The organism is Pantoea sp. GL120224-02 (genome assembly GCF_900215395.1).
Taxonomy (GTDB): Bacteria; Pseudomonadota; Gammaproteobacteria; order Enterobacterales; family Enterobacteriaceae; genus Pantoea; species Pantoea communis.
The window spans coordinates 173015-229516 of the sequence record NZ_OBEC01000008.1; the positions used below are offsets into that span (position 1 = coordinate 173015).

A 56502-nucleotide genomic window follows, 5' to 3' on the forward strand; every position below is an offset into this window, starting at 1 on the left:
CGTTCAGTGAGTGCAACGATGCAACGCGAGTTTATGCGGTGGTATTGATGTTGCGGCCAACTGCCGGATTGGCAGGCAGTTGCGGAATCGAATCAAGAATTCCTGCTGCCATCGACTGCTGATTATCCAGGGTCTTTTTCAGTACCAGGGTGCTCACTTTACTGCTGAGGTCCATATTATCCAGACCGATAGCCAGTGAAGTAATCTGTGATACATCCATCTTGCTCTCCTTTAAAACGACTAATGGGGGGCGGAAACGGCTTTGAGAAAGCCTTATACGTCTATCGGCATTCGCGGGCAAAGCTTCAATGCGATTTACGGACATGCCCGATGCCAACCGGCTTAACCAACTCATTCTCTGGCAGGGCGGCTATTTCGCCTGCGGCTGCCAGGTGCTCACATCCTGCGCATCAATCGCTTTCGGCAGCAGCTTCGCCTGATAAAACGCATCTGCAATCTTCTGCTGCTCAGCCAAATCGCTCTTGTTCACTGGCTCGATCTGATAGCTGCGTTGCTGGTTCGCTTGTTCCACCGTGGCGAGCGGCAAATTACCCCACAATGGAGAGAGAATCTTGGCTGCATCCGTTGGATGTGCTTTCAGCCATTGTGCTTCCTGATCCAGCGTCTTATACACAATGCCCAGCACCTCAGGATGCTTCTGCGCATAAGGCGTCGACACCAGATAGTAGCGCTGATAACTGGCGAGACCTTTGCCGCTCACCAGCACGCGCGTGTGCTGCTCGACTTTCGAACTGGTGACAAAGGGTTCCCATGTTACCCACGCATCGACGCTGCCGTGTTCCAGCGCGGCACGCCCATCAGCAGGCGTCAGCCATGCAGGCGTGACATCACTGAATTTCAGTCCCGCCTTCTGTAACGCGGCGATCAGCAGATAATGGCTGCCTGCGGCTTTAGTGACGGCAATCTTTTTACCTTTTAAATCCTGCAGCGATTTGATGCTGGAGTTGGCGGGCACCAGAATGGCCTGAGCTTCTGGAGAGGGCGTTTCGCGCGCGTAATACGTGAGGTCCGCGCCAGCCGCTTGCGCGAACACCGGCACGGTATCGGCCACATCAGCAGAGAGGTCAACGTTGTTGAGATTCAGCGCCTCCAGTAGCGGCAAACCGCTGGTGAACTCGTGCCATGTCACTTTAATGCCGCGCTCGGCGAGCGCCTTATCCAGATCGCCACGCTGCTTTATCAACGTCAGCAAGGTGGAAGATTTTTGATAGCCGATGCGAAGTGTCTCTTCGGCATTGGCGCTGGCAAGCATTGAGGAGAAAAGCAGTGAAGCAAGTATTGTCTTTGTGATGTTGCGCATGTGAGTCCCTGAAGGTGTTATCAATTTTTTAAAATGATAAAGCCGCTCACGAGGCAATCAAAACCGCAAGTTCGCATAAGCTCTGCACATTTACAGCTATCAAAGTTGCGCGGTCATCGCACGCAAATGCGCCCGCAATACGCCATGCAGCGCCCGAATTGCGGGGGAAAACTGTTTACGATGCGGGCAGATTAAATGCAGCGGCGTGCTTTCGCCGGGGATCTCAGGCAGCACCCGTTCCAGGCGGTGCTGCCTAATGTCTTCACAGACGTCAATCCAGGATTTATACGCGATGCCCATGCCATTGATAGCCCAACGACGCGCCACTTCGGCGTCATCACACAGCAGGCGACTTTTCACCGTGATTTGGCGGCGCATACCTTCCTGCGGGAACGTCCACTTGTCATAGACATGCCCGCCCATCACAAACGGCAGGCAGTGATGCTGGGCCAAATCTTCCAGTTGATGCGGGCGTCCGTGTTGGTCGAGATAAGCTGGCGATGCCACCATAATGCGTCGATTGTCCTCGGCTAGCGGTAGTGCCACGTAACTGCTGTCTTCCAGTTTGCCGTAGCGAATGGCGATATCGACCGGATCGCGGAACACATCACTGATTTGATCGGATAACGATAACCGAACTGATAAGGCAGGGTGCTCACAGCAAAATTCGGTGATCAGCGGCAAGAGAATATTGCGGCCAATATCGGAAGGCATCGCGATTTTAAGCTCACCGCTCAGCGCGTCTTCATGACTTTGCAGGCTATCAGCGCCCGCTTGCATCAGGGCCAGCATCTCCTGCGCGTAGGGCAGATATTTTTCACCCTCGGCGGTTAAGCGCAGGCTACGCGTAGATCGCGCAAACAGGCGACGATCCAGTTCTCGCTCCAGTCGCTGAATCGCGGCGCTCACTTGCCCCGGCAGCAAATTCACTTCACGGGCCGCGCGGGAAAAGCTGCCCAGTGCTGCCGATCTTACAAACAGCGTGACATCTTCCAGTCGGATCATTTTCTTACTCATCGTCAAAACAGACAGGGATTTTCACTCTAAGAGTGAAAGTGTTGCTGTGCAATCGGCATTTTTCCTCAGCGTGCAGGCCGCTATGCTGAATCCAACTTACCTAACACCCTGATGAATTGAGGAACGGCTTGATGAAAGCGATTGTTTATAGCCAAAACGGTTTACCGATTTCCGATGATAATGCGCTGTACGAACTGGATGTCGCCCAACCGCAGCCGGGCGCGCGTGACCTGCTGGTAAAGATCCACGCCATTGCCGTAAACCCGGTGGACACCAAAGTGCGTAACGGTGCGCCCACCGATAAACCGCGCATTCTGGGTTGGGATGCGGTCGGCGTGGTGGAAGCGGTGGGTGAGGCGGTCACGCTGTTCCAGCCGGGCGATGAGGTGTTTTACGCAGGCGATATCACCCGCGCGGGCAGTTATGCCGAATATGGGTTGGTGGATGAACGCATTGCCGGCCATAAACCCCGCACGCTGAATGATGCCGATGCCGCCGCGTTGCCGCTGACATCACTCACCGCATGGGAATTGCTGTTTGATCGTCTGGAAGTACAGACGGATGACAATGCTGCACTGTTGATTATCGGAGCAGGCGGCGGTGTGGGATCGATCCTGACGCAGCTGGCGCGCAAGCTGACCAACCTCACGGTGATAGGCACCGCATCGCGGCCCGAAACCGCGGATTGGGTGCGCTCACTGGGCGCGCATCATGTGGTCAATCATCAGCAGCCGCTGGGTGAACAGCTGGCGGCTATTGGCTATCCGCAGGTGCGCTATGTGGCTTCATTGACGCACACCGACAGCTATTACTCCCAGCTGGTGGATGTGCTGGCCCCACAGGGCAAGCTGGCGCTGATCGATGATCCGGAAACGCTGGACGTGGTGCCGCTGAAGCGCAAAGCCATCTCGCTGCACTGGGAGCTGATGTTCACCCGCTCACTGTTCCAGACCCGCGATATGCAGCGTCAACACGATATTTTAGAGCGCGTAAGCCAGCTAATTGATGACCAGACGCTGCAAACCACGGCAGGCGAACATCATGGCACTATCAACGCGGCCAATCTGCGCAAAGCCCATGCGCTGATTGAAAGCGGGCGTGCACGCGGCAAAATCGTGCTGAGCGGCTTTTAACCCTTTGAAACACAATTCGTTAACCGCCGTGTAAGCGCGGCGGTTAAGGTAACGGCACTTTTAAAATAATCGATTCAGGAGATTGGCATGACACTTAATGACGCAGTGGCTCGTCGCCACACTGTAAAAGCCTTCGCCAGTGGTAAAAGTTTGCCGCAGGAAGAGATCGAAACGCTGCTGAACGTGCTGCGTAACAGCCCGTCTTCCGTCAACTCTCAGCCGTGGCATTTTGTGGTGGCTTCCACGCCAGAAGGTCGTGAGCAGATCGCGCAATCCACCACCGGCGCCTTTGTTTATAACGGCCCAAAAGTACTGAATGCTTCCCATGTGATCGCGCTGTGCATGCGCACCGATCTGGATGACGCACATCTGCAAAATGTGCTGGCGCAGGAAGAACAGGATGGGCGTTTTGCCAAACCAGAAGGTAAAGCCGGTCAGGATAAGAGCCGCCGTGGTTATGTCGATATGCACCGTTACGAGCAGCGTGATATCCCGCAGTGGATGGAGAAACAGGTTTACCTGGCGCTCGGTGGTCTGCTGCTAGGTGCCGCGATGTTAGGGATTGATGCGACGCCGATGGAAGGTTTTGATCAGCGTGCGCTGGATCAGGCGTTAGGCCTGCGTGAGAAAGGCTTTACCAGCGTGGTACTGGTATCGTTGGGCTATCGCAGCGAAGAAGATTTTAATGCGGCATTGCCAAAATCACGTTTGCCGCGCGAAGAGATTTTCACCTTTATTTAAGCGGTTGCGGCGCAATTTTTTGCGTGGTTTTAACCCCGCGCGATGAATCGCGCCGCTACAAGTTTTATCGCGGAAACCGCAAACTGAACCGGTTCACCCCGTTCTCACTGCTCACCGCACAGCTACCGTGATGCAAACGCATGATGCTGCGTACAATCGACAACCCCAGCCCGCTGCTGCTTTGATGGCGTGAGGCATCGGCGCGCCAGAAGCGATCAAACATGCGTGACTGCTGTTCAGCACTCAACGCCGCGCCTTGATTCTCCACCACCAACTCGATTCCCTGATCGCGCACCGCACTTAACACGCGAATGGTGGTATCCCGCTCGCCATAGCGCAAGGCATTCGCCATCAGATTCGCCAGTGCCCGTTGCAGCAGCTGCGGATCGGCGCGTAACTCTCCCTGCAGGTGCATTTCCAACTGCATGTTGTGCTCCTCGGCCATGCCATCAAAATAATCCTGCAACTTCTCGCCAAGCTGTGCCAAATCGATTATCTGCCAATCCATTGCCTGACTGGCGTCTTCCGCTTTAGCAAGGAAAAGCATGTTATCGATCATTTTCGCCAATCTCTCCAGTTCCTCGTAGTTGGAGCCCAGCAGTGCCTGGTAATCGCCCACGCTGCGCGGCTGGCTCAGCACCACCTCGGTCTGACCGATCAAGGTGCCAATCGGCGTGCGCAGGTCGTGCGCCATATCGGCGGAAACCTGGCTGAGCTGTTGATAGCCCATTTCCAGACGACTGAGCATCTGGTTGAAGGCAGCGACCAGCGGTTGCAGTTCTGACGGGGCATCGCTGAACTGGATACGGTGCGATAAACGCCGCACGTCTATGGCATCAGTTTCCGCTGCCAGCCGACGCAATGGCGATAAGCCGCGTCGCACCAGCCAGATGCTCAATAATGCAACCAGCAGGGCTGCCAGTGCAGTTGATACAATAATCTGGTCGCGATAGCTGTTCAGCGTTTGGGTACGGTCGCTCATCAGGCGGCCGGTGATGATCTCAATTTGCCCATTACCATCACGCGTCGGCGCTAAGGCGGCGGCGGAGATAAAAGGGGTGCCATCCTGCGCTTGCTGGTGATGCACTGAGGTCAGACTGAGTGGCTGATCGGCGGGCACGGGCGTGATGGCGGGCATCGGTCGTGCGCCTGGATTGACCACAATCAGCGGCGGTTGACCTGGAAAGCGCAGCACCAGCAAAGACTCCGTATTGCCCAGCATATTGGCAAACAGGCGCGGTTTTTGCTGGATCAGCGTGATGGCGTCTTCATCGCGCAGCAGCGTACGAATCTGATCAATGCGCGTCAGCAGTGCCGCGTCATCGCGTACACCGATCTGCTTCGCCAGCGACTGATACAACGCAATGCCGCTCAGGGCAAAAATCACGATCACTGCGGTGCTGAGCAGCAAGGATAATCGGGTGGCGAGCGAAAGTTTAGTCATGCTTCAGCTTCGCAGCGATACCCAACGCCGTGCACGGTGTGAATCAACGGTTGAGCAAAGGGGCCATCGATCTTCTGGCGCAGGCGTTTTACTGCCACGTCGACCACGTTGGTGTCGCTATCAAAAATTCATATCCCATACGCGGGAGGCGATCACCGTGCGCGTCAGCACCTCGCCGGGATGCAGCATAAACAGATGCAGCAGGTTGAACTCTTTATTGGTGAGGTCGATGCGTTGACCCGCGCGCTCCACCCGACGTTTAAGGATATCGAGTTGCAGATCGGCCAGGGTCAGCACATCGGGAAGTTTTTGCTGGCCGCCGCGCCGCAGTTGCGTGCGGACGCGTGCCAGCAGTTCGGCGAACGAGAAGGGCTTCACCAGGTAGTCATTCGCGCCCAGTTCCAATCCTTTGATGCGATCTTCCAACGTGCCTTTAGCCGTGAGGAAAATTACCGGCGTCTGGATCTGTTTATCCAGCGCGGCCATGACTTCCCAGCCGCTCATGCCGGGCATCATCACATCAAGTAAGATCAGATCGTAATGGTGCTCCTGCGCATAGAACAAACCGTCTTGCCCGTTCTCGGCCACATCCACGATGAATCCCGCTTCGGTTAATCCTTTGCGCATGTAATCGCGCGCTTTGGCTTCATCTTCAATCACCAAAATTTTCATGCGCATCTCCGGGCGGGACAAGTGGATTAGGGCTGCGCCTGCTGAGCGGCCTGTTCAATCAGTTTCGCCACATCATCAGGATGAGATTCATACACCGAGTGGCTGGCGCCCGCGACTTCAACCGTGTGGCTGTGTGCGCGTTTGGCGTACATCCGCTCCAGATCAGGGTTAATGATTTTGTCAGCTTTCGCCACCATGTACCAGCTAGGCTTGGTCTTCCACGCCGGGTCTGGAATGTTGGCGGTGAACACGGCGGCATTGGTTGGCATCTGCGCGTGGGCTTCAAAATCCGCCTGCGCAGCCGGTAAGTCGGCGGCGAAATCGCTGTGGTAATTTTCTGGCGCGATGGTCAGGTAGCCATCAGTCGATTTGGCAAACGGATGCGCGCTGTTGGGGAACTTCTTGCCGTTGATGGCTTCGGTTTCGCCGTTATCTAGCGCGTGCGCGGCGATATACACCAGACCCACCACCTTGCTGTCATTTCCGGCTTCGGTGATGATCGCGCCACCATAACTGTGGCCGACCAGAATCACCGGTCCATTCTGCTGATCGATGATGCGGCGTGTCGCCGTGACATCTTCCGGGAAACCGGTCAGCGGCTCCTGCACCAGCGTCACTTTATAGCCATCGTGCGTCAGGCGGTCATACACCGGACGCCATCCTGCACCACCCACAAATGCACCGTGTACTAACACAATATTCTTCACCGGCTGCGCTTTGGCTTGCGCCGCGCCGCCTGCCATCGCCAATAAAATACCCGCTGCTAACGTCAGTTTTTTCAGTTTCATGTTTGTGCTCCAGATAAGGAAGGTTCGGGCACAGGATATGAAAACGGCGCTGACAGCAGGGTGAGCGAGTTATGACAAAAGAATGACAGGGGCTGTGCGCTGATCGATCGCAGGATTTCGTGAACGGCCTCGCAAATTGAAACGATGCCGTCTTGCTAAACAAATTGGCTTGTGTAATTTATGCCATAACTTCACAAATAATCGTGAAGAAGGAAAGTACATTACAACTCGCACTGAAGGATCCTTCCTCATGTCAGAATTAAAGTTTGCCACACGTTTGAACTCTTTCGCCTCTGGGGCGCACTTATACTGGCCAGATCTCCAGGGAAAACCTTCTGTATTACATATGATTGCGCGCGCCGGTAAGGTGAATGGCCTGACGCATCTCGACCTTAACTATCCGCAGCACATGACCAGTGACATTCCCACCATGCGTCAGGCGATTGCTGATGCAGGCCTGGCCGTCAATGGCATGCAGATGCGCTGGGATGCTCCCCAATTCAAAATTGGCGCCTTTACTAACCCCGACGCCAAAATTCGTCGTGAAGCTATCGAACTGACCAAGCGCGGTATTGATGCGGGCCGCGAGTTTGGTTCACGCCTGATGACCTTGTGGATGGGCCAGGACGGTTTCGATTATTGCTTCCAGGCCGACTATAAAAAGATGTGGGAAGACGCCGTCAGCGCGGTGCGTGAAGTGGCTGAATATGCGCCGGAAATCGACGTCAGCATTGAATACAAACCGAATGAACCGCGTGCTTATAGCATCTTCCCCAATGCCACCACCTGTTTGCTGGCCGTGGAAGAAGCCGGATGCGCCAACCTCGGCATCACGCTGGACTTCGCTCACGTGCTGTTTGCCAATGAAGTGCCGGCGTTTGCGGCCGCCATGGTGGCCCGTCGTTCACGCCTGTTAGGGCTGGACCTGAATGATGGCTGGGGCAAACGCGATGACGGCTTGATGGCGGGTTCAGTGAATCCGCGCGCCACGCTGGAATTTCTGTGGCAGATGCAGCGCGATGGCTATCAGGGCGCTTATTACTTCGACACCTTCCCGGATGCGAGTGGCCTCGACCCGGTCCGTGAAGCGGAAATCAACATTGTGACTGTGAAGCGTCTGCTGAAGTTGAGCGAAAAACTCAACAATAACCCAGCACTGGAAGAAGCAATTAGCCGTCAGGATGCGGTGGCCTCACAGCAAATTGTGAATGACATCATGCTTGCACAATAAGCAAGCGCATAACCCTGCACCTCAAATAAAACGATAAAAAGGCTACCACCATGAAAAAGCTCTTACTCTCTGTACTGACCTCCGCACTGCTGTGTTCCAGCGTGCACGCTGCTACCTTAGCGCCGCTGAAATCTGACTCCGAGCCTGACCGCACAGACTGGACGCAGCTGGAAAGCAAATACGGACCGATGCCCAAAGTCGACAGCAAGCTGAAAATTGGCGGCGTGTCGAAAACGCTGACCAATGAGTACTGGCGTTCACTCGGCGAGGGCTATCAGAACGTCGCGAAGAAGTATGGTTTCACCGTCGCTTACCAGGCCGCTGCGAATGAAGATGATCAAATGGGCCAGTTGTCCATCGCTGAAACCCTGATTGCGCAAGGTTTTAATGGCTTGCTGGTGTCACCTCAGACCGATATCAACCTTGAGCCAGCACTGGAAAGCGCCAGCAGCAAAGGCATTCCCGTGGTGAACGTCAACGATGCGGTGGTGCCCAGTGCCCAGTACTACGTTGGGAACGTGCAGAAAGACAACGGTGTGCGCGTCGCCAAATGGTTTATTCAGCACTATCCGCAGGGCGGCAAAGTGGCGGTGATTGAAGGCCAGCCGGGCGTGTACGCTGCGGGTCAGCGCACGGCTGGCTTCAAAGAGACGCTGCAGGCGAATGGCAAATTCAACATTGTCGCCAGCGTGCCAGCTAACTGGAGCCGCGAGCAGGCCTTTAACGCTGCATCGACCATTCTGCAACAGCATCCGGATCTGATTGGTTTCTATGCCAACAACGACACCATGGCGCTCGGCGTGGTGGAAGCGGTGCGTTCGCTGAATAAAGCTAAGCAGACCGCAGTATTTGGTACCGACGGTATTTCCGATGCCTATGCTTCTATTAAACGCGGTGAACTGACCGGCACCGTCGATAGCTTCCCGATCCTGACCGGTGAAGTGGCGATGGAAGTGATGTTGCGTCTGGTGAACGGACAGAAACTGTCGCGCGTGATTGCCACGCCACAGGCGTTGATCACCAAAGAGAATGCCGATGCCTTCTCAACCAAAGACAACGACAAATTGCGTCAATTGCTGGCACAGCAGTAACACAGGCGGAGAGCGTATGGAACAGTATCGCTTAATGATGCGCGGCATCAATAAAACCTACGGCAGCGCCATCGCGCTGCAGGATGTGGACTTTATGGTGCGACCGGGCGAAGTGCACGCGCTGATCGGGGAAAATGGGGCAGGCAAATCCACGTTGCTGAACATTCTCTCTGGCGTGCGCCCGGCGGATAGCGGTGACATCCACGTCAACGGCGAGTCAGTGCAGATGAAAAATCCGCTCAGTGCGCGCCATGCGGGCATCGCGATGATTCATCAGGAGTTGCAGCATGTTCCTGAGCTCTCCGTCGCCCAGAATATGTTTCTGGGTCGCCCGATGACCACCCTGAACGGTTTGTTTGTCGATAAACGCGCTCAGCTGGCACGCGCCACGCATATCCTGAAGCAGCTTGATCCCAGCATTAATCCTGCTGAGCCAATCAAGAACCTCAAGGTATCGCAGCAGCAGATCGTGGAGATTGCGCGCGCACTGCTGGATGAGGCGAAAATCATCGCCATGGATGAACCGACATCCAGCCTGACGCCTCGTGAGTTTGAGCGTCTGGCGGAGTTGATCGCAGATCTAAAATCTACCGGCGTCTCATTAATCTATGTGTCGCACAAAATGAATGAAATCTTCCAGGTCTGCGATCGCGCCACCATCATGCGCGATGGACGTCAGGTCGGGGTGGTGAACATTTGCGATGAGACTGAAGAGAGCATCGTCGCGAAAATGGTAGGGCGCAAAATCGATAAGCAGGCGCACCAGTCATGGGCCACCGATCGCGAAGTGCTGCAGGTTGAGAATGTGACGCGTGGAACGGAGATCAAACCGGCCAGTTTTAGCGTCTGCGCCGGGGAAGTCTTGGGCGTGGCGGGTCTGGTCGGCGCAGGCCGCACCGAATTGCTGAAACTGATTGCCGGTATCGACAAACGTAGCGCGGGTGAAGTGCGCGTTAATGGTCAGTCAGTTCGCAATCACAACGTCAGCGCGGCGATTCGTGCCGGTATTGGTCTGGTGCCGGAAGATCGTAAGAAAGAGGGCATCATCAAAGCGCGTGCAGTGAAAATGAACATGGCGCTGCCGTCGATGCGCAACTTCACGCTCGCGGGCGTTATTCGTAAAGTGAAACTGGACGCGGTGGCGCAACAGGTGATGTCCGACTTAAAACTGCGTCCGCTGAATATTGAAAAACCGATCGGTACACTGAGTGGTGGTAATCAGCAGAAAGTGATTATTGGCCGCTGGGTAGCCGCGGATGCAGAAGTGTTTTTATTTGATGAGCCAACCCGGGGAATTGATATCGGGGCCAAAGCTGAAATATATAACCTGATTGAAAAACTGGCCCAGCAAGGTAAAGCGATTGTCGTAGTGTCGTCAGAAATGACCGAGATATTACGTGTATCCGATCGCGTTTTAGTGATGCGAGAAGGAAGAATTACGCGTGAATTAACTGGCGATGACATTACCGAAGAGAACATCGCGCGCTTTGCCATTAACGACATTAAAGAAGCTGTATAGCACTCAATTTGCACTCTATATAGGCACAATTATGATGACGCAAACAAATACACAGCCAGCGGCTGAGCCGTCGGCGAAATTTAAACTCAATCTGCGCGATGCCGGGACCTTAATCGGGCTGTTAATTATCGTGGTGACATTTTCATTCCTGTCGCCGGTATTTTTTACCGTGCCAAACCTGCTGAATATTTTGCAGCAATCGTCCATTAATGCGCTGATCGCACTGGGGATGACGCTGGTGATTATTTCCGGCGGTATTGATTTATCAGTTGGGCCGACCGCTGCACTCTCTGCGGTATTGGGCGCCACTCTGATGGTGGCTGGTGTGCCGGTTCCGGTGGCGATTCTGGCCACTTTGGGTATCGGTGCATTATGTGGGGTGTTCAGCGGGATGCTGGTGGACTATGCAGGACTGCAGCCGTTTATCGTCACGCTGGGGGGACTTTCGCTGTTCCGCGCCATTGCGCTGATCTATACCGGCGGGAATCCGGTGTTTGGCATCCCGATGGAGTTCCGCAGCATAATTAACAGCGATCTATTCGGTATTCCAACCCCGATCATCATTGTCGCAGTGATTGCGTTGGTGTTGTGGCTGGTGATGAATAAAACCCCGTTGGGCGAATATATTCTGGCGGTGGGCGGTAACGAGGAAGCGGCGCGCGTGGCCGGTGTACCGGTTAAACGCACCAAAGTGACGGTGTTCATTATCTCAGGCACCTTAGCGTCACTGGCATCGTTGATTCTGATTGGGCGACTAGGCGCAGCGGAACCCACTATCGGGAATTTGTGGGAGTTAGATGCAATTGCAGCGGCGGCGATTGGCGGTGCTTCACTGATGGGCGGCAAAGGCAGTATCGTCGGCACCATTATCGGTGCCATCATCCTCGGTGCATTACGTAATGGCTTGACTCTGCTGAATATTCAGGCCTTTTATCAATTGCTTGCCACTGGCCTAATCATTATCATAGCGATGTTGATTGACCGGGCGACAAGAGGCAGGTAATGAAGCAAGATCCGCGAGCCATTGGCGCTCAAATTCGTATGCGATTACCGCAGCTGACGCCGCTGGAGCGGCGTGTTGCCGAAGCCATCATCGCCAGAACCGACATCAGTGAACAGACTTCGCTGCAGGAGATTGCCGAAGAAAATAATGTCTCACAGGCGATGATTGTGAAAATTACTAAGAAGCTTAATTTTACTGGCTTCCGTCATTTTCGCACCGGACTGATTTATTATAATCAATCTGAAGTGGCTGGCTTGCATGCAGAAATTGAGCCGGAAGACTCGTCGGAACAATTACTGGCTAAAGTATTCAGAACCTCGATTCAGGCAATTGAAGAGTCATTATCGATTCTGGATATTTCTGAGTTTAATCGTGCTGCCGATATTTTATTTAAAGCGCGCCATATCGATCTTTATGCGGTAGGCGGTTCAGCCACCGTGGCGCGAGATTTATCGCACAAGCTGCTGAAGATCGGGATCAAGTCCACGCCTTATGACGATGCGCATATTATGCTGATGTCAGCAGCGGTGTTATCCGACGATGACGTAGTGATCGCCATCAGTCATTCAGGGGCAACGCGGGCAGTAAACGATCCGATTAAACTGGCGGCACGAAATGGTGCGAAGATTATTGCTATTACCAATTATGCCGAGTCGCCTATTGCGCGCAATGCGCATGTGGTATTGACATCAACTTCTCAGGGATCGCATCTGCTTGGGGAAAATGCAGCGGCACGTATCGCGCAATTAAATATTCTCGATGCGCTGTTTGTGGCAATCGCCAAAAAAGATTTAAAGCTGGCGGAAAAGAATTTGATGAAAACCCAGCGTGCGGTTCAGGATCTGCGGGACTTTTAGTCATGAACAAAATTATTGTCGCTGGTAGCCTGCATTACGACATTATGCTGGCGGCCCACCATCGCCCGGAAAAGGGCGAAACCGTAATGGGCAGCGGCTGTAGCTATAAATTTGGCGGTAAAGGCGGCAACCAGGCGGTGGCGGCCGCACGTGCAGGTGGCGCGGTGCGTTTTATTGGCGCGGTGGGCGCCGATGCGCAGGGCGAATTCCTGCTCGCGGCGCTGCGCGATGCCGGCGTCAACACCGATACGGTGGCGATTTTGCCGGATATGCCGTCGGGAATGAGCGTGGCGATCAGCGATGCGGAAGGCGATTACGGTGCGGTGGTGGTGTCCAACGCGAATCTGCATATTGATGTGACTACGCTGCCTGACTCGCTGTGGCAGGGGGCGGGCTTGCTGGTGTTGCAAAATGAAGTGCCCGCCAGTGTGAATCTGCAACTGGCGCAGCAGGCCCGGCAGAAGGGAATTGCGGTGTGTATTAACGCCGCACCGGCGCGAGAGATTGAAGCGGCGCTCGCCGCCTGCATTGATCTGCTGATCGTGAACGCAGTAGAAGCACGCGATATGTGCCAGATCGAAGTCACTGATTTGGCCTCTGCGGAGCGAGCGGCACAAAAACTGGCGGAAGATTTCGCGCAGGTGATTGTCACAGCGGGCGAGCACGGTCTGGCGGTGTGCCAGTCGGGTGCACCGGTGCAGAGTTTGCCCGCGATTCCGGTGAAGCTGATCAGCACTCACGGCGCAGGTGACTGTTTTGTCGGGGTGCTGAGTCAGGCGCTGGTGTCCGGTTCCTCGCTGCCTGAGGCGGCGGAGAAGGCGAATCAGGCTGCCGCAGAGCACGTTTCTCGTCCTGCTATCGCTTAATAACCCACCTCACATTTCCGGCATTAAGATTCTCTTACTGCCGGAGATAAAATCGCTTAACTCCTTCTGTTTTATAAGAATTCCCTCTGCGTCAAATCCATTTTTTTAGTGGAGGTAATGTATCCGTCATGTTATTAAATCTCCATGCCGTTGTGAATTTACCTGCCTGCTGGAGATAAAAATGAAAAAGAGTTTGTCCTTCGCGTTACTGCTTTCACTTGGCGCATTCAGCCACCTCTCATTTGCTGAGCAGACGTTGCGCTTTGGTGTCGATCCGACTTTCCCTCCGTTTGAATCCAAAGCCAGCGATGGCTCACTTAAAGGATTTGATATCGATTTGGGCAACGCCATTTGTGCCCAGGCAAAAGTCAAATGCCAGTGGGTGCAGATCGGCTTTGATGGCAGCATTCCGGCACTGCAGGCGAAGAAGTTTGATGCGATTCTGTCGGCGATGTCGATGACGGAGAAACGCCGTGAGCAGGTGGATTTCAGCAACATGCTGTATATCACGCCGAGTGCGTTGCTGACGCCAAAAAGCAGCACCCTGACCGAAGATATCAGCACGCTGCGCGGTAAGAACATCGGCGTGGCGCAGGGCACCATTCAGGAAACCTACGCCAAAGCAAAATGGGCGGCACAGGGTGTCAATGTGGTTTCCTATCCTAACCAGATGGAGATCTATCCCGATCTGGTCGCGGGGCGACTGGATGGCACTCTGGCGAATGCGGTGTCAGCGGATCAGGGTTTCCTGAATACGCCGGAAGGCAAAGATTACGTCATCAAAGCGACGCTGGTGGATAAAGAGCTGCTGGGCAACGGTGTGGGAATTGGCCTGCGTAAGGGCGATACCGTGCATCTGAAACTGATCAATGATGCGCTGGCCGAACTGCACAACAATGGCACTTACGATCAGCTGGCGAAAAAATACTTCAAGTTTAAGGTTTATCCGTAAGCGCCCTTATTTACAGGAAACAGCATGTCAGATTTGCCGCATTACTCGTCCCAACGTGCCCGCTTTCTTGCGGCAGTCGAGCGCCAGCAAGGTGCTTTGACTTCGTATCCGCATCCGCTGCCGGGCCCACAAGGTGAAACGCTTTATACCGATGTTGCCGTGATTGGCGATCCCGGTGCAAGCAAATTGATGATGATCATCTCGGGCACGCATGGGGTGGAGGGCTACTACGGATCGGACAGCCAGATTGAGTGGCTCAATCGCTTCAGTCTGACTGCTTTGCCCGATGACACCGCGATTGTGCTGCTGCACCTGTTGAATCCCTGGGGAGCAGCCCATTTGCGGCGCGTCAACGAAGACAACATCGATCTTAATCGCAATTTTATCGATTTTACTCAGCCAGCCCCCGCCAATCCGGAATACCCGTCATGGCACGGGATTTACCACGGCGATCGGACACAAGCTGATGAGCTGTTAGTTAAAACCCTTAACGGCGCAGGTTGGCTGGCGGTAAAACGGGTGGTGGAAGCCGGGCAATACCAATTCGCTGACGGTTTCTTCTACGGTGGAAAGCAACCGAGCTGGTCTTATCGCACCATGCAAACCATCATCGCCGACCATTTATCGCAGGCAAAAACCATCCTGAGCTTCGATCTGCATACGGGAGCCGGAGCATGGGGGCATCCAATGTTGCTCTCGATTGCTGAGCAGCAGGTCGCTGCGCATCAGTGGGGAAAATCACTGTATAGCGAGTGGTTAACGTTACTGTTTACCGGCACAGGTCGTGACAGTGTCACCGGAGTGACCGCGACCGCAACGGGTTATCTGTCGCAGTTCCTGCTGGAATCACTGCCGCAGACGCAAATTTTGCCACTAGTGGTGGAGTGCGGAACGTATCCCGGCGAAGAGATGCATCGTCGCGTGCGTGACGATCATTGGTTGCATCTGCAAGGTGAACCGACCAGTGAGTCAGGGCGCGCCTTAAAGCATGAGCTGGTGGAAGGTTTCTGGCCAGCAGACCGCGACTGGCGCGATCTGGTGGCTTTTCGGACCCAGCAGATATTTGTACGCGGCTGGCAAGGTTTGTTGAACGCCGATCACAACCGACCATAAAAAGTCATACGCGCCGTTTCCGATAGAGCGATGCCAGGCTGTGTGTTATACGCCAGCACTGCCAGCATGCGTGTGATGTCGCCTTCGGTTGGCGTGACACGATGCATAGAGTTGCGACCACGGAACAGCACTAAGTCACCCGCTTCAATCGCCAGCGCATCGACCGGCTGGCGCTGATCCAAAACCGCCGCCACGCCATCAAAGTTCATCTCACCGTCATCGGCATCGCGCAGATCCTTCACATACTGGAATACACCACCCGCGCGGGGTTTCTGCACCAGCAGGGTGATGGCGAAGGAGGAGTTATCGAAGTGCCAGCCGAGTTCCTGACCATCGGGCGCGTAATGCAGATTGATGGACGAGAGCGGATCGGCATAAGGATAGAGCGCGGTTTCACCCAGCACGTCGCACAGGAAATTTTTAAACAGTTCGTCGTTATACAGCTGGCGCAGCGGCGATTCGGCGGCAATCACGTCGTCGGTAATACAGCCTTTGGTACTGATCACATCACGATTGCGCGGATGGTCAGCGTCATACGCCTCGTCTTTCTTCATCAGATAGACGTTATGCTTGCTGAGGGTGTGATAGGCCAGATGGCGCTGAGCGTTTCCTTCGGCAATGATGCTTTGCAGCGCGTCGGGTTGTAAAAACTGACGCAGGACCAGCGCGCCATGCTGGTTGAGCTGTTCACGGCATTCACGTCGCCAGTCGGCGTCGACCAGTGGATGCAAATCGAAACGAATCAATGCAGACATAGCAACAGTTCTCATTGTGACAGGTGTGTTATCACAGTAACTCACTGATATGTTAGTGCGTAACGATATAAATTTAATGCCCTGCTAAGGAAACTTTAATGCCCTCACAGTCACCTCGTTTACCGAAAATCAGCGTAATCCAGTCATTTAAGGTGGCGGCGGAGTTAGGTAGTCTGGCAAAAGCCGCCGCGCAACTGGCACTGACGCCTGCGGCGGTGAGTCAGCAGATCCGGCAGCTAGAGGAACAGTTGGGCAGCGCGCTGTTTGTGCGTACGCAGAGTGGGGTCATGCTGACCGAAACCGGTAAAGAGTATCTGCGCTATGTGACGGAAGCTTTTGATATTTTGCATCTCGGTCAGCAAAACCTGCGTCATGTGGCGGCGATGCCCAAGCTCACGCTCTATTCACTGCCCGCACTGGCCTCGAAGTGGTTGCTGCCTAATATTGCGCAGTGGCGCGTTCACTGTCCCGACATTGATTTATCGCTACACGGCACCCATGCGCAGGTGGATTTTAATGCCACACCAGCTGACTTTGTCATTTGCTTTGGTGAGGATCGCTATCCCCAGCTTGATAAGCAGCGTCTGTTTTTGGATGAGGTGGTGCCCGTGGTGAGCCCCAGGCTGTTGCAGCAGTTTCCATTAGAAAACGTGTTGCAACAGGCTCCATTGATCCATCTTGATTGGGGCAACGAAGGGCGCTTTCTGCCGGACTGGCGAAGTTGGTATCTGGCCAAAGGGATGGCGGAACCCGCATCACAGCCCGCGTTAAGTTTTAATCTCACCTCATTGGCGATCGATGCTGCGGTGGCAGGCGCGGGTTTGTTATTAGGGCAGAAAAGGCTTATCGCTGCAGAGCTGGCACGAGGCGATTTAGTTATGGTTGATGCGTTAAGCCTGCCATTAAGTAAACCCTATTTTCTTGCCTGGCCGCAGCGTTCGCGCAGCCAGCCGGGCAGTGAAGCGTTAATAAACTGGCTCGGACAGCTGGCAATTTAACAAACTGTTAACTGACTCAGCATTGCAAATCGTGGATTGCACTATGCTTATTCGCTTTGTGCGACGGATCGTAGACAGGGAGTTCAGTCAGTGACTTTAGATATGCATTTCTGGCTTACCACGTTGGTCATAGCCATCACCATTTTGCTGTGGGCAAGTGCACGCCTGCCGGAATATCTCACCGCGCTGCTGTTTTTTGCCGCCGCCACGCTGCTTAACATCGCCCCGACCAGCACCATCTTCAGCGGATTTGCCTCTTCAGCCTTCTGGCTGGTATTGAGCGGTTTTGTGCTCGGTGCGGCGATCCGCAAAGTCGGGCTTGCACAGCGCTGGGCTAACTATCTGGTGGTGCCGTTCAGTCAGAGCTGGCCGCGCATGGTCGTTGGCACCCTGGTGCTGACCTATCTGCTGGCATTGGTGATGCCTTCCAATATGGGGCGCATCGCACTGCTAATGCCTGTTGTGCTGGCGCTAGGTGAGCGGGCCGGAATTAAAGCCGGGAGCCGTGGCAACATTGGTCTGGCGCTGGCGGTGGGTTTAGGCACATTCCAGCTCTCCGCCAGCATCTTACCGGCTAACGTGCCCAATCTGGTACTCAGCGGCGCTGCTGAAAACGCTTATCAGATCCATCTCCAGTGGCTGCCCTGGTGGCTGCTGCATATGCCGGTGGTGGGGATTGGCAAGGGAATGATACTCGCAGCCGCTATTCTGTTCCTGTTCCGCGCGCAACCTCAGCCCGTGCGCCATCGCGATCAACTTGAGCCGCTCAGCCGCAGCGAATGGCGGTTGATGGGCCTGTTGGCTATCACTCTATTGCTGTGGATGACCGATAGCCTGCACGGCTTGCCCGCCGCATGGATTGGTCTGGCGGCGGCGTGTATTTGCCTGCTGCCGCGCATCGGCTTTCTCTCAAGTGATGATTTCGCCAGCGGGGTTAATTTCCGCACCTGTATCTATATTGCCGGTATTCTCGGCGTGGCCACAGTGGTAGTGGATTCAGGGCTGGGTCGTCTCATCGCTGATCTGCTGCTTAGCTTGTTGCCACTGCAGGATCACGCTTCGTTTGGTAATTTCGCGGTGCTTAACTCGCTGGTCTCGCTGCTCAACTTTGTGCTGACTGCCAACGGCGTGCCAGCGATGGTGACGCCGATCGCGCAAGAGCTGGCAACCGCATCCGGCTTTTCTCTGATGAGCGTCGTCATGATGCAGGTGTTTGCCTACGCGACGCCGCTGTTGCCTTATCAGGCTTCGCCAGTGGTGGTGGCGATGGGGCTGGGTAATGTGCCTGCCAAAGCGGGCCTGCAACTGTGCGTGCTGGTGTTTATCTTCAGCGTGCTGTTGCTGTTACCACTGGATTATCTCTGGTTCAGGCTGCTAGGCTATGCCTGACTTTCCCTCACTGCCTGAGCACGCCGTTATGTCAGCCAATAATGATTGGGTCGATTTTCGTCGCGATGACGAAACCGGTATCGAAAGCGTCAACGCGCATTTTCGCGGACACGCCTACGATCCGCACGATCACGACGAATTATTGGTGGGCGTGACGCAGCAGGGCTTACAACGTTTCAACTGCCATCGTGCATTGCACACCAGCACACCGGGCCGCGCCATTTTGATTGAGCCGGGCGCGGTGCATGACGGCCACGCCCCTAACGAAGAGGGTTTCACCTACACCATGCTCTATCTGCCGCAGCGTTGGGTGGCAGAGATGATGCAGCGACGCGGTCTGGGGGATGTCTCCAATATTGAAGGGGCGTTTCGCCACACGCTAAATGATGATGCGCTGCTGGCCAGTGCCATCCAGCAGGCGTGGTTTTCAGTGCATCACAGTGATGGGCGACTGGCGCGCGACCAAAGCCTCGATCATCTGATGACGATGCTTTCCCGCCATCTTGAAATCAAACCCAATGCGCAATCAGGTGCAGCGATGCAGCACATGCAGCTATTACGCGACTATCTGCACGATTTTATGGCGCAGGATATAGGGCTGGATGAGTTGTCACGGCTGGCGGGCATTGATCGCTTTAAGCTGACGCGTCAGTTTAAGCAGGCGTTTGGTCAGTCACCGCATGCCTACCTGGTACGGCTGAGGTTGCGCAGCGCACGTGTGCTGCTGGCGCAGGGCATTGAGCCGGTGCAGGTTGCCGCTCAGGTTGGTTTTGCCGATCAGAGCCATTTAGGGCGTTGGTTCCAACGCGCCTACCGCATGACACCGGCCTCCTATCAACGACAGTGCACAAACGTTCTATATCCCACCCCCGCGACTCTTAGATGATACTGTTTTAGACCCCATCGGAGAGTAGTGACAGATGTTTGATACCAAAATCGCCCTGATTGTTCGTGATGATTTAGCCACCTGGCAGCGCCTGAATGTGGTGGCCTTTCTCGCCACCGGCATTGCTTCTGCCGCGCCTGACATGATGGGCGAACCTTACGTGGATGCGAAGGGGCGTCAATACGGCAATATGGCAGGCCAGCCGATGCTGGTGTTTGCGGGTGATGTTACGGGATTACAACGGGCTCATCGCCAGGGTTTGGAACGGGAGTTGACGGTGATCCCGTATGTGGAAGCGATGTTCGCCACCGGACATGATGCCGCCAACCGCGAGGTATTCATGGCTGAAGATGCCGACAACCTGAACCTGGTCGGCATCGCGATTCGTGGGCCAAAGAAAGCAGTGGATAAGGCGATTAAAGGGCTGTCACTGCACGGATAAACGCGGTCGCCCCTGCGGCGACGCTTTCATTTATTCAGCGATATGCGCAGCTCGATGGCTGCAGCTGCGCGCAGCAACAAGTCTTCCCGGCCACGCAGCGCCAGCAATTCGACGCCAATCGGCAACCCGTCGTCGCTCAGGCCAGCGGGAATAGAGATAGCTGGCGCGCCAGTCACTGCGGAAACCAGCGCATTGCTGCCTTCCTGCATCTCGCCGTGTTTGACTGGCGCACGGCGCACCACCGGGTAAGCCAGCAGGTTAATGTTGTGCTGGTCGAACATCGCCACCAACTGCTGGTAAAGATCATGTTGGCGCTGCTGCACCCGTGCATAACCTTCGCTGGCCGTGCCAGGATGTACCGCGCGGGTCTTAAACACGGTTTCGAGCTGAGGATGATACAGCCCGGATGCAGCGATATCCGGCAGGGTATAGAACTGCGCCTGCGGCTTATCGGCTAAATACTCTGCCAGCGCTTCAGAAAATTCATAACCGATGATATTGGCATCAGCCGCTAACGTCTCTAATTCTGGCCAGCTCAGTGTCGCGGGTGCGAACCCGGCCACGGCAGCCTGCACCGCCTGGTTAATCTCATCTTCATCAGCGGCAAATCCTTCCTGCCAGATGCCAACCCGCAATGCTTCTCCCTCCGTAGCAAACGTCTTGCCGCTGAGCACTTCGCTGGCGATGCGGAGGTCGGCCGCAATGCGTGTCAGCGGGCCGGGGATATCCTGAGTGGGTGACAGCGGCACAATTCCAGATGTGCTAAGTGCACCTCGTGTCATGCGTAAGCCGAACAGGCCATTAAACGCGGCGGGTATACGCACCGAACCTGCTGTGTCGCTGCCAATGGCGAGCGGCACATAACCGGCGGCAACGGCAACCGCGGAACCGCTACTCGAACCGCCCGGTGAACGACCTTGCTGCCAGGCATTGTGAGTAAAGCCGCTCAGCGATGAGGCGCCAGTAATGCCCGCTGCCAGTTCATGCATCGCAGTTTTGCCGATCAAAATCGCGCCTTGATTGCGCAGTCTGGTGACCAGCGGAGCATCGTTATCAGCGATGACGTCACGCAACATCACCGAACCCGCGCTGGTGGGCCAGCCTTGTACTTCAATATTGTCTTTAATCAGCACCGGGATGCCGTCCAGCTGACCCCACGCCTCACCGCGTTGACGGCGTGTATCACTCCGTTCTGCTGCCGCACGCGCGTCATCCGCAAACAGCCAGGTGATGGCGTTGTAGCGCGGCTGGTCTGCCTCACTTATGCGCTGCAGTGCGAAGTCGGTCAGCTGGCGCGCGGTAACATCACCGCGTTGCAGTGCCAGGGATAAGTCGCTCAGCGACGCGGTGAGATAATCAGCGTATTGCATCCGGTCAATCCTCAAGTGGAGTCCATTGCCCATCAGGCGCAACACGGCCCAAAGAGCTGCTGTGAAAATGGGAACTGAACCAGATTGCCTGATGTTGCTGGCACCAGTCTATAACGCGTTGACGTGAAGCCATCGCGAGCGGAAGGTCTTCACAGAACAGCGAGTTCCAGTGCGGGTGGTGAAATTGCACCGGATGGTGCATCACATCGCCGGGGAAAATCGCATATTCGCCCTGGCTTTCCAGCACAATCGACGCGTGATCGATGCTGTGACCCGGTGTGGCAATGTAGCGCAGCACTCCGGCGAACAGAGGAGATTCCTGCACATTGATGGTCTGCAGCTGGTCGCGTTCGATCAGCGGCAGGATACTGTCGCGATACAGTTCCTGACTGGCGGGATCGTCCTGACAGTGCTGCAATTCCGCCGCCGAGCAGACATAACGCGCGTTGGGGAACAACGGCTGCCACTTACCGTCCACCCAGTGCGTATTCCAGCCAACATGATCGGTATGGATGTGCGTCATCAATACCAGCGTGACTTCAGCAGGATCCACGCCCGCCCGTGCCAGATTTTCGACATAAGGCGTATTCAGCTGATGGAATAACGGTTTGTTATTGCGGTTGCGCCCGTTGCCGGTTGCGGTATCAATCAGAATAGTGTGATCAGCGGTACGCACCACCCAGCTGTGTATAGACACTTCAGCCGGCTGTTCGGCAAAGGCGTCACTCATCTCAGAACGATGTGCCTTAAACAACCCCCCAAACGGAAAAGCGGCGCGCTGCTCAGTGATTTTTTCAACCCGGCATTCTCCTATCTGAATGTTCATGCTGTGCTCCACTTGATAGAGGACGCGTTTAACAGCGCCCGTGACAGTAAGTTGAAAGTCACTATACTGAGGCGGAAAACATTATTTAAATCGATTAAAATCATGAACAACATCAATGAAAATGATTTCTCTCGTATCGACCTCAATCTGCTGGTGGTGTTGATGGTGATGTACGAGGTACGCAGCGTCACGCAGGCCGCCAATCGCCTTTACCTCGGCCAGCCAGCGGTGAGTGCCGCTTTGAAAAGGTTGCGTGAAATGTTCGATGATGCGCTGTTTATTCGCACGTCATACGGCATGACACCGACGCCGCGTGCCGAGCAATTAGTGCAGCAGTTGGCACCGCTGATGCAGGGGTTGCATCGGGTGATCTTCACGCCCGATGCATTTGATCCACAGCGTGATAACCGCCGTTTTCGCATTGGCATCAGCGATTGGCTGGAACAGTGGTTGATGCCTGATTTGTTATCGGAACTTGCCACTGCCGCGCCCGGTGTGGATATTCATGTCGTCGCTGCCGATCCCTGGCAGGCGATTCCGTTAATGGAGCAGCAGCAGGCGGATATGGTAATCACCGTTGGGAATGAAGTTAGTCGTGACTTAACCCGCGAGAAAATCGGCCCGGCGGGTTTTCGCACTGTGTGGAGCCGCCAGCAAATTGCACTGGAACGCCTTACGCTGGCTCAGTTTGTCGGTCATCAGCATGCGCTGGTGTCTTATCGCGGTGCCAGCGAAAGTGCCCTTGACCATGCTCTGCAGCGCCTGGGTAAATCCAGACGTGTACGCTATGTCACGCCGCACTTTTCCAGCTTACCACTGCTACTCCAGCAGATGCCGCTGTTCGCCACGGTGCCGCAAGGGCTGGCTCCTGCATGGTGCCAACGCTATGGCTTGAATGCTGCGCCGGTGCCGGTTGAGATGCCGGACTACGAACTGTCTTTGCTATGGCATAACGCCCAGCAAGACGATCCGACAAACCGGTGGCTGCGGGAGACTTTGTGCAGTCTGCTGCAGCGGAAGATTTAGTCTGGCGTTCAGAATTCAGGCTTCAGGCTGAGACTTCAGGCTCAGACCTCAGACTTCAGACTTCAGGCTCCGGGCTGCAGCGTCCTGCTCATCCCTTTGACTTCACCACGGCACGACGCGGCCGAGGTAATCGAGATAATGCAGCCCGGTGCGGCCCGCATACGCCTCCATGGTGTTGAGCAGATTGGGGATGCTTTCATCGATGGTCAGGCGAGCTTCCGGCCCGCCCATATCGGTCTGCACCCAGCCTGGCGCCATTAACAGCAAGGTGCGCGCATCCTGGTGGCGTGCGGCAAAGCTGCGCATAAACATATTCAGCGCTGCTTTACTCCCGCGATACACCTCGTAATTGCCATTGGTATTGTTGGTGAGACTGCCCTGACCGGAAGACATCACTGCAATCGTGCCGCTGGGGCTGACCCGATCTTTGAATGTCTCGATCACGCGTAATGGGCTGAGCGCGTTGGTCACCATCACACGGGTGAACTCCTCGGTTGAAACATCGGCTATCGTTTCCCGATCGTCATTTTTCACCCCGGCATTGACGAACAGCATGTCAAACTCCGTGTCCGCCAGACGTTGATGCAGGGCGCTAACCTGCTCGGGGTCCGTAATATCCACCGTTTCTACCGTCAGCTGTTGCGGATAGCGCGCAGCCAGCTGCGACAGTTTATCGGTAGAATGGGCTCGCCCGGTCGCCACAACCTGATAGCCTCGCAGTAGCATGGTTTCTGCCAGTGCGAATCCCAACCCGCGTGACGCGCCAATCAATAATGTTTTCATCCTGTGTTCCTCAGTTGAGTTGAAGAGAAAAGTCTAGCGCGGAGTGAGAACAGGCGGAACACGCAGCCTATGCAGTGGTAACATGCACCAAACGCCTTGTTATGTCGCCCGACATTCAGCAGGATAGTGTCCATGAACACCACCGATCTGAATTTACTCACGGCACTCGACACGCTGCTCACCACGGGCAGCGTGGTGGGGGCGGCACGTCAGTTGAACCTGAGCGAATCCGCGATGAGCCGCACGCTGGGTCGCCTGCGCAATGTCACGGGCGATGCGTTATTGGTACGGGCCGGCCGCCAGATGGTGCTGACCCCTTATGCAGAAGCGATACGGGAACGGACGCAGCGTACGTTGCGGGAAGCACATGCCGTGCTCAGCCCGGATGCTGAAACGCTGGATTTAGCACAACTGAATCGCTGTTTTAGGTTGCGCACCAACGAAGGCTTTGTCGAAGCGTTTGGCTGTGCGTTGATTGCTGCTGTGACCGAGCAGGCACCGAAGGTCGAGTTGGTCTTTGTGGCAAAGCCGGAGAAAAGTGATCGTGAATTGCGTGATGGCAGCATTGATATAGAGATTGGCGTGCTCGGCAATATGGGGCCAGAAATCCGCTTGCAGGCGCTGTTTCGCGATCGTTTTGTCGGCGTGGTACGCGCGGGCCATCCTTTGACACAGCAGATGGACATCACCCAATTAGCCCGATTTGGCCACATTGTGGCGTCTCGTCGCGCAGAGCGGGGTGGACCGATCCATGACGCCATTGAGCAAGCCGGATTGCAGCGCAAGGTTGTTGCTGTTGTGCCGGCTTTCTCTGCCGCTGTGGCGCTGGTGGTCGATTCGGATTGGGTGGCGCTGGTGCCCCGTTCGCTGGTTGCACATCACCCATTGATTGCTCACAGCCAGGCGTTGGCGATGGTCAAGTTGCCCTTTGCGACGCCAGAAATGACCGTGTCACAAATGTGGCATCCTCGACTGGAGAATGATGCCGCGCATCGTTGGCTGCGCGGCGTGGTGAAACAGGTGTGCTCTATTGAGCGTAACTCACCGGCGTAATGGCGGTAGGGTCAAGTTGCTGACCGAATTCCGCTAACGTGGATGCCATTGGACACAGCGTGCCGACCTCGGTGACCCGGCAATCTGGCGCTCGCCACTCTTCTCGCAGCAGCGGATGCACATGATTGACGGACTGCAGCCGACGCAGGTCGTCGAGACTTTGTGCCTGGAAGTAAACGTGCAGCCATCGCTCGCCACTCTGCTTATCGCGCCAGCGTTCAAACACCAGGCTACTGCCGGGGGGAATGTTGCCGCGCGTGTAGCCCGGCAAAGTCCAGGTGAAGCCCATCAACGTGCGCACCATCGCGATGTTAGTGTCATGTGCGACAAACAGCAGCCAGCGTGCATCCGGCACGGCATCTGAAACGGGGCTGACACCCTGTTCAACACCCTGAATCATTTCATTCAGCAGAATGGAGCCACGCTTTTTCGCCGTATACAGCACGTCGTTACTGAGGTCGTAATTAGCGGTTAACAGCGGTAATACAGCGGTTATCTGTGTAGAGTGGGTGATATTGCCCCAGGCCAGTTGATCTGCCGGCAGGTTCTCACTCCAGCCCAGACGCAACGTCTCCACCATGCTGGCAAGAACACTCAATCCCTGCACATAGGTCTTGCCGCTCTTGCTCTGCTTGATCTGCCACGGTTTGTCAAAGACCGAGCAATCGCTACCTGGCTGACAGACAGCACTTTTTAATGCCTGAACGGCAGGTTGTAGCGCCTGCTGACGTGCGACCAGATTCCCCGTCGTAGCGGTCACGGCGGCAAGTTGTTGTGCGGGATCGGTATCGGTAGCCGGAAACGCTTCGGTCTGGAACAGGGGATCATCCTCACCCGCCACGTGATGCACCGTAACGCCACAGCCTGGAAATGCACCATCCACCAGTGCCTGGGCAGTGGCGCGGGTGCGTTGCAACGGGCTGGCGCGAACATACACCTCTTGTGCCTGTGGGCAGCCTGACGTCAATAAACCCAACTGACGATAGTGATCGCCTTCCCAGCGCCCCTTGTTCACCACGGCAGCGTAGCCATGCCCGGTCAACTCGCCATCGTGTGTGGTCCAGATGGTCCACGGGCGCTGAGTCGCCGCTTCAATCTCCTTACGGTTGCCAGACGTGGGTGGGCGAATACCATGTCGGCTTAGTTCCACGACCTTTTCCAGCTGATACCGCGCTTCAGCGTGTGCCGGTAGGGCGCTAAACCAGGACGCACCGGCAATCAACAGGCTGGCGGCAAAGTGATTTATACGAAGGTTCATCGTGATCCTTATACGAAATAGGGCGTTTATGCAGAACCGGGTGGGATAACACGCTGTGTTTAGGCACCGCGCACGGACCCGCGCCACACCACATCGGCCTGGTACAGCAAGCTGTCATGCTGTTGCTCGGTTTGCGGGGTAAAGCCGGTTTCATCGGCTTCGGTTTGCATCAGCCAGTTCACGGCATCGCGCGCAAACAGCTCAACCGGTTGGGCAAAGGTGGTGAGGTTATAGGAAGACCAGCCTGCCTGCGCGATGTTGTCATAGCCAATCAGGCACAAATCTTCCGGCACGCGCAGGGCGAAACGGTGGCGCGCTTCATCCATAAATCCGCAAGCAACCAGGTCGGTCACGCAAAACACGGCGTCGGGTCGTTGATGCTGAGTCAGCAATCGGTGGGCCAGAATCTGCCCGCTTTCATAAGAGGTGGAGCCAAAGCGCTCAACGGTAACCGTCATCCCAACGCGCTGCGCTTCGGCAACAAACGCCGCTTCCCGTTTCATCAGACTGGGTGTGCCCGCCAGGGAGTTAGCAAAGGCGAGGTGGCGACAGCCAGCACGCTGAAACGCCATCACCGCTGTGGCAGCGGCTCGCTGTGCATCCAGATTGATGCTGAGTGAACCGGGTAGTGCTTCATCGCGGTTAATCAAAATGATGCGCTGACCATGTTGATAACACTGACGCGTGATGGTGCGATCCGGCATACCGGAAAGGATGATCGAGGCGTCCGCACGGAAGTTAATCGCCTGCTGCAACGCGGCTGACACGCTGTTGTCGGAACGATCCGTATTGATCAGCATGGCAATTTTTCCCGCTTCCTGCAGAAACTGGGTCAGCCAGCGCACCAGGCTAGCGCGATAGGGTGTGGCGATCTCCGAGACTATCAAGCACACAATTCCACTGCGATTACGCACCAGGCCGCGCGCCAGATGGTTGACGTGATAGCCGAGTTCTTGCGCGGCTTTCATGACGCGGATTCGCATGGCAGAGGACACGCTGGCACCCGGTGTAAACACGCGTGATACCGCTGAGCGTGATACGCCAGCGCGTTCTGCCACATCCTGCGCACTGACCACGGTTTTCTCACTCTGCATGCTCAACTCCTGTGCAAACATCGATTGAAAAAGAGTCTGCCTCAAATTGCAAAGCTGTGCAAACCGTTCAGAATCTAATTTGTTGCATTTTTGTGACACAACCAATCAATTGCATCGCAAGCCATTTGACAGCTGTTTTTTTGTTCATTACTACTTTGCACAGATGTGCAAAAAAGGTGCCAGTGAAGCACCACCCTACAATCAAAGGAGAACACCATGCGAGCCACCTCAATCGCCGTCGCACTATCCCTCTCTTGTACTGTACTGCCTTTCGCTGCCTCTGCGGCGGGCAACCTCAACATGGTTTGTTCCGCTGACGTGGTGGTGTGTGAACACATGACACGCATCTTCAGCCAGAGCCATCCAGATATCAAAGTCAGTATGGTGCGTTTGTCGGCGGGGGAAGCGTATGCGCGTTTACGCAGTGAAGCGCGTAATCCGCGTACCGATATCTGGTGGGCCGGTACCGGCGATCCGCATATGCAGGCGGCCGATGAGGGGTTAACGCAAGTGTACAAATCTCCACTGCTTGACCAGCAGCAGGATTGGGCACAAAAACAGGCTGAAAACTCGGGCTATCGCACGGTGGGAATTTACGCGGGTGCACTGGGCTGGGGCTATAACACCAAACTGCTCGCCGATAAAAAGTTGAAAGAGCCTCTGTGCTGGAAGGATTTGCTGGATCCCGGCTTTAAAGGGGAAATCCAAATCGCCAACCCGAACTCATCCGGCACCGCTTACAACACGCTGGCCACGCTGGTGCAAATCATGGGAGAGGAGCAGGCCTTCAATTACCTGAAAAAACTCAATGCCAACGTCTCGCAATACACCAAGTCCGGCTCCGCACCGGTGAAAGCCGCGGCGCGAGGTGAAACCACGGTCGGTATCGTGTTCATGCATGATGCCGTTGCAATGCAAGTGGATGGCTTCCCGATCAAAACCGTCGCGCCCTGTGAAGGCACAGGCTATGAAATCGGCTCAATGTCGATTGTGAAAGGGGCGCGCAACCTGGCGAATGCTAAAGTCTGGTACGACTGGGCGCTTAGCGCAGAGGCGCAGTCGCATATGAAGGAAGCGAAATCCTTCCAGCTGCCGTCAAATCGTAACGCAGAAATCTCGGAATACGCCCCGCGCTTCGAAAACATCAAACTGATCGATTACGACTTCAAAACCTATGGCGACTCCGCCAAGCGCAAAGCGCTGCTCAGCCGCTGGGATAAAGAGATTGGTGCCAGCGCACAGTGATGGCCTGACTGCGTGAACCCGCGCCACATCCTGCGAGATCCTATCCTTGCCGTGGCGCCTTTCAACACATCATTCCACTGCGAGCCGGAGAGGCAGACTCTCCCTCTTGAGGTGTTTTATGCATGCAAATAATCGTCGGCTTACCGGCGCACTGTTGATCGGCCTGGCATCTCTACTCTTGCTGCCGTGGTATAGCCTGGAAGCCGGCTTTTTAGATGGCGGCTGGTTGTTCAATTTGTGGCGCGATCCTGCTAATGCGCCCGCCTTGTGGCAGGTCAGCTCACATCCGTGGCTGGCGATTGCACTGACCTTGTTCGCGCTCTGTGCCGCGTGTGGATTACTTCCCTCTGGCGCGCGCAGCCGCCTGATGCTGTTATTTAGCGCACTGGGCGTCATTTTTCTGGTGATTGAAGGACATGCCATCGGCTACAGCGGCTGGAGCTGGTTATGGCTGGAAAACCGCTTCGGGGCACTGGAGCAGGGCCAACCGGCGATGGGCGCGGGTGCACTGCTGTTGATGACCACCTTTTTGCTGCTGTTTTCGTTTGCGCTGGCCGAGCGAGGCGTGTTGAAAGGCGATGCCTTTGTGGTGGCGTCCCTGGTATTACTGACCGCGCTGGTCAGTATTTTTGTGCTTTATCCGGTGCTGAGCATGTTTGTGGTCTCGGTGCAGGACGTTGATGGCAGTTTTAAACCCGACGGACTGATCAGCAATATTCAGGATCCTTCAATCTGGAGTCTGGCCTGTTTGAAAGGAGGCACCTGCGGTACGGCCTGGCGCACGCTGTGGCTGGCGCTGATGACGGCTTCTGGTTCTACGTTATTGGGGCTGGCCTTTGCGCTGGCCGCCACGCGCACGCCGCTGCCCTGTAAAAAAGCGCTGCGTATGCTGACCATTTTGCCGATTATCACGCCGCCGTTTGTGATTGGTCTGGCGCTGATTCTGCTGTTTGGCCGTTCAGGCGTGGTCACGGAATATCTGGCGGCGCTGTTTGGCATCGAACCTGGACGATGGCTGTATGGTTTAACCGGCATCTGGATTGCGCAGGTGCTGTCATTCACGCCTATCGCGTTTCTGGTGCTGATTGGTGTGGTCGAGGGGGTAAGCCCTTCACTGGAAGAAGCCTCACAAACGCTGCGCGCCAACCGCTGGCGCACCTTCAGCCGCATTTCCCTTCCTTTAATGGCGCCCGGTCTGGCCAACGCTTTCCTGATCAGCTTTATCGAAAGCATGGCTGATTTTGGTAACCCGATGGTGCTGGGCGGCAGTCACGGTGTGCTCTCCACCGAAATCTTCTTCTCGGTAGTCGGCGCGCAGAATGATCCCAGTCGGGCAGCGGTGCTGGCGATGATTTTACTCAGCTTCACCCTGGCGGCGTTCGTACTGCAGCGTTGGTGGTTGGGCGGCAAAAATTTCGCCACCGTCACTGGTAAGGGCGACGGCGGCAAACATGGTCAACTGCCCAGACTATTACGCTATGGCGTGTATGGCATGGTGATCCCGTGGGGGCTGTTCACGTTGGTGATTTACGGCATGATCGTCGTCGGTGGGTTTGTGCAGTCATGGGGGCTAAATGACGCCCTCACTGTCGAGCATTATGTGCGAGCTTTCCGTGTCAGCAGCAGTGACGGGCATCTGCTTTGGACCGGCGTGGCGTGGAACTCGTTCTGGACCACGCTGGAGATAGCGCTGATTGCCGCGCCGCTCACCGCGATTGTCGGCTTGCTCACCGCCTGGCTGATTGTGCGACAGAAGTTTGCCGGCCGTCAGACGTTTGAATTCTTGTTGATGCTGAGTTTCGCTATTCCGGGCACGGTGATTGGTGTGAGTTATGTGATGGCGTACAACTTGCCGCCGCTGGAGATCACCGGTACGGCTCTCATCCTGATTGCCTGCTTTGTGTTTCGTAATATGCCGGTGGGGGTGCGCGGGGGCATTGCGGCCATGAGCCAGCTGGATAAAAGTCTCGATGAAGCCTCACTGACGCTGGGTGCCAACAGTTTCCGCACACTGCGAAAAGTGGTGCTGCCGTTGCTCAAACCGGCGATCAGCGCCGCGTTAGTGTATGCCTTCGTTCGCGCTATTACTTCCATTAGCGCCGTCATCTTCCTCGTCAGTGCGCAATACAATATGGCGACCTCCTACATTGTCGGGCTGGTCGAAAACGGTGAGTACGGCGTGGCGATTGCTTACTCCACCGTATTGATTGTGGTGATGTTACTGATCATTGGCGTGTTTCAGTGGCTGGTCGGTGAGCGAAAATTGCGTCGTGTTGCCCGCCCCGTGGATATCGCCGTGCCGTCGACTTCAACTTCGTTAACCCAGGAGAGAACCGTATGACCAGTATTAATGCGGGTTCCGTGGTATTTGAGCATGTCACTAAACGTTTTGCAGGCTTCAACGCCTTGCCGGATCTGTCACTGACGGTGGAACCTGGCACGCTGGTTACGCTGCTTGGCCCCTCTGGTTGCGGCAAGACCACCACGCTGCGCTTGCTGGCGGGGCTGGAACATCCCACCTCCGGGCGCATTCTGATTGGCGGTAAAGACGTAACACATTTGCCTGCCAACGAGCGCGATGTGGCAATGGTGTTCCAATCTTACGCGCTGTTTCCCCATATGAGCGCGCTCGACAACATCATGTATGGGCTTCAGTCCTCGGGAATGAACAAGCGGGAAGCGCAAGACCGGGCGCGCGAAGGATTGAAACTGGTGGGACTGGAAAACCAGGGCCAGCGATTGCCGTCTGAGCTTTCGGGCGGTCAGCAACAGCGTATTGCAGTGGCGCGTGCGCTGGTGCTGGAACCGCAGGTGCTACTGCTGGATGAACCCTTATCCAATCTTGATGAACGTCTGCGTCGCCGCGTGCGCACCGATATTCGTGAACTACAACAAAGACTTGGCTTTACCGCAGTCTATGTCACCCACGATCAGGAAGAAGCGCTGGCGGTGTCTGATAAAATTATTGTCATGAAAGAGGGTGATATTGCCCAGCAGGGCGCACCTGAAAGCCTGTACCACTCCCCGAATTCGGTGTTCATCGCTGATTTTATGGGGGAAGCCAACATTCTGCCGTGCGAAGTCGAGCAAGTGGAGGGCAACGATGCGCTGGTGCGGCTGGGAAATCTGCGTTATCGCGTGCGCGGTAACGGCGTGCCAACCGGCTCGGCCCAATTGTCGGTGCGTCCGCAGTTTATTACGTTGCACAGCGATGGGCAGGGAGCCTTGCAAGGCGAAGTGACCCACAGCACATGGCTGGGTGATCACATCGAATATGAAGTGGCCACGCCGCTCGGTTCCTTGTTTATCGTTGATGCGCAGATGGAGCAGCGTCTGCCGCTGGCTTCTGCCGTGGCGATTGATTTTAAACCTCAGGGATTAGCCCTGATTGCCGGATAATTTAAGGACAGATAATGAGTGACACCGTGAATGACGCGCTGCTGGCACGTTTGATTTTGGCAGAGAAAGTGGCACGCGCAGGGGGCGAGAAGGCGCTGGAGTATTTCCATCATCGCGACACGCTGGTGGTCGAGACCAAGTATGATCTGCAGGATGTGGTGTCGCGCGCTGACCGCGAAGTCGAGCAGATGATCGACCAGCAGATTCGCGCCCAGTTTGCCGACGACGGTTTCCTGGGGGAAGAGTACGGATTGCAGGAAGGCACATCGGGATACACCTGGGTAGTTGATCCGATTGATGGCACCAGCCCGTTTTTGAACGGCATGCCAAACTGGTGCGTCTCCGTCGCGGTACTGCATGACGGTGTGCCAGTGATCGGGGTGATCTATGCGCCCACCTATCAGGAGTGCTATGTGGCGGCGCTGGGGCAAGGCGCAACCTTGAATGGCCGTCGTTTGCAGGTTGATCCAACCCGCACGCTACAAAACCATGTCACTGGCTTTGGCGCTAACAGTCACGTTAGCCCTGTTGAAGTTGGCAATATTCTGGCCTCATTGCTGGAGGCCGGGGGCAACTTTATCCGTATCGGCTCTGGCGCATTGATGCTGGCGTGGGTGGCGGCTGGGCGCGTAGTGGGCTATTACGAACCCTATATGCACGTATGGGATTGTCTGGCGGGCTACTGCCTGGTGAAAGAGGCGGGCGGCTGGTATCACCCGTTCAATACCGAAGGCGAACGTTTGCTGAAAGGCGCTCAGGTGCTGGCGGTGGCGCCTGGCGCGGAAGCAGATTTGAAACGGATTGCGGGAATTTAAGCCTTATCCTCGTTGCCGGAAGCCGTTGCAGCAGCGGCTCCCGGCAAACGCTTTAATGGTCACTAAAGCTAATCGGCCCGCTATAACTCAGCAGCATTGCAATTCGACCCTGGCGATGCTGTTATAACCCATCACCATATTTACCGGGTCATCGCGTGTCGCTCTCCTCATCAGAATGGTTTAGCCGCAATGGCATTGAATGTTCGCGCGTGAACGCCACTGGCAGCCGCTTTCCACGTCATCTGCATGATGAATATGTAATTTGCGCTAACCTCAGCGGGCGCGAAGAGATTTGGCTCGATGGCAAAGTCTCTGACGTGTTTGCCGGGCAGGTGACGATTTATAATCCCAGCGCGATTCAGTCCTCCTTATTCAGCAATGATCCGGTGAGTTTTATCAGCATCCACTTGCCGCAGGTGATCTTATCCGAAATGTTTGACACCACCGCTGCGCCCGCTTTGCGCGAAGGGGTGTTCCATGACGCGCGGTTGTTTCAGGCGATCACTGAATTCGACCAGGCCGCGCGCACAGGAGATGAGTTACTGCTGGAACAACAGCTGCTGTGGCTGTGTGGTGAACTGCTCGACGGTAAAGAGAGTGCCGAGCAGGGGGAAGTGCGGATTATCGAACAGGTGAAGCAGTTTCTTGGTGAACACTTGCACGAGAAACCGCAACTGGATGCGCTGGCGCAACGTGCCGGGCTGAGTAAATATCATCTGGTGCGTCGTTTCACCCAGCTCACCGGGTTGCCACCGTTGCAATACCATATGCAATTGCGGCTTCAGCAGGCGCGGGAACTGTTGCGCCGTCGGGTACATCCGCAGGAAGCCGCGCTGCAACTGGGTTTTTACGATCAAAGCCACTTCATTAACGCCTTTCGCAAAGTAATGGGTACCACACCACACCATTACGCCCAGCAAATTGCCTCAGCCCAATACAAACTCCCGATAGCCTGACACCATCACATAGGCGGCGAAGTAGCAGAAGATCAGCGCCGAGGCGAGATAGGAGTATTTTAACAGGCGCTGCCCCAACAGCTTACCGCCCATGCTGCCCACCAGGCATAACACACAGGTCCAGACCACTCCCGCGATAAAGAACCCACCGAGGAAAGAGGAAGTGGCATTGACGCTGCCGTGCCCCATGCGAGCAATCAGTGCACCGCCCACGCTGGCAAACCATAAAATCGCCGTGGGAGATGACATCGCCAGCACCACGCCACGACTGAACTCTCGCAGTAACGAACGATAAGGCTGTTGCTCCGTTGGGGGTAACGCCGCGTCTTTACGCAGTGCAGCGATCAACATTTTACCTGCGAACCACAGTAGTAATAATCCACCGCCAATCCACAACACCCAGCGTACCGCAGTAAACTGCAACACCACCGCCATGCCAGCCAGCGCCAGCACCGCATAAATCAGGTCGCCAATGCAGGTGCCAATCCCTAACCAAAAACCGTGAAAATAGCCACGCTGCATCGCGAGGGTAATCATGGCGATATTGGCCAGCCCAATATCAAGGCACAGCGATAAACTCAGCAGAAAACCATTTGAAAACTGCAGCATAGCAACAAGCCTGTCCTTATTTTTTTCTGTGGGCGGCATTAAACCACGGCACGAATCACACTGTATTGGAAAGAATTGCGCCACAGCGCCCGGAGCACCACGGCATTCGCTCCAGGATGAATCGTCTCTGCGTCTGGTTTTCTCGCCGTCGCAATTATGTTTATATGCATCCATCTGCCATCAACGACCAAACGCCATGAATCTTCGGGAAAAAATTGTCGGCCAGTTCAGTGAGCTGTCACCAGAACTGCAGCGCGCGGCTGAGTTCTCTCTGCAAAATGCCAATCAGCTGGTGGTGCAATCGATGCGCGCGTTTGCCGTTGAAGCCGGTGTGAAACCTGCCACGCTGCTGCGGCTGGCGCAGCGTTTGGGCTACAACGGCTGGGGCGAACTGAAAGATGCCTTCATTGATGACATTGGCCTGCGCAATGATACATACGTATCCAAGGCCGAAAAACTGATCGCCAAAGGAACACAGCCGCAGCTGTATGATGAGGTGTTTAGCGCGCATCAGGCCAATCTGGCCTTTACGCAAAACGAAAATCAGGCGGAAATGGAACAAGCTGTGACCCTGCTCGATGCGGCTGATAACGTCTATATCTGCGGCTTTCGCGCCAGTTTTCCCATTGCCTGGTCACTGTTTTATGTTTACCGACTCTTCAATCGTCAGGTCTCGTTGATTGATGGCCTCGCCAGTAATATCGAGGTGTTTACTCGTGAACTCACCGCCCAGGATTGTGTACTGCTGACCAGTTTTGCGCCTTATTCTCGCGAGTCACTGGATGTGCTGCACGCCGCGCAGCAGTCAGGCGCAAAGATCATCGCGATTACCGATTCACCGGTTTCCCCGCTGGCGCAGGCCGCCGACTGCACCCTGTTATTCTCTATCTACAGTCCGTCGTTCTTCCCCTCAGTGGTCTCTGGCATGGGGCTGGCAGAGTGCTTACTGGCAATGCTGGTGGCGCGCCATGGCCGTGATGCTGTGCATAAAATCGAAAATGCCGAACGCTATCTCATTGAATCTGGAGCTTATGTGGTGCCTGGCAAATCCTGAGGAGTGATTCATTTGTATCCGTCATAAGAAAATAGAATGCATGTGAATCATTATTGCATTGACGTGATCCAAATGAATCCTGCAAGATGCGCTTAATCACCGTAGCGTATTCAGGAGCAGCACCCAGTATGAGCCACATTATTCACCGCAGTTTGCGCAGCACGCCCGCGGTGGCTGCTCGCGCCGAAGGGGCGTACATCTTCGATAAACAAGGAAAGCAGTATCTCGACGCCTGCGGTGGTGCTGCCGTTTCCTGCTTAGGCCACGCACATCCTGATGTGTTAGCCGCGATGCATCGTCAAATCGACCAACTGGCCTATGCTCACACCAGCTTTTTTACCAGCAACACCGTTGAGCAACTCGCTGAACAGTTGACGCGCACGGCGCCTGGCGATCTCAACTACGCCTATTTCGTTTCCGGTGGTTCGGAAGCCGTGGAAACCGCGCTGAAATTAGCGCGTCAATATTTCGTTGAAATCGGGCAGGCGTCACGTACCAAATTCATCGCGCGCAAGCAGAGCTATCACGGCAACACGCTGGGTGCATTGGCCGTCGGCGGCAATGAGTGGCGCCGTCGCCAGTTTGCCCCATTACTGATCGACGTGATTCGCGTGTCAGCCTGTAATGAATACCGCGATCTTCGTGCTGATGAAACGCAGCAGCAATACACCACGCGTCTGCTTAATGAACTGGAACAAGCAATTGTTGATGCCGGTCCGGAAACCATTATTGGTTTCTGCGCTGAAACGGTAGTGGGTGCCACCACCGGCGCGACTCCGCCGACGCCAGGTTATCTGAAAGGCGTGCGCGCACTGTGCGATAAATACGGCATCTTGTATATCGCCGATGAGGTGATGTGCGGTATGGGACGCACCGGGACGTTGCACGCGTTTGAACAAGATGATGTGGTGCCGGATCTGGTCACTATCGCCAAAGGGTTGGGTGGCGGTTATCAGCCGATTGGTGCCGTGCTGGCCAGCGAAAAGATCGTCTCAGCACTCCAGTCGGGCAGTGGTCTGTTCCAGCACGGTCATACTTATATTTGCCACGCTACGGCGGCTTCAGCGGCACTGGCCGTCCAGCAGGTGATTGAACGCGATAACCTGCTCGATGCGGTGAAGCAGCAGGGCGCGTATCTGCAAAATGCTTTGCGTGAAGTGCTGGGCGCATTACCGCATGTGGGCGACACGCGTGGGCGCGGCTTATTTGCCGGTGTGGAACTGGTGCGCGATAAAAAGAGCAAAACCCCGTTCGATCCTGCACTGAAACTACATGCTGGCATTAAAGCCAACTGTATGGCTCGAGGCCTGATGGTGTATCCGATGGGCGGCACCATTGACGGGCAGTATGGCGACCACATCCTGATTGCTCCGCCATTTATTATTACGCCGAGGCAGCTCGATTTTGTGGTGGATACGCTGGCAACCGTGATACGTGAGGAGACCGGTAAATTATGATTAATCGTTTGCCGCCGCTGGCGGAGCACGAGTGGGACGACCAGCAACGTCCACTGGCAGAAGAGATCATAAACGGGCCACGTGGTGCGCTGCTTCCACCCTTTGAACCACTGCTGCGCAGCCCTGAGCTGATGGCACACGCGCAGCGCATGGGAGAGTACCTGCGCTATCGCAGCGCGCTCGGTCAGCGCTTATCGGAACTGGCGATTCTCATGACGGCGCGTCACTGGTCGCAGCCGGTGGAGTGGGCGATTCATGCTCCGATAGCACGTGAGAAGGGGATCTCTGCCGCCGCCGTACAGGCCATTAATGAGAAGCGCCTGCCCGATGACTTAAAGCCGGATGAGTGGGTGATTTACCACTTTTGCCAGCAACTGCATCAACAGCAAAAAGTCACCGACACCTCCTGGCAACAAGCCATCGATTTATGGGGCGAAAAGGGCGTGGTGGATCTGATTGGCATTAACGGTTATTACAGCTTCCTCTCGATGATCATGAACGGCGCACAGACGCCTGCTCCAGATTCTTCAGACATTCTTTTGCAAAGTGCATCAATATGAAAAAAATCGCAATCCATGGTTCCGCCTTCGAAATTGGTCAGCAACTGGGTGAATTTGGCCGTGAAGCCTGGCATCAAAAGCTGACGCTCACCGCACTCTGCCAGACAGTGACAGCCATGAAAGACGCCGACCAAACGGTGGCCATGCGCGCGTTGGTCCAGGCGCACTATCGGCTGATCTGGCAGGAGCTGGAAGGGCTGGCCGCAGGATTACAGGCGCCGATTGAGGAGGTTTTTGCCTGGAACTGCCGTGGCGATTTAGTACGTTCAACCTCGGATGGATGTACCACCGTGGCGGGACAGCGTGCTGATGGCGTGTTAACTATCGCGCACAATGAAGATGGTTTTCCTCAATTACGCGATGACTGTGCCATCGTCAGCATCCGTCCGGATAGTGGGATGGCGTTCACCAGCTTTGCTTATCCGGGGTCGATTTGCGGTCATACCGTTGCCGTAAACGAGAAGGGCGTGGTGAATACGGTGAATAATATTCGTGCACTGCATCGTCCGGAAGGAGTGCCGCGTCAAATCCTGGCCCGCGCCGCGTTGAATGCGGCCACGCTGGATGAGGCCATCGCAATCCTGACCACACCACCGCGCGCCGGATCGTTCCACCATACGCTCGGACAGATGGGCGATAGCCGTCTCTTTAGTGTGGAAGCCACGGGGTCGGGTTGCTCCGTAACGCCACTGACCGCAGTGTTCGCCCATGCCAATCACCTGATTCATCCGCAACTTGATGACGTGGAACAGGTGATCACTGCCAGCTCCGGATCACGCCAGCAGCGGTTAATTGAGTGGCTGGAGACGCAAACGCAGCTGGATGGCGATGCAGCAAAAGCGATTCTCTCTGACCAGCATGATGCGGTGCTGCCCATTTATCGCCTTTCGCCGAACGATCCGGATGAAGAGAACACCCTGGCGACAGCGGTATTTACGCTGCATACCAAACAAGTTGACTGGCAGATATTTACCTTGAATCGTGATGAGCCAGAATTTAAAGGCACGATTTCCTAAAAACTAATCTGCTATATTGTGAACCCGGTCACCCTGGCCGGGCGCTATTCAAATTAATCCCACTATAGTCGTTAAACATTCCGATTATGGTGGGGTACGAAAATGAATAGAAATAAAAAAGCCACATTCAGCGGTTTAGCATCAAACATAACCATGGCATTATCCTTAGCTGTTTTTTCACTGGCGGGGAGCGCTATGGCAAATGCCGCGGAACATCATCAAATCGCTTTGGTGGGTACCTGGACGTCGATTCCAGATGCCCCATTAGAGCAGAAACCGGATCATCCTAGCGAAGGTTTATATCGCCTCAAGGTGAATGCGGATGGCACTTTAACACCACTTGATGTGGTCAAAATGAAAAGCCCGTCATGGATTGTAAAATCCCAGGATGGCCGCTTTGCCTATACCACCAATGAAGAAAACGCTGGGGCCGTTACCGCACTGTCCATTGATAAAAGCGGTCAGGTGAAAGTGTTAAATGCGGTGGATAGCCATGGGCAACAGCCGACGCACGCCACCATAAGCCCGGATGGTAAGTTCCTGTTTGTCGCTAACTACTCGGTGGCGAAAGGCGGCGCGGGCGTCTCGGTGTTCCCGATTCATCATGACGGTAAACTGGGTGAGCAGGTGCAGCACTTTGCTTTCGACCACGGCACGGGCGCGGTGAAAGGGCGTCAGGATGGCGGTCACGCACACTCCACAACCTTTACCCACGACGGTAAATATCTGTACGCTGCCGATCTCGGCGGTGACAAGCTCCATGCCTATCGTTATCACGCCAATAAGGCTGAGCCTCTGGAAGCGGATACCGCGCATGACGTGACCTTTACCGAAGGTTCTGGCCCGCGTCATATGGTGTTCTCACCAGATGGCAAACATGCCTACGTCACCACCGAAATGGCCGGTGAGATCGCGGTATTTACAGTGAAAGACGATCACCTGGATCGCAGCAATACCGTGAAGCTGAACAGTGAAAATAACAGTGCTGAATACCGTAGCGGCGGCGGAATTATTCTCAGTCCGAACGGTAAATATGTGATTGCAGCGAATCGTGGTTCAGATAATAAGCTGTTGGTGTTTAAAATTGAGGCGGATGGCCAGTTAGGCAAGCCGGTCAGTTATAAAGCCAACGGCATTGAACCTCGGGCGTTCTCATTTGATGGCAGTGGAAAATATCTCTATGTCACTAACGTGTTCACCAACAATATTTCCCTGTTCCATTTCGATGAAAAGAGCGGTGAGCTGAAAGCAGCGGGCGATGCAGCAAAAATATCCACGCCCACTGATATAAAGTTCTTTAATTAAGCCGTTCGGTGGGCGCATTTTTTGCGCCCACTTCTTCTCGCTATTTTGCCTGTGACATTTCCAGCAGCGCCTCTTCCATTGATGCACCAAACATTTGTCCGTGGGACAGTCCCGGATAAAGTTGATAGCGTGCGGCTGTGCCGTTCTCTGCCATACCTTCGATAGTGGTGCGCACCGCGCGCAATACTTCAGGTTCCGCCGTGTTGCTATCGCTGCGGCGATCGCCATTCCCTTCCATCAAAGTGATCTGCTTATTACTGGCTTTGCGGGTCTGCATCTCACCTAATAGAGAATGGTACCCCTGGCCAATCGACGGGCTGGCTGCGAAATAGCGCGTAAACAGCTGAGAGGAGAGATAGCTGTCGAGTGCAAACAATCCGCCGTAAGAGTGGCCCCACAGCGCGCGTTGTTGATGATCGACATGCACACCTTTCTGCGCTGCGGCCAAAATACGTTGCTCTAGCAAGGTGCGGAATGCGCTGCTGCCGCCGCCCTTGCGACCGCGACTAAAAGTGTATCCTGCATCGCCATGCTCTTTGTCAAGCGGGGTGTAATCGTAAGTTCGCGCGTTTACCTCAAACGGCAAAGTGGTTTGATACCCGACCACCACCAGAACCGGAGGGTTGTCTGCCGAGAGTTTTTGCAGCAGCGGATCGGTCAGCCTGTCCATTACCGCATTGCCATCCAGCATCGTGATCAACGGGTAGCCAGATGGCGGAGGCGCTTTATCTGGCACCGCAGTCCAAACTTTGTAATGCCGCTGGCCATCAGCCGAGTCATATTCACTGATGGAGAAGTGGTAATAAGCGGAGCCTTTGTCGGCGATATTCGGGCCGAGTGGCGTCATATTCGGGCGTGCAAACGCGCTGGTGGTGACACTGCTGAGCAACAATAGCAGCAGGACAATGGGACGGTTTATCGCTGAAAATCTATAAAGCATTGAAATCCTTATTCTATTGGTTATTGGTACATATCACTTTGCACCATAATGAGAATGATTCTTGATTTCAATTCTTTTTACTGATGGCAGCCTGTTTCAGAAAAGGCTTTTTTGACAGGATGTTGAACCTGACAGGGGGGTCTAACACGAGCTGATGCCAGAAACAGGGCGGCACAAAGCCGCCATTGTACTTACAGCGCCCGACGCTTAGCCCGCTGTGAAAACAGTAGCCATACACCAATGGACGTTATAATCAGCACCCAACCCATCTGACTGATGATTGCTTCCATCACGCCATCCAGCGCAGGGGAGATCAGCGTGTTGAGTTGTAACACCGTCGACACTTCGTAACAGCCAATCGCGAAGGCCACCACAATTGAGAGTGATGAAATGGCGAGGGTGTAAGTGAGGCTGCGCAACGGATCGAATTGCGACCAACGATACAGTTTCAACATCATGACGCCATCTGTGGTATCGATCAGCATCATGCCGGCAGTGAATAAAAGCGGCATCAACATGATGTGCAGCATCGCTTCGCCACCCGCTGCGTGGTTGGCGGACATACCGAAAATCGCCACTTCGGTTGCTGTATCAAAACTAATGCCGAACAGGAAACCGATGAGGAACAAATGATGGCTTTTGCTCACCATGCGAAACAGTGGCGCGCATAGCCGGGTGAGCACGCCGTGGTGATGGCTCTCCTGCGGGACCCGCGTTACATCGCCACGCAGCAACCGCTGACGTTGGCGAAAACATTGCCACAAAGTGCGGGAGTTAGCCCAGGCGAGTAGCAGCAGAAAAGCACCGGAGATCAGTGTGCTAATCATGCCGCCAATCTCTTTCACGCCGGGAAACATCTGCTGCAAAGGTTGCGTGGTCAAAGCGAATATCAGGCAGGCGATCAGCACCACCGAAGCGTGGCCGAGTGAGAACCACATACCTGCGGTAAACGGGCTCTTGCCCTCATTACTCAACTTGCGCGTGGCATTATCAATGGCGGCGATATGATCGGCATCGACGGCGTGGTGCAAACCAAACAGATAGGCTAACAGCGCGACACTCTGCGCGGCCGGTGAATGCTGAAAAGTCACCAACGCCGTACCGATGACCAGCAAATTAAACAGCATGGCGCCACCAATCACCGCAGCGCCTTTTTGCTTATGACTCAGCACCTTCATAAAGACTCCTGAGAATTACCCGACAGCGGCAAAGACGCGCAGCGGTTGGATCAGTGGCTGCGCGGCGTGATGGTCGTGATGATGATGATGATGATGGTCATGATCATGCGGGTGGTCGGGCGGACAGCTGGCGGCAGCGAGATCCACCGGGCTGCCATGGGGCGTGTTGAGGAAAGCCTGGCGCCACTGCTCTTCACGAATCAGCAATTCTGACATCGGAATCAATTGATGTTGTGACAGGATCTTTTCCAGACAGCTCAGCCATTGCCGATAATAGGCGGTATGGGCGCTTTCATCGCTGCGCTGCGGGAAGTCGCGGATCTCCTGGGCAAATTGTTCCACCCATTGTGGCCAGCTAAAATAGCCGCGTTGAGACAGGGCCACCGCGATGACAAACGCATCGGCTTCCCAGGGTTGTGCAAAGGTGGGATCGGCTTCGTTCACCTGAGCAATAATCGCGTTTAACTCATCCATGCGCAGCATCCTCACATCTGCCCTGAATATAGTCGGACCAGACGCTCAGGTGGACGCTGAAATTCTCGCTATTCTCTCCCCACAAATCGGCGGCAATGAATTTCACCAGGTAGACGTACTGTGGTTTCTCCTATTGCTCTGCGACCAGCGCATCGGGAAATACGCAGGCACCGTAGTTGGCAACAATCACGCCCTTTTTACCACGCGCATAGCGCGGCAGGCGTGTATGACTCAGCGGATTTAAATTATGCGTGATAATACTATCACCCGGTTGATATTGCGGTTCGACCTCAACATCACGATGGTAATTGGGCGGTGTAGTAATTAAATCCAGGTAGCCCTGCGGCGAATAAGTATTCATGTTGTATCCTCAGGCGGAGAGTTCGCTGAGACGCTGCTGCAATTCTTGTTCAGTGAATACGCCGGTTTTACTCATCAACTGCTCAATGGCAAATAACCAGTGTTCGTAATAACTGGATTGCAGATATTCCGTTACGGACATTTTCTCAATTTCATAACGGAAATCATCAAGCACGATTTTTCCGCTCATAAAGAACACCAGCGTGGTGGCGAAAATATCTTTTTCCCATTGGCTGTGAAAATGAGGCTCATCGGCTTCAATCTCGATTGGACCTAAATTCTGCATGCCGCCGCAATCGTGGATATTATTCATGGTGTTTCTCCGCTTAAAGCGTGCGTGTGCCGATCATGGAGTCGCGTGTGACCAATGCGGCCAACTCGCTCTCACTCATGCTTTCACTGTCAGCAGGGGGCTGTGGCAGCACGAAGTAACGGATTTCGGCATTGCTGTCCCATACGCGAATCTCCTTATTGGCCGGAATTTCAGTGCCAAATTCTGCTAATACGCCACGGGGATCAATCACCACACGTGAACGATAGGGTGTCGATTTAAACCAGATGGGCGGCAAGCCCAGCACCGGCCACGGGTAGCAAGAGCAAAGCGTGCACACCACTACGTTGTGCACGCTGTCGGTATTCTCCAGCACGTGCAGGGTAGCGGCTTCAAAGCCGGAGAAGCCGAGTTCATTCACCGCCTCGCGGCCATTTTCCAGTAAGCGTGCTTTGAAGGCGGGATCGCGCCAGGCTCTCGCCACCACCTGCGCACCATTGCGGGGTCCTACTTTGGTTTCGAAATAATCCACGATGGTGTCAGTGACCTCCTGACTCAGAAATCCCTTTTCTGCCAACAGGGATTGGATAGCACGGATCTTTAACGCGGCATCCGAAGGTAATACCGAAGGGTTCGACATAATGGCTCCTCAAAAAATTTTTTTACTGATGAGATGAATGAGTGTGTGAGAGACGTTAACGCTTCTGGTAATTACATCTTTGTTAATGCTGCCATTCGCTGTGTTTGAGCGGACAGCGCAGTGTTAAAACATTTAATTGCACCGCACTGGTGCTTATTGCTTTAATTAAGTGCAGTAAAGTGAGAGGGATAAAATTAATTAAAGGTGGGCGGGATTAAATGCAGTAATACTTTTCATCGCTTTCGCTTCTGCTGGCAGAGAATAAAGTTAATTTGAACGGCCACGTGGGTTTTGGCCCGCTTATTGCTAATCTAAAAAACGTGCCCCAATGTTGTGGCCCTTTTCTCGCATTAATGCAGACAGCGCTGTCTGTTTTATCCGCTTATCTCTTCCGGTTCCCGGAATGCTTCATCTCTATTTATTCCAATAACTTCATTGCGAGGGTGCTATGGCTATTAGTCGTCGTTCATTTATTCAGGGATCGGCCGTATCCGCATTGGGTCTGGCTGCAGGGGTTGTACCGAAATTCACCTTAGCCGCTGACAGCAAAGACGCCATCAAAGTGGCGAGCATTCTCGACCTGTCAGGCGGGCTGGATATTTATGGCAAGCCGATGTCCAACGCCATCAATTTAGCCGCAGATGAGATTAATGCAGCAGGGGGATTATTAGGCCGACCACTGCAAATCATCAATTACGACGCGCAATCCAATATGCAACTTTATGCCCAATACGCCCAGCAGGCCGCGCTGAAAGACAAAGTGGCGGTGGTGCACGGCGGCATCACGTCTGCGTCGCGCGAGGTGATTCGTCCTGTATTGGATCGTTTCCGCTCACTCTATTTCTATCCTGCGCAGTACGAAGGTGGCGTCTGCGATCGCAACTACTTCTCTTCAGGCTCAACGCCCGCACAAACCGTGGAGAAACTGGTGCCGTACGCCATGAAGAAGTGGGGCAAGAAAGTCTATGTGCTGGCGGCGGATTACAACTACGGCCAGATTGTTTCGTCATGGGTGAAGAAGTCGGTGCGTGACAACGGTGGTGAAGTGATGACGGTGGAGTTCTTCCCGCTGGATGTCACGGACTTCGGTGCCGCCATTTCAAAAATCCAGAGCGCTAAACCAGACATGGTGTGGTCAGCACTGGTGGGCGGGGCGCACATCTCCTTCTACCGCCAATGGCATGCGGCTGGCATGAGCGGCAAGATTCCCATCGCCTCTACCGTATTCGGCGGCGGCAATGAACACATCATTCTGTCGCCGGAAGAGAGCAACGGCATTCTGGTGGCAGCGAACTACATGCAAGAAATTCCGTCTGCCGAGAACAAAGCCTTTGTCGATAAATTCCATGCGCGTTACGGCGACATGTACATCAGCGATCTGGCGATGGGCGCGTATCAGGGCATGTTGATTTGGGCCGAAGGGGTGCGTAAGGCGGGCGACATCGACCGCATGAAAGTGATCGAGGCGCTGGAGTCGGGCGTCACACTGACCTCGCCAAGCGGTCAGCTGAGTGTCGATCCCACCACGCATCACTGTTCGCTGGACGTGCACATTGCCGAGGTGGAGAACCATCAGATGAAGATTCTGGAAACCTTCACAAACCAGACACCGGTTGATACCGCCATGGTGTGCGACCTGAAGAAAAATCCACGTGATACCAAACAGTATCAGATTGAGCTATAACGGGAGGCGCTAATGGATCTGTCGGTTATCTATGGCATCGAAGTGCTGAATGCCATCGCGGTGCTGGTGATCATGAGTCTGGGTCTGGCGGTGGTGTTTGGCATGATGAAAATCGTCAATATGGCGCACGGCGAATTTATGATGCTGGGCGGCTACAGCGCCATTATGGCCACTAACCACTTTGGCGTGCCGATCTGGATCTCCATGCTGGTAGTTGCGCCGATTTGTGTTGGCGTATTTGGCATGGTGATTGAACGCGTCATTATTCGTCATCTCTACGGCAGGATGATCGACACCATGCTGGCCACCTGGGGGTTGAGTCTGGCGTTGATCGGTGCCGCGACCATGCTGTTTGGCAACACCACGCTGGGCATCAGCTCGCCGCTGCCCAGCGTGAATGTGGGAAGTTACAGCACCAGCGGCTATTCGCTGTTTATGATTGTGTTTGCGCTGTGTCTGGTGGCGGCATTGTGGCTGTTGCTGCGCTTCACCACATTGGGATTGTGCGCACGTGCCACCATGCAGAATGCGCGCATGGCGGCGGCGCTAGGCAGCAATCCCGGTAAAATCTACAGCCTGACCTTCGGTCTGGGAGCCGCGCTCTCCGGATTGGGTGGCGCGCTGCTGGCACCGATCACCGGCGTGATACCGACCATCGGCGTTAGCTTTATTGCCAAAGCCTTTATCACGGTAATCGGCGGGGGCAGCGCTATCATCGCCGGCACGCTGACCTCTTCCACGCTGTTTGGCACCATTTCGCAACTGGTGACCTATCTCTCCACGCCGGTGTTTGGTGCGGTGGCGCTGCTGTTGAGTGCCATTGTGCTGCTGCGACTGCTGCCGCAGGGTATCACCGGGCGCTTCTTCAGGAGATCGCTGTAATGAAACTGTTTTCGGAAAAAGTGCGCATTGTGCTCAGTGCCCTGATGCTGATCCTGCTGGCGTTTTGGCTCGCTGGTGCGATTGAGCTGTACACCTTGCTCTCCATTACGGTGTTTTTAGTGATGGGACTGTTGTCACTCAGCCTGGCGTTTATCTGGGGCTACGGCGGCATCCTCTGTTTTGGTCAGGCGGCATTTTTTGGACTGGGGGCCTATACCTACGCCATTTGCGCCATTAACTGGGGGGATTCCACCTGGGCGGTGGTGATGGCGATTCTCCTGCCCACGCTGTTCTCTCTGCTTCTCGGTTACGTGATCTTCTACGGCGGCGTCAGTGATGTGTACCTCGGCGCGATCACGTTAGCCGTGAGCCTGGTGCTGTTTAACTGGGTAAACTCCACCTCGGGCAGTGAATACCATATCGGCGAAGCGCTGCTGGGTGGGTTCAATGGTATTCCGTCAGTGCCGACACTCAACATGCCATTCCAGCCAGATGCCATTTTGTCACCGGAGGCGATCTTTATGGTGACCGCCGGTGCGTTGGCGCTCTGCTATGCGCTGCTGAAGTTTGTGCTGCTCAGCCGCTTTGGCAAAACGGTGGTGGCCATTCGGGAAAACGAACAGCGCGCAGGACTGCTCGGCTACAACGTGCCGGCACATAAGCTCGTCACCTTTGCCATTGGCGCGGCGATTGCCGGGTTAGCTGGATGCCTGTACGTCAACTGGGGTGCCTTTGTCAGCCCCGGGGTGTTTAGTATCAGTCAGTCGGCACAGATCATCATTTGGGTGATCGTCGGGGGGCGCGGCACGTTGATCGGTCCGGTGATCAGCTGTGTGCTGTTGCAGTGGATGGTGACGCGGCTGGGCGCGCAGCAGACGGTGGATGTCAATCTGGTACTCGGCGTGATTCTGGCAGTGTTTGTGCTGCTGATCCCCGGTGGTATTTTACCGACCCTACAGCGATTTTGGCGGCGTAAACGACCGAAAATGCTGACGGCAACCCGCGCATCGGTGAGTGAGGTGAAACCATGACGGCAACAGTCCTGTTGGAAACCCGCAAAATGGGCGTCAGTTTTGGTGGTGTGCATGCGGTGAAGGAGGTGGATTTCACCCTGCATGAAGGGGAGCTTCGCTGCCTGATCGGCCCGAACGGCGCGGGGAAAAGCACCTTTTTCAAAATGCTCAGTGGTCAGGTAACGCCCACACGCGGTGAATGCCGCTACCGCAATCAAGTGATCTCCGGCAAACGTCCGTGGGATATTGCCCGGCTGGGCATCGGCATCAAAACTCAGGTGCCGAGCGTCTTTGAAGGGTTGAGCGTTCGGGAGAATCTATGGCAGGCGGCAGCCAATAAGCTGGCGAAAGCGGCTCTGTCCGCTGCGATTGATCAGGTATTGCACGACATCGGACTGGAAGATCATCAGGATGCCGTGCTCTCTGAACTGGCGCACGGACAGCGACAGTGGGTGGAGTTAGGGATGATCCTGATTTCTCGTCCGCAACTGGTGTTGCTGGATGAACCCGCCGCAGGCATGACGCATCAGGAAGTGCGCAAAACCGCCCAGCTGATTAAAGCGATCAATCAACAGAGCACCGTGGTGGTGGTGGAGCACGATATGGAGTTCATCAGCATGATCGCGCAGCAGGTCACGGTGTTTAATCAGGGCGCGGTGCTGGCGGAGGGGACTTTCCGCGAGGTGACGCAGAATCCTCTGGTGAAAGAGGCGTATCTCGGCAATCTGGAGATCAAACATGCTTGAAATAAAAGAGATGGTCTCGGGCTACAACAAAATTCCGGTCCTGCACTTGTCCGAGCTGTTTGTCGGAGCCAAATCCTTCACCGGTGTGTTAGGACGCAACGGCATGGGAAAAACCACGCTGCTGCGCACCATCATGGGAGAGCTACCCGCCTGGCAGGGAACAATCGCGCTCAACGGCATTGATATCACGCGCTATCAGGCCCACCAGCGGGCGGCGGCCGGCATCGGTTTTGTGCCGCAAGGGCGGCAGATCTTCCCGCTGCTGACGGTGGAAGAGAACCTGCGCATGGGCTGCGTGAAGCACTTTTCGCGCGCGGGTCAGATCATCGAGCAGATGCTAGAGATTTTCCCGCGCCTGAAACGTTTACTGGCTCAACCGGGCGGGGCGCTCTCGGGCGGCGAGCAGCAACTGCTGGCGTTGGCGCGCTGTCTCTGCGGGCAGCCACAGCTGGTGTTGCTGGATGAACCAACCGAAGGCATTCAACCGAATATCTGTGAGGAGATCATCGAGACGCTGCAGCGGCTGAGGCATGAAATGGATATCTCGATCATTCTGGTAGAGCAGGATATTGAGTTTCTTTATGCGTTATCGGATCGGATCCATGTGATTGAAAAAGGGCAGATTGTGCAGCAGATTGATCCGCGCATCCAGCCCAGTGCCAGTGTGGCGGAGCAGTTTTTAGGGTTTCACGCCTAAATCGTGGAAGCGGGACGGGGTGCATGCCCTGTCTCGCCTGACACAGCACCCGGCAGCAGCAACACAGCATCGATTGCCTGACTCCTCTAACGTGATGCTTCGAACATCAGAATGCACACGGGTGAAACATGAATGAGCCATCTTTGCTGAAAACGCTTGCGGGTGTGCGGTTGCATATTTTCCATCCTGATTCGCAAAGCGTGCGGGCTTTTTGTGCCTCGTTGACGCAAATCGGTTGTCACGCACAACACAGCTGGCCGCCTGTCGCCGAACGTCCGGCTGACGCGCAACTGCTGTTGGTGGCGATTGAAAATCACCACGAGGCGGTATTAACGCCGCTGTTTCGTTCATTGCAACAGCATTACACACCGGTGATTGCCCTGGCGAACTGCCACGATGCGCGCTTGTTTCCGCTGCTAATGAAACTGCAACCCGCTGCCATCGCCGAGCGAGAACTAAACCCCTTTGCCTTGATTGTGCAGATCATCGGCACCTGGCGATCCGCCCAGCAGAATGCCCAGTTGCGGGGTGAACTGCAGGCTCGCCAACAGCGTAAACTGAGGAATGAGCGACTGGCGCAGGCTAAAGGCGTGTTGATGCAGACTTTCGGTCTGGATGAGTCGGGGGCATATCGCTTTATGCGTACCGAAGCGATGAACACGCGCAGCAGCCTGGAATTTACTGCTGAGCGTGTGATCAGTCAGTTGCAGAAAGGGTAAAACAAAACGCCGTTACGCCTCGGTTTGTCTCAGCAGACTGCTCGGGGTGTAACCAAAGGCTTTGCGGAAGGCGAGACTGAAATGCGACATATCGCTAAAGCCGTGATCTAGCGCCACCTGCGTGATGTTGCGCGCTTTACCTTCGGCTAGCGCCTTGCGACACGCCAGCAGGCGCTCCTGCCAGACAAAATTCATCGGCGTGGTGCCGTGTGCAGCAAACACGCGGCTGATGGTGCGCGGTGAAACATGATGGGCATTGGCAATTTGCGCCATGGTCAGGTCCGCTTCCTGCAGATTTTGCCGTAAATAACTCACCACCCGCGAGTAAAGATCCGGTTTTAGTGCGTCATCGCCTTTCTGCAAATTGACACTCACCGAGATCATATTGATCAACGTATTGGCGAACTGTTCCGCGAGAAAGGTGTTCTCACTCTCCGCGTTAAAGACAAATGCCTCTTCCAGTAATTGCTTGAGTGAGGTCATTCCGGGACGACTAAGATCCAGCGTTTTCCCCGCGAGCCGGGCAATCGCTGGTGCCTCTTTTTCAATCATCTGGCGCGGCAAATGCACAATGTTGATGGCCACGTTATCCATGGCGAAATCAAAGGGCGTTGCGGCATCGTAAATCACCACATCCCCTGCGCTCACCCGTGACTGGTTATCGTTTTGCCGCAATGTCCCGATGCCGGAACGAACGTAGCCGAGATAAAAATCATGATTAGGATGGCGGCGAATGCACTCGGTGGTGCGTTGCCACACCAGCGCGGTTTGTGACACGTGGTGTGCGATATCGACATGGCCCAGCATGGAATAACCAAAGCTGCCGGAAAAAGTACCGGCATTAACCTGACGCGCCTCGGCATTAATCAAGCGCGAACAGACGGCATCGCGCCAGGCATCAAAGCGGTGGCGATTATCTAAGTGATCCGTGGTGAACGTTTCTTTCATGGCAACATCCCCTAAACCTGGCGAAAAGGGTGAAATCACAACAAACCAAGCAAGTTTCAGGCCATATCGACATGAAAAGGCCGCACCCGAAATGCAGTGCTGCCAAAATAAGCAGCTTTAGATAGCAGGATGTTTTTTATGCCATTCAGTGACTTGCTGATAAGCCCAGGCGCCCTGAATCATTGCGGTTTCATCGAAATGGGCGGCGACTAACTGGAAACCAATGGGTGCACCGGCTGAAGTCGTGCCACATGGCAGGGTGATGGTCGGATGCCCGCTCGCGTCAAATGCACTGGTATAGCGCAATACGCCGTTAAAAAGTGCCTGATCGGTACCAAAACGGGTCATGGTGTCCCAGGTTAATCCGGCATAAGCGGTGGCGGGTGCCAGAATCAAATCCACTTTGCTGAACAGGGCAGAAATATCGCCACGCAGTGCCGCACGGCTCAGCAGCAGGCGCTGATACTCCAGTGCGGTGACCTGATGGCCAAGATCCAGCAGACCAGATAATCCTGGACCATATTGATCTTTCTGCGCCGGATAGGTCTCTTCATGCGCCAGGGCGGTTTCCACTGCACAGAGCGCACTCCACTCGGCGGCGGCTTTTTCCGTGTCTGGCACAGTGATGTCCACGAAGGTGGCACCCAGCGATGTCAGGGTAGCTATCGCTGATTCCAGCGCGGCACGGGTTTCCGCATCCACCTTTTCCAACGCCCAGCCTGCATCCAGTCCGATGCGCATTTTGCTAACGCCGTGCGTCATCAACGCCAGGTAGTCCGGCACCGGCTCGCTGCTGGAGGTCGGATCTTTATCATCGCGCCCGGCAATGGCTTGCAGCATCGCAGCGGCATCGCCTGCGGATCGTGCCATCGGACCGATGTGATCGAGCGACGCCGCCAGCTCACAGGCACCGTGGCGCGTGACGCGACCCCAGGTCGGTTTGATGCCGGTCAGTCCGTTGGCATTTGACGGGAAGCGAATGGAGCCGCCGGTATCGGTGCCAATCGCGCCATAACAGAGTCCAGCCGCAGTCGCGACGCCAGAACCGCTGGAGGAGACACCGGTCCAGAGGGCGCAGCCCCAGGGGTTATTAGGGCGGGTGATTTCCGGATGGTGATCGGCAAAGGCGCTTTCAGTTTGCGTCAGCTTGCCGAGGATCACCGCACCGGCAGCGCGGAAACGATCAACCACCGTGGAGTCTTCTGCCGGATAGTGATCCTTGTGGATGATCATGCCGTGGCTGGTGGGCGCATCTTTAGTCCAGATTAGATCTTTTAAGGCGATCGGCACGCCGTGCAGCGGGCCACGCAATTTGCCAGCTGCAATTTCCTGATCCGCCTCTGCCGCCTGTTTTAATGCACTGTCGCGCATCACGTAGAAATAGCTGTGCAGATCGCTATCCAGTGTGTCGATGCGCGTTAATAGTGATTCAGTGACCGCTACCGATGTGATGTCGCCAGACTGAATCAGGCGTCCAATTTCCAGCAAGCTTTTGTAATGCAGATTGTTCATCGCGACCTTACCTCTGTTTAAGGGGGGCTACCTGTGCGGTAGACAATGTGTTGATCAACAACGTAAATCAGACGCGCGGGTTCGGCTGTGTTTAAGCAGACAGATGCTGTGCCAGAAGTGTCAGCGGCCTACCAGGAACTGGCGTTAACCGGAGGGGAACGTTAAAGCATGGCGATATGATGCCGATAACCTTCAGGAATAGTTCACAAGAAGGATTATTTTGATGCTAAATGGGATTGGCAACAGCGTTCTACGCAACCTGATTTCTGCGGGTTCAAGCGTAAATACCACCGCAAACAGCAATGCAGCACAAAACCACTTACAGGCTGAAGCGTCCACGAAAGTGACCTTCAGTGAAGCAAGCGAGGCGATTGCCGCCATCTATAAAATTGTGCCAGCACAGGTACAGAGCAGCGGCACGATCAGCAGCAATTTACAGGCGCAACTCAACGCGGCGTCACAATCGGGCGGCGTTGGTATGAACGGTATCGGCAGCAGTTTGCTTAAAGGCCTGGTGCAGAGTGGTGACAATGTCACGTTAAGCGTGCCCGCAACCTCATCAGCCAACGGCACCAGCAACAGTCAGAGCGCGGTGGCGCTCACCGTGACCACACAATCGGGGATTGAGGTGAGTCTGCAAATGACACGCCAGCAGGGCGGACTGGTGGTGGAGCTGAATACCAGTGGGGGTAAACTCAACAGTGATGAGGCTACAGCCATCAGTCAGCTCTCCGACGGTTTGCAAAAAGCGCTGGACGGTTTGGACGCAGGGACAACGCAGCTAGATATCAGCAACCTGATGAAGTTTGATAACTCGCAGTTGCAAAGCGTCGATTTGAAGACCGATCTGCGCAATGGCGACAACGTGACGCAGTCCCTCAACCTTCACGCAGATGATAAAGAGCGCTGGCTCGGTTTTCACAACGGGGATGTCAGTATCAAGCTCGATACGGATGTGTCAAAGCTGACTCAGGCAGGCAGCGCCGAACAGCAGGCCGCCGCACTCGATCAGTGGTCTGCCAAATTTGATCAGGCCGCAACGCGTGGGCACGGCGATCGCGACATGCTGAATCTCTTCAAAGCCAGCTTCCGGGCGCTGAATACCACGCAAGGACAGGCAAGCCACAGCGTGAATACCCAGCGAGTGATCTCCATTGATGCTAATGCCGCTAAAAACGGTGCCATTAGTGGATTGGCCGATTTTTCCGCCAGCTATCAACAGACGCCGCGCTCTGATAATCCTTATAAACCGGATGAGCAGGATACTTTCTCTTTAGAGGTCGCGCAGCAAACCCGCTCGCAACAGCACACTGATAGCCAGGATTTGACACAGGATACGCTGTTCAAACTCAAAGCCAGTTTCCACACCGCACTGGATTCAGACGGGGGAGCGAAACTGACGGCACTTAAGTCATCTCAAAATTACCGCTATCATCTGATTAACGATGAAGAGAGTAGCCAGACCGTGGTTTCCCAGAACAAAAAAGGTGAGCTGGCTGCGCAGACCACGCAGCAACTCACTCAGCATGAAACGGTGAAAAGCTATCAGCAAGCCAAGCTTATCGATAGCGTGGAGATCCCGCACAGCGAGAAAAATGTCTCTTCACAGAATTACGCCCGCGCACTGTTTGACCCTGAAAATTAAACAGGATCTCCGGTGCGATCCCGATACGGGGACACTGGCCCGCTGAAAAACCTGCACGTCATTATGGTCGCGCACGCGGTAGCAGGCGGCTTTCAGGCCGCACACCTCAGCGAATCTCTAATTCTGCCAGCGCGGCCAATAGCGCATCGACTTTCGGTAACAGCTGCTTGCGGCGTGGCCATATCAGCGTCAGAGCCAATCCATCGGGCTGTTGCTCCGGCAAGATAATCTCCAGTTCACCGCGCGCCAGCGGCTCGCGCACCAGCCAGGAGGGCATCTGCGCCACGCCTAATCCGCCACACAGCGCCTGGACTTGTGCATCGACATCACCCAGTGCCATCCGGTGTGGCACATTGCGCCAGTGCGGGTGACCATCTGAAGTGGTGAACAGCCATGGCTTGCTGCTGCCATCCACGCGTTCATACATGATGGCCTGATGTTGTAATAGCTCGCTTTCATTGTGAGGACGTCCATGGCGCGCCAGATAATCGGGTGCAGCGCAAAACACCATGCGCTCGCGACCCATCTGACGGCAGCCGAGTGAAGCGGGTACATCCGGCGATCCGCCAATGCGCACCGCGACATCGATCCCCTCATCAAACAGATCGATAAAACGATCCGAGAAGGTGAGATTGAGTTCCAGCTCGGGATGTTGCTGACAAAATGGAATCAGCAGCGGCATGACGCCCAGTCGGCCATAAGTATTTGGCACCGCCACGCGCAATCGCCCCGAAGGAATGGTGCGCTGCGCCGCCAGCACCGCTTCGGCTTCGGCCAGCTCCTCCATAATGCGCAGGCAGGTTTGGTAGTAGGCGTTGCCTGCATCGGTGAGCTTCAGACTGCGCGTGGTGCGTTCCAGCAAGCGTGAGCCGAGTCGCGTCTCAAGTCGCGTGACGCTTTTACTGACGGCCGAACCGGTCAGGTGTAAACGTTCTGCCGCTGCCGCGAAACTGCCGCTTTCGACGCTGGCCACAAAGGGTACGATATCTTTCAGGCGTTGATCGTGCATCTATTCGTGAATCCAGGTTGTGAATGATGTGAATTAAAGCCAGAGATAGGAATTGAATTCTCTATTAGGCTAATGATTACCGAAACCGAGGAGAATTGAAATGCAAAAGCAAGCGTTAATTGTCGGCATTAGCGGTGTGATTGGGCGTGCGCTGGCGGAAAAACTGCAAAGTGAAGGATGGCAGGTGACCGGATTGTCACGCGGGCGCGGCGCGATCCCCGAAGGGTGCCGCAGTCTGACCGCAGATCTGACCGATGCTGACGCGGTCAGCACTGCACTGTCACAAGAGAAGCCTGATGCGGTGTTCTTTAGCGTCTGGGCGCGTCAGGAGAACGAAAAAGAGAACATTCGCGTGAACGGCGGCATGGTGCGTAATGTGATTGAAGCGCTGGGTGAGCGCCTGAACGGTGCGCACGTGGCGCTGGTGACCGGGCTGAAACACTATCTGGGTCCATTTGAGGCGTATGGCAAAGGAGCTGTGCCGGTGACGCCGTTCCGTGAAGAACAGGGACGCCAGCCGGTCGATAACTTCTACTATGCGCAGGAAGATGAAATCTTTGCCGGTGCCGAGCAATATGGCTATCGCTGGAGCGTGCATCGCCCGCACACCATCATCGGTTATGCAGTGGGCAACGCCATGAACATGGGGCAGACGCTGGCGGTGTATGCCACGCTGTGTCGCGAGAAGGGCTGGCCATTTATCTTCCCCGGCTCGCCGGAACAGTGGAACGGTATTGCTGATGTGACTGACGCCGGTTTGCTGGCGGAGCAGTTGTTTTGGGCAGCGACGGCGGATGAAGCAGCGAATCAGGACTTCAACGCGGTCAATGGCGATGTATTCCGCTGGAACTGGCTGTGGCCACGACTGGCCGCTTACTTTAACGTTGAAGCCGCCGCGTATCCTGCACAGATGATGCCTCTGGAAGGGCGCATGCAACAGGCCGCCGACGCATGGCGTGAAATTGCCGCGCGCGAACAGCTGCAAGAGGCGGACGTTAATAAGCTGGCTTCGTGGTGGCACACCGATGCGGACCTTGGGCGTCCAATGGAAGCATTCACCGACATGAGCAAAAGCCGCAAAGCGGGATTCATCGGCTATCGTTCCACGCTGGATTCGTTTATTGCGCTGTTTGATCGGCTGAAAGCGGAGAAGGTGATTCCGCAGTAGCTTTTTTTCATCGTGACCGGTTATCCAGGTGCGCATCAATGCGCACCTTCATGAACAACAACTCATAATATTTTGGGGCTGTAATATCCGACATGAGGTATCCGAGCCCTTTAGTCCAACAAATCTTCCCTGTCTTCCCGTTCCCGTATTTTACGCATTACAGGCCGGACGTCGTTACTCAGGTATTCCATGGTGGTGAGAAACACCATGCGTTGCTTATCAAAATTCTTGCGATAAAACATAAAGCGTAGACCGGGTGCACAGACCAGTAATTCAACACCTTCGTCCATAAGCGTTTCAATATTTGATTCTGTGGTGTCGCGAGTGAAGCGCCAGTTCAATTGGCGTTTATCGATCGCCTTCTGCACTGCGGCGATATATTTATCTTCGCGAAAATAGGCAAACAATCCGCCACTCACTCCGAATCCCGGTGTTCTTAACAATGTTGGACTGGGCATGTAGATAAATACGATGTTTTTCATCGACGATTATTCCTTAATCTTGATGGATGAACATGCTAGCAGAAGCCTAATGAAGGATTCTTTACGCTAAACTGGCGCTATCTTGTTGAT

55 protein-coding genes and 2 pseudogenes are annotated in these 56502 nt (G+C 55.0%); 34 read left to right on the forward strand and 23 right to left on the reverse strand.

From position 1 onward, the window contains the following. Positions 1 to 31 precede the first annotated feature (31 nt). The 3 genes from CRO33_RS16275 to CRO33_RS16285 all read right to left on the reverse strand — a co-directional run bounded on the left by CRO33_RS16275 (position 32) and on the right by CRO33_RS16285 (position 2326). Positions 32 to 220, reverse strand: a complete 189-nt coding sequence (locus tag CRO33_RS16275) for a YjfB family protein (protein ID WP_097118832.1) — start codon at positions 218 to 220, stop codon at positions 32 to 34. A gap of 150 nt (positions 221 to 370) precedes the next feature. Then, positions 371 to 1321, reverse strand: a complete 951-nt coding sequence (locus tag CRO33_RS16280; protein ID WP_097118833.1) for an aliphatic sulfonate ABC transporter substrate-binding protein — start codon at positions 1319 to 1321, stop codon at positions 371 to 373. A gap of 99 nt (positions 1322 to 1420) precedes the next feature. After that, the gene (locus CRO33_RS16285; protein ID WP_097118834.1) at positions 1421 to 2326 is read right to left on the reverse strand and encodes a LysR family transcriptional regulator; all 906 of its coding nucleotides are present in this window, start codon (positions 2324 to 2326) and stop codon (positions 1421 to 1423) included. 143 nt (positions 2327 to 2469) lie between these two features. Between CRO33_RS16285 and CRO33_RS16290 the strand changes: the two genes are divergently transcribed. Beyond that, the gene (locus tag CRO33_RS16290; RefSeq protein ID WP_097118835.1) at positions 2470 to 3471 is read left to right on the forward strand and encodes a zinc-binding alcohol dehydrogenase family protein; all 1002 of its coding nucleotides are present in this window, start codon (positions 2470 to 2472) and stop codon (positions 3469 to 3471) included. 87 nt (positions 3472 to 3558) lie between these two features. Then, complete coding sequence (gene nfsB / locus CRO33_RS16295; protein WP_097118836.1) at positions 3559 to 4212, forward strand: oxygen-insensitive NAD(P)H nitroreductase; 654 nt, start codon at positions 3559 to 3561, stop codon at positions 4210 to 4212. Between the two features lie 64 nt (positions 4213 to 4276). On the opposite strand, the gene CRO33_RS16300 is transcribed toward nfsB, so the two are convergent. The 3 genes and pseudogenes from CRO33_RS16300 to CRO33_RS16310 all read right to left on the reverse strand — a co-directional run bounded on the left by CRO33_RS16300 (position 4277) and on the right by CRO33_RS16310 (position 7116). Next, positions 4277 to 5656, reverse strand: a complete 1380-nt coding sequence (locus tag CRO33_RS16300; protein ID WP_097118837.1) for a heavy metal sensor histidine kinase — start codon at positions 5654 to 5656, stop codon at positions 4277 to 4279. Continuing rightward, a pseudogene (locus CRO33_RS16305) lies at positions 5653 to 6328 on the reverse strand (heavy metal response regulator transcription factor). Before CRO33_RS16305 ends, CRO33_RS16300 begins: the two are co-directional and overlap by 4 nt. 26 nt (positions 6329 to 6354) lie before the next feature. Further along, positions 6355 to 7116, reverse strand: a complete 762-nt coding sequence (locus CRO33_RS16310; protein WP_097118838.1) for an alpha/beta hydrolase — start codon at positions 7114 to 7116, stop codon at positions 6355 to 6357. A gap of 250 nt (positions 7117 to 7366) precedes the next feature. Here CRO33_RS16310 and CRO33_RS16315 point away from each other — a divergent pair, with 250 nt between their 5' ends. The 8 genes from CRO33_RS16315 to CRO33_RS16350 all read left to right on the forward strand — a co-directional run bounded on the left by CRO33_RS16315 (position 7367) and on the right by CRO33_RS16350 (position 15748). After that, positions 7367 to 8347, forward strand: a complete 981-nt coding sequence (locus CRO33_RS16315; protein WP_097118839.1) for a TIM barrel protein — start codon at positions 7367 to 7369, stop codon at positions 8345 to 8347. Positions 8348 to 8397: 50 nt separating this feature from the next. Beyond that, complete coding sequence (locus CRO33_RS16320) at positions 8398 to 9438, forward strand: sugar ABC transporter substrate-binding protein (protein ID WP_097118840.1); 1041 nt, start codon at positions 8398 to 8400, stop codon at positions 9436 to 9438. A 16-nt stretch (positions 9439 to 9454) separates the two neighbouring features. Then, the gene (locus CRO33_RS16325; RefSeq protein WP_097118841.1) at positions 9455 to 10957 is read left to right on the forward strand and encodes a sugar ABC transporter ATP-binding protein; all 1503 of its coding nucleotides are present in this window, start codon (positions 9455 to 9457) and stop codon (positions 10955 to 10957) included. A gap of 31 nt (positions 10958 to 10988) precedes the next feature. After that, positions 10989 to 11960 (forward strand): ABC transporter permease, encoded by a 972-nt coding sequence (locus CRO33_RS16330; protein ID WP_097118842.1) that lies wholly within the window; start codon positions 10989 to 10991, stop codon positions 11958 to 11960. Further along, the gene (locus CRO33_RS16335) at positions 11960 to 12817 is read left to right on the forward strand and encodes a MurR/RpiR family transcriptional regulator (protein ID WP_058960291.1); all 858 of its coding nucleotides are present in this window, start codon (positions 11960 to 11962) and stop codon (positions 12815 to 12817) included. The genes CRO33_RS16330 and CRO33_RS16335 overlap by 1 nt, the downstream gene beginning before the upstream one ends. A gap of 2 nt (positions 12818 to 12819) precedes the next feature. Continuing rightward, on the forward strand, positions 12820 to 13683 hold the full coding sequence (locus CRO33_RS16340; RefSeq protein WP_097118843.1) for a PfkB family carbohydrate kinase: 864 nt from the start codon (positions 12820 to 12822) through the stop codon (positions 13681 to 13683). A gap of 181 nt (positions 13684 to 13864) precedes the next feature. Beyond that, positions 13865 to 14635, forward strand: coding sequence for a transporter substrate-binding domain-containing protein (locus CRO33_RS16345; RefSeq protein ID WP_097118844.1), 771 nt, complete (start codon positions 13865 to 13867; stop codon positions 14633 to 14635). A gap of 24 nt (positions 14636 to 14659) precedes the next feature. Further along, positions 14660 to 15748, forward strand: coding sequence for a DUF2817 domain-containing protein (locus tag CRO33_RS16350; protein WP_097118845.1), 1089 nt, complete (start codon positions 14660 to 14662; stop codon positions 15746 to 15748). On the opposite strand, the gene CRO33_RS16355 is transcribed toward CRO33_RS16350, so the two are convergent. After that, a complete protein-coding gene (locus tag CRO33_RS16355) occupies positions 15733 to 16503 on the reverse strand; it encodes a HalD/BesD family halogenase (RefSeq protein ID WP_097118846.1) in 771 nt (256 codons plus the stop codon). The genes CRO33_RS16350 and CRO33_RS16355 overlap by 16 nt on opposite strands. A gap of 98 nt (positions 16504 to 16601) precedes the next feature. On the opposite strand from CRO33_RS16355, the gene CRO33_RS16360 reads away from it, so the two are divergent. The 4 genes from CRO33_RS16360 (at position 16602) to CRO33_RS16375 (ending at position 20218) form a co-directional block, all read left to right on the forward strand. Next, positions 16602 to 17501 carry a LysR substrate-binding domain-containing protein gene (locus CRO33_RS16360; RefSeq protein WP_097118847.1) on the forward strand — a complete coding sequence of 300 codons (900 nt, stop codon included), beginning with the start codon at positions 16602 to 16604 and terminating at the stop codon, positions 17499 to 17501. A gap of 102 nt (positions 17502 to 17603) precedes the next feature. Then, positions 17604 to 18890, forward strand: coding sequence for an SLC13 family permease (locus tag CRO33_RS16365; protein ID WP_176505787.1), 1287 nt, complete (start codon positions 17604 to 17606; stop codon positions 18888 to 18890). A gap of 28 nt (positions 18891 to 18918) precedes the next feature. Further along, positions 18919 to 19776, forward strand: a complete 858-nt coding sequence (locus tag CRO33_RS16370) for an AraC family transcriptional regulator (RefSeq protein ID WP_097118903.1) — start codon at positions 18919 to 18921, stop codon at positions 19774 to 19776. A gap of 34 nt (positions 19777 to 19810) precedes the next feature. Further along, entirely contained in the window at positions 19811 to 20218 is a 408-nt protein-coding gene (locus CRO33_RS16375; RefSeq protein WP_045833270.1) for a DUF2000 family protein, read from the forward strand. Positions 20219 to 20244: 26 nt separating this feature from the next. Here the strand turns inward: CRO33_RS16375 and CRO33_RS16380 are convergent, their stop codons facing one another. Both CRO33_RS16380 and CRO33_RS16385 read right to left on the reverse strand, forming a co-directional pair. After that, positions 20245 to 21588 (reverse strand): amidase, encoded by a 1344-nt coding sequence (locus tag CRO33_RS16380; protein ID WP_097118849.1) that lies wholly within the window; start codon positions 21586 to 21588, stop codon positions 20245 to 20247. 4 nt (positions 21589 to 21592) lie between these two features. Then, complete coding sequence (locus tag CRO33_RS16385) at positions 21593 to 22414, reverse strand: MBL fold metallo-hydrolase (RefSeq protein ID WP_097118850.1); 822 nt, start codon at positions 22412 to 22414, stop codon at positions 21593 to 21595. Between the two features lie 102 nt (positions 22415 to 22516). Between CRO33_RS16385 and CRO33_RS16390 the strand changes: the two genes are divergently transcribed. Continuing rightward, complete coding sequence (locus tag CRO33_RS16390) at positions 22517 to 23440, forward strand: LysR family transcriptional regulator (RefSeq protein WP_097118851.1); 924 nt, start codon at positions 22517 to 22519, stop codon at positions 23438 to 23440. Between the two features lie 102 nt (positions 23441 to 23542). On the opposite strand, the gene CRO33_RS16395 is transcribed toward CRO33_RS16390, so the two are convergent. Then, positions 23543 to 24223: an SDR family NAD(P)-dependent oxidoreductase gene (locus CRO33_RS16395; protein WP_097118852.1), complete on the reverse strand. Its 681-nt coding sequence runs from the start codon at positions 24221 to 24223 to the stop codon at positions 23543 to 23545. A gap of 132 nt (positions 24224 to 24355) precedes the next feature. On the opposite strand from CRO33_RS16395, the gene CRO33_RS16400 reads away from it, so the two are divergent. Then, positions 24356 to 25276 (forward strand): LysR family transcriptional regulator, encoded by a 921-nt coding sequence (locus CRO33_RS16400; protein ID WP_097118853.1) that lies wholly within the window; start codon positions 24356 to 24358, stop codon positions 25274 to 25276. Here the strand turns inward: CRO33_RS16400 and CRO33_RS16405 are convergent. Together CRO33_RS16405 and CRO33_RS16410 are read right to left on the reverse strand one after the other, a co-directional pair. Then, positions 25251 to 26534 carry a histidine-type phosphatase gene (locus tag CRO33_RS16405; RefSeq protein WP_097118854.1) on the reverse strand — a complete coding sequence of 428 codons (1284 nt, stop codon included), beginning with the start codon at positions 26532 to 26534 and terminating at the stop codon, positions 25251 to 25253. The two genes, CRO33_RS16400 and CRO33_RS16405, sit on opposite strands and share 26 nt — an antisense overlap. Before the next feature lie 59 nt (positions 26535 to 26593). After that, the gene (locus tag CRO33_RS16410) at positions 26594 to 27628 is read right to left on the reverse strand and encodes a LacI family DNA-binding transcriptional regulator (protein ID WP_097118855.1); all 1035 of its coding nucleotides are present in this window, start codon (positions 27626 to 27628) and stop codon (positions 26594 to 26596) included. Positions 27629 to 27844: 216 nt separating this feature from the next. On the opposite strand from CRO33_RS16410, the gene CRO33_RS16415 reads away from it, so the two are divergent. From CRO33_RS16415 to CRO33_RS16435, 5 genes are all read left to right on the forward strand, one after another. Continuing rightward, on the forward strand, positions 27845 to 28873 hold the full coding sequence (locus CRO33_RS16415; protein ID WP_097118856.1) for an ABC transporter substrate-binding protein: 1029 nt from the start codon (positions 27845 to 27847) through the stop codon (positions 28871 to 28873). 118 nt (positions 28874 to 28991) lie between these two features. Then, entirely contained in the window at positions 28992 to 31214 is a 2223-nt protein-coding gene (locus CRO33_RS16420; RefSeq protein ID WP_097118857.1) for an ABC transporter permease, read from the forward strand. Continuing rightward, a complete protein-coding gene (locus CRO33_RS16425) occupies positions 31211 to 32272 on the forward strand; it encodes an ABC transporter ATP-binding protein (RefSeq protein ID WP_097118858.1) in 1062 nt (353 codons plus the stop codon). The genes CRO33_RS16420 and CRO33_RS16425 overlap by 4 nt, the downstream gene beginning before the upstream one ends. A 14-nt stretch (positions 32273 to 32286) precedes the next feature. Further along, the gene (locus CRO33_RS16430) at positions 32287 to 33087 is read left to right on the forward strand and encodes an inositol monophosphatase family protein (protein ID WP_097118859.1); all 801 of its coding nucleotides are present in this window, start codon (positions 32287 to 32289) and stop codon (positions 33085 to 33087) included. A 155-nt stretch (positions 33088 to 33242) separates the two neighbouring features. Further along, positions 33243 to 34043, forward strand: coding sequence for an AraC family transcriptional regulator (locus tag CRO33_RS16435; protein ID WP_097118860.1), 801 nt, complete (start codon positions 33243 to 33245; stop codon positions 34041 to 34043). Here CRO33_RS16435 and CRO33_RS16440 read toward each other — a convergent pair. Next, positions 34014 to 34652, reverse strand: coding sequence for a LysE family translocator (locus CRO33_RS16440; RefSeq protein ID WP_097118861.1), 639 nt, complete (start codon positions 34650 to 34652; stop codon positions 34014 to 34016). The genes CRO33_RS16435 and CRO33_RS16440 overlap by 30 nt on opposite strands. 196 nt (positions 34653 to 34848) lie before the next feature. Between CRO33_RS16440 and CRO33_RS16445 the strand changes: the two genes are divergently transcribed. The 5 genes from CRO33_RS16445 (at position 34849) to CRO33_RS16465 (ending at position 40044) form a co-directional block, all read left to right on the forward strand. After that, positions 34849 to 35706 (forward strand): MurR/RpiR family transcriptional regulator, encoded by an 858-nt coding sequence (locus CRO33_RS16445; RefSeq protein WP_097118862.1) that lies wholly within the window; start codon positions 34849 to 34851, stop codon positions 35704 to 35706. A 128-nt stretch (positions 35707 to 35834) separates the two neighbouring features. Beyond that, on the forward strand, positions 35835 to 37163 hold the full coding sequence (locus CRO33_RS16450) for an aspartate aminotransferase family protein (RefSeq protein ID WP_097118863.1): 1329 nt from the start codon (positions 35835 to 35837) through the stop codon (positions 37161 to 37163). Continuing rightward, positions 37160 to 37723, forward strand: coding sequence for a carboxymuconolactone decarboxylase family protein (locus tag CRO33_RS16455; RefSeq protein ID WP_176505785.1), 564 nt, complete (start codon positions 37160 to 37162; stop codon positions 37721 to 37723). The genes CRO33_RS16450 and CRO33_RS16455 overlap by 4 nt, the downstream gene beginning before the upstream one ends. After that, positions 37720 to 38739 carry a C45 family autoproteolytic acyltransferase/hydolase gene (locus CRO33_RS16460; RefSeq protein ID WP_097118864.1) on the forward strand — a complete coding sequence of 340 codons (1020 nt, stop codon included), beginning with the start codon at positions 37720 to 37722 and terminating at the stop codon, positions 38737 to 38739. Before CRO33_RS16455 ends, CRO33_RS16460 begins: the two co-directional genes overlap by 4 nt. Positions 38740 to 38934: 195 nt before the next feature. Further along, on the forward strand, positions 38935 to 40044 hold the full coding sequence (locus CRO33_RS16465; protein WP_097118865.1) for a lactonase family protein: 1110 nt from the start codon (positions 38935 to 38937) through the stop codon (positions 40042 to 40044). Between the two features lie 40 nt (positions 40045 to 40084). Here CRO33_RS16465 and CRO33_RS16470 read toward each other — a convergent pair whose 3' ends face one another. The 6 genes and pseudogenes from CRO33_RS16470 to nthA all read right to left on the reverse strand — a co-directional run bounded on the left by CRO33_RS16470 (position 40085) and on the right by nthA (position 43907). Continuing rightward, entirely contained in the window at positions 40085 to 40984 is a 900-nt protein-coding gene (locus tag CRO33_RS16470) for an alpha/beta hydrolase (RefSeq protein ID WP_097118866.1), read from the reverse strand. A gap of 191 nt (positions 40985 to 41175) precedes the next feature. Then, entirely contained in the window at positions 41176 to 42162 is a 987-nt protein-coding gene (locus tag CRO33_RS16475; protein WP_097118867.1) for a HoxN/HupN/NixA family nickel/cobalt transporter, read from the reverse strand. Positions 42163 to 42177: 15 nt separating this feature from the next. Beyond that, positions 42178 to 42636, reverse strand: a complete 459-nt coding sequence (locus CRO33_RS16480) for a nitrile hydratase accessory protein (RefSeq protein ID WP_176505786.1) — start codon at positions 42634 to 42636, stop codon at positions 42178 to 42180. Further along, positions 42629 to 42997 (reverse strand): annotated as a pseudogene (locus CRO33_RS24980) (SH3-like domain-containing protein). Before CRO33_RS24980 ends, CRO33_RS16480 begins: the two are co-directional and overlap by 8 nt. A gap of 9 nt (positions 42998 to 43006) precedes the next feature. Continuing rightward, a complete protein-coding gene (locus CRO33_RS24985; RefSeq protein WP_097118870.1) occupies positions 43007 to 43309 on the reverse strand; it encodes an SH3-like domain-containing protein in 303 nt (100 codons plus the stop codon). Between the two features lie 13 nt (positions 43310 to 43322). Further along, positions 43323 to 43907 (reverse strand): nitrile hydratase subunit alpha, encoded by a 585-nt coding sequence (nthA, locus tag CRO33_RS16495; protein WP_097118871.1) that lies wholly within the window; start codon positions 43905 to 43907, stop codon positions 43323 to 43325. Between the two features lie 448 nt (positions 43908 to 44355). On the opposite strand from nthA, the gene CRO33_RS16500 reads away from it, so the two are divergent. From CRO33_RS16500 to CRO33_RS16525, 6 genes are all read left to right on the forward strand, one after another. After that, positions 44356 to 45591 (forward strand): urea ABC transporter substrate-binding protein, encoded by a 1236-nt coding sequence (locus CRO33_RS16500; RefSeq protein ID WP_097118872.1) that lies wholly within the window; start codon positions 44356 to 44358, stop codon positions 45589 to 45591. A 12-nt stretch (positions 45592 to 45603) separates the two neighbouring features. Then, positions 45604 to 46473 (forward strand): branched-chain amino acid ABC transporter permease, encoded by an 870-nt coding sequence (locus CRO33_RS16505; protein ID WP_058960259.1) that lies wholly within the window; start codon positions 45604 to 45606, stop codon positions 46471 to 46473. Continuing rightward, positions 46473 to 47504, forward strand: a complete 1032-nt coding sequence (locus CRO33_RS16510; RefSeq protein ID WP_097118873.1) for a branched-chain amino acid ABC transporter permease — start codon at positions 46473 to 46475, stop codon at positions 47502 to 47504. The genes CRO33_RS16505 and CRO33_RS16510 overlap by 1 nt, the downstream gene beginning before the upstream one ends. Continuing rightward, positions 47501 to 48232 (forward strand): ATP-binding cassette domain-containing protein, encoded by a 732-nt coding sequence (locus tag CRO33_RS16515; protein WP_097118874.1) that lies wholly within the window; start codon positions 47501 to 47503, stop codon positions 48230 to 48232. The genes CRO33_RS16510 and CRO33_RS16515 overlap by 4 nt, the downstream gene beginning before the upstream one ends. Then, complete coding sequence (locus CRO33_RS16520) at positions 48225 to 48929, forward strand: ABC transporter ATP-binding protein (RefSeq protein ID WP_097118875.1); 705 nt, start codon at positions 48225 to 48227, stop codon at positions 48927 to 48929. Before CRO33_RS16515 ends, CRO33_RS16520 begins: the two co-directional genes overlap by 8 nt. Positions 48930 to 49057: 128 nt before the next feature. Beyond that, positions 49058 to 49648, forward strand: coding sequence for an ANTAR domain-containing response regulator (locus CRO33_RS16525; RefSeq protein WP_097118876.1), 591 nt, complete (start codon positions 49058 to 49060; stop codon positions 49646 to 49648). 12 nt (positions 49649 to 49660) lie between these two features. Here CRO33_RS16525 and CRO33_RS16530 read toward each other — a convergent pair whose 3' ends face one another. Together CRO33_RS16530 and CRO33_RS16535 are read right to left on the reverse strand one after the other, a co-directional pair. Further along, complete coding sequence (locus CRO33_RS16530; RefSeq protein WP_097118877.1) at positions 49661 to 50596, reverse strand: helix-turn-helix domain-containing protein; 936 nt, start codon at positions 50594 to 50596, stop codon at positions 49661 to 49663. 117 nt (positions 50597 to 50713) lie between these two features. Beyond that, positions 50714 to 52108 carry an amidase gene (locus CRO33_RS16535; RefSeq protein ID WP_097118878.1) on the reverse strand — a complete coding sequence of 465 codons (1395 nt, stop codon included), beginning with the start codon at positions 52106 to 52108 and terminating at the stop codon, positions 50714 to 50716. 223 nt (positions 52109 to 52331) lie between these two features. On the opposite strand from CRO33_RS16535, the gene CRO33_RS16540 reads away from it, so the two are divergent. After that, positions 52332 to 53753: a hypothetical protein gene (locus tag CRO33_RS16540; protein WP_097118879.1), complete on the forward strand. Its 1422-nt coding sequence runs from the start codon at positions 52332 to 52334 to the stop codon at positions 53751 to 53753. Positions 53754 to 53859: 106 nt separating this feature from the next. On the opposite strand, the gene CRO33_RS16545 is transcribed toward CRO33_RS16540, so the two are convergent. After that, complete coding sequence (locus CRO33_RS16545; RefSeq protein ID WP_097118880.1) at positions 53860 to 54762, reverse strand: LysR family transcriptional regulator; 903 nt, start codon at positions 54760 to 54762, stop codon at positions 53860 to 53862. Between the two features lie 100 nt (positions 54763 to 54862). Here CRO33_RS16545 and CRO33_RS16550 point away from each other — a divergent pair, with 100 nt between their 5' ends. Then, positions 54863 to 55930 carry an SDR family oxidoreductase gene (locus CRO33_RS16550; RefSeq protein WP_097118881.1) on the forward strand — a complete coding sequence of 356 codons (1068 nt, stop codon included), beginning with the start codon at positions 54863 to 54865 and terminating at the stop codon, positions 55928 to 55930. Positions 55931 to 56040: 110 nt separating this feature from the next. Here the strand turns inward: CRO33_RS16550 and CRO33_RS16555 are convergent, their stop codons facing one another. Then, positions 56041 to 56412, reverse strand: coding sequence for a hypothetical protein (locus tag CRO33_RS16555; RefSeq protein WP_097118882.1), 372 nt, complete (start codon positions 56410 to 56412; stop codon positions 56041 to 56043). Positions 56413 to 56502: the final 90 nt, after the last annotated feature.

Bases quoted from the DNA above. Each gene is read 5' to 3' on its own strand.
- CRO33_RS16275 (WP_097118832.1), bottom strand. From the start codon at position 220: ATGGATGTATCACAGATTACTTCACTGGCTATCGGTCTGGATAATATG.
- CRO33_RS16280 (WP_097118833.1), bottom strand. From the start codon at position 1,321: ATGCGCAACATCACAAAGACAATACTTGCTTCACTGCTTTTCTCCTCA.
- CRO33_RS16285 (WP_097118834.1), bottom strand. From the start codon at position 2,326: ATGATCCGACTGGAAGATGTCACGCTGTTTGTAAGATCGGCAGCACTG.
- CRO33_RS16290 (WP_097118835.1), top strand. From the start codon at position 2,470: ATGAAAGCGATTGTTTATAGCCAAAACGGTTTACCGATTTCCGATGAT.
- nfsB (WP_097118836.1), top strand. From the start codon at position 3,559: ATGACACTTAATGACGCAGTGGCTCGTCGCCACACTGTAAAAGCCTTC.
- CRO33_RS16300 (WP_097118837.1), bottom strand. From the start codon at position 5,656: ATGACTAAACTTTCGCTCGCCACCCGATTATCCTTGCTGCTCAGCACC.
- CRO33_RS16310 (WP_097118838.1), bottom strand. From the start codon at position 7,116: ATGAAACTGAAAAAACTGACGTTAGCAGCGGGTATTTTATTGGCGATG.
- CRO33_RS16315 (WP_097118839.1), top strand. From the start codon at position 7,367: ATGTCAGAATTAAAGTTTGCCACACGTTTGAACTCTTTCGCCTCTGGG.
- CRO33_RS16320 (WP_097118840.1), top strand. From the start codon at position 8,398: ATGAAAAAGCTCTTACTCTCTGTACTGACCTCCGCACTGCTGTGTTCC.
- CRO33_RS16325 (WP_097118841.1), top strand. From the start codon at position 9,455: ATGGAACAGTATCGCTTAATGATGCGCGGCATCAATAAAACCTACGGC.
- CRO33_RS16330 (WP_097118842.1), top strand. From the start codon at position 10,989: ATGATGACGCAAACAAATACACAGCCAGCGGCTGAGCCGTCGGCGAAA.
- CRO33_RS16335 (WP_058960291.1), top strand. From the start codon at position 11,960: ATGAAGCAAGATCCGCGAGCCATTGGCGCTCAAATTCGTATGCGATTA.
- CRO33_RS16340 (WP_097118843.1), top strand. From the start codon at position 12,820: ATGAACAAAATTATTGTCGCTGGTAGCCTGCATTACGACATTATGCTG.
- CRO33_RS16345 (WP_097118844.1), top strand. From the start codon at position 13,865: ATGAAAAAGAGTTTGTCCTTCGCGTTACTGCTTTCACTTGGCGCATTC.
- CRO33_RS16350 (WP_097118845.1), top strand. From the start codon at position 14,660: ATGTCAGATTTGCCGCATTACTCGTCCCAACGTGCCCGCTTTCTTGCG.
- CRO33_RS16355 (WP_097118846.1), bottom strand. From the start codon at position 16,503: ATGTCTGCATTGATTCGTTTCGATTTGCATCCACTGGTCGACGCCGAC.
- CRO33_RS16360 (WP_097118847.1), top strand. From the start codon at position 16,602: ATGCCCTCACAGTCACCTCGTTTACCGAAAATCAGCGTAATCCAGTCA.
- CRO33_RS16365 (WP_176505787.1), top strand. From the start codon at position 17,604: ATGCATTTCTGGCTTACCACGTTGGTCATAGCCATCACCATTTTGCTG.
- CRO33_RS16370 (WP_097118903.1), top strand. From the start codon at position 18,919: ATGTCAGCCAATAATGATTGGGTCGATTTTCGTCGCGATGACGAAACC.
- CRO33_RS16375 (WP_045833270.1), top strand. From the start codon at position 19,811: ATGTTTGATACCAAAATCGCCCTGATTGTTCGTGATGATTTAGCCACC.
- CRO33_RS16380 (WP_097118849.1), bottom strand. From the start codon at position 21,588: ATGCAATACGCTGATTATCTCACCGCGTCGCTGAGCGACTTATCCCTG.
- CRO33_RS16385 (WP_097118850.1), bottom strand. From the start codon at position 22,414: ATGAACATTCAGATAGGAGAATGCCGGGTTGAAAAAATCACTGAGCAG.
- CRO33_RS16390 (WP_097118851.1), top strand. From the start codon at position 22,517: ATGAACAACATCAATGAAAATGATTTCTCTCGTATCGACCTCAATCTG.
- CRO33_RS16395 (WP_097118852.1), bottom strand. From the start codon at position 24,223: ATGAAAACATTATTGATTGGCGCGTCACGCGGGTTGGGATTCGCACTG.
- CRO33_RS16400 (WP_097118853.1), top strand. From the start codon at position 24,356: ATGAACACCACCGATCTGAATTTACTCACGGCACTCGACACGCTGCTC.
- CRO33_RS16405 (WP_097118854.1), bottom strand. From the start codon at position 26,534: ATGAACCTTCGTATAAATCACTTTGCCGCCAGCCTGTTGATTGCCGGT.
- CRO33_RS16410 (WP_097118855.1), bottom strand. From the start codon at position 27,628: ATGCAGAGTGAGAAAACCGTGGTCAGTGCGCAGGATGTGGCAGAACGC.
- CRO33_RS16415 (WP_097118856.1), top strand. From the start codon at position 27,845: ATGCGAGCCACCTCAATCGCCGTCGCACTATCCCTCTCTTGTACTGTA.
- CRO33_RS16420 (WP_097118857.1), top strand. From the start codon at position 28,992: ATGCATGCAAATAATCGTCGGCTTACCGGCGCACTGTTGATCGGCCTG.
- CRO33_RS16425 (WP_097118858.1), top strand. From the start codon at position 31,211: ATGACCAGTATTAATGCGGGTTCCGTGGTATTTGAGCATGTCACTAAA.
- CRO33_RS16430 (WP_097118859.1), top strand. From the start codon at position 32,287: ATGAGTGACACCGTGAATGACGCGCTGCTGGCACGTTTGATTTTGGCA.
- CRO33_RS16440 (WP_097118861.1), bottom strand. From the start codon at position 34,652: ATGCTGCAGTTTTCAAATGGTTTTCTGCTGAGTTTATCGCTGTGCCTT.
- CRO33_RS16445 (WP_097118862.1), top strand. From the start codon at position 34,849: ATGAATCTTCGGGAAAAAATTGTCGGCCAGTTCAGTGAGCTGTCACCA.
- CRO33_RS16450 (WP_097118863.1), top strand. From the start codon at position 35,835: ATGAGCCACATTATTCACCGCAGTTTGCGCAGCACGCCCGCGGTGGCT.
- CRO33_RS16455 (WP_176505785.1), top strand. From the start codon at position 37,160: ATGATTAATCGTTTGCCGCCGCTGGCGGAGCACGAGTGGGACGACCAG.
- CRO33_RS16460 (WP_097118864.1), top strand. From the start codon at position 37,720: ATGAAAAAAATCGCAATCCATGGTTCCGCCTTCGAAATTGGTCAGCAA.
- CRO33_RS16465 (WP_097118865.1), top strand. From the start codon at position 38,935: ATGGCAAATGCCGCGGAACATCATCAAATCGCTTTGGTGGGTACCTGG.
- CRO33_RS16470 (WP_097118866.1), bottom strand. From the start codon at position 40,984: ATGCTTTATAGATTTTCAGCGATAAACCGTCCCATTGTCCTGCTGCTA.
- CRO33_RS16475 (WP_097118867.1), bottom strand. From the start codon at position 42,162: ATGAAGGTGCTGAGTCATAAGCAAAAAGGCGCTGCGGTGATTGGTGGC.
- CRO33_RS16480 (WP_176505786.1), bottom strand. From the start codon at position 42,636: ATGGATGAGTTAAACGCGATTATTGCTCAGGTGAACGAAGCCGATCCC.
- CRO33_RS24985 (WP_097118870.1), bottom strand. From the start codon at position 43,309: ATGAATAATATCCACGATTGCGGCGGCATGCAGAATTTAGGTCCAATC.
- nthA (WP_097118871.1), bottom strand. From the start codon at position 43,907: ATGTCGAACCCTTCGGTATTACCTTCGGATGCCGCGTTAAAGATCCGT.
- CRO33_RS16500 (WP_097118872.1), top strand. From the start codon at position 44,356: ATGGCTATTAGTCGTCGTTCATTTATTCAGGGATCGGCCGTATCCGCA.
- CRO33_RS16505 (WP_058960259.1), top strand. From the start codon at position 45,604: ATGGATCTGTCGGTTATCTATGGCATCGAAGTGCTGAATGCCATCGCG.
- CRO33_RS16510 (WP_097118873.1), top strand. From the start codon at position 46,473: ATGAAACTGTTTTCGGAAAAAGTGCGCATTGTGCTCAGTGCCCTGATG.
- CRO33_RS16515 (WP_097118874.1), top strand. From the start codon at position 47,501: ATGACGGCAACAGTCCTGTTGGAAACCCGCAAAATGGGCGTCAGTTTT.
- CRO33_RS16520 (WP_097118875.1), top strand. From the start codon at position 48,225: ATGCTTGAAATAAAAGAGATGGTCTCGGGCTACAACAAAATTCCGGTC.
- CRO33_RS16525 (WP_097118876.1), top strand. From the start codon at position 49,058: ATGAATGAGCCATCTTTGCTGAAAACGCTTGCGGGTGTGCGGTTGCAT.
- CRO33_RS16530 (WP_097118877.1), bottom strand. From the start codon at position 50,596: ATGAAAGAAACGTTCACCACGGATCACTTAGATAATCGCCACCGCTTT.
- CRO33_RS16535 (WP_097118878.1), bottom strand. From the start codon at position 52,108: ATGAACAATCTGCATTACAAAAGCTTGCTGGAAATTGGACGCCTGATT.
- CRO33_RS16540 (WP_097118879.1), top strand. From the start codon at position 52,332: ATGCTAAATGGGATTGGCAACAGCGTTCTACGCAACCTGATTTCTGCG.
- CRO33_RS16545 (WP_097118880.1), bottom strand. From the start codon at position 54,762: ATGCACGATCAACGCCTGAAAGATATCGTACCCTTTGTGGCCAGCGTC.
- CRO33_RS16550 (WP_097118881.1), top strand. From the start codon at position 54,863: ATGCAAAAGCAAGCGTTAATTGTCGGCATTAGCGGTGTGATTGGGCGT.
- CRO33_RS16555 (WP_097118882.1), bottom strand. From the start codon at position 56,412: ATGAAAAACATCGTATTTATCTACATGCCCAGTCCAACATTGTTAAGA.